The sequence below is a fragment of the Sphingobacterium hotanense genome (assembly GCF_008274825.1).
GTDB lineage: Bacteria > Bacteroidota > Bacteroidia > Sphingobacteriales > Sphingobacteriaceae > Sphingobacterium > Sphingobacterium hotanense.
This window is the reverse complement of record NZ_CP030848.1, coordinates 4,265,620-4,323,290: the sequence shown is the minus strand read 5'-3', so window position 1 is coordinate 4,323,290 and position 57,671 is coordinate 4,265,620. Positions and strand designations below refer to the sequence as shown.

General features: G+C 42.1%; 44 protein-coding genes (2 of these 44 only partly in view). 28 read left to right on the top strand and 16 right to left on the bottom strand.

Annotated features, from left to right (window positions below; all coding sequences use genetic code 11):
• The 3 genes in view from DSM08_RS18200 to DSM08_RS18190 are tightly spaced (at most 32 nt apart) and all read left to right on the top strand, a layout consistent with a single transcriptional unit that may run on beyond the window.
• A protein-coding gene (locus DSM08_RS18200) for a DUF5686 and carboxypeptidase-like regulatory domain-containing protein (protein WP_187773914.1) crosses the window boundary here: on the top strand, positions 1-2,219 show its 3' portion. The gene continues 301 nt to the left of window position 1, outside the view; the window shows 2,219 of its 2,520 coding nt (coding positions 302-2,520); the start codon falls outside the window, past its left edge; the stop codon is at positions 2,217-2,219.
• A 2-nt stretch (positions 2,220-2,221) separates the two neighbouring features.
• On the top strand, positions 2,222-2,992 hold the full coding sequence (locus tag DSM08_RS18195) for an enoyl-CoA hydratase/isomerase family protein (RefSeq protein WP_149527468.1): 771 nt from the start codon (positions 2,222-2,224) through the stop codon (positions 2,990-2,992).
• Between the two features lie 32 nt (positions 2,993-3,024).
• Positions 3,025-4,086 carry an AI-2E family transporter gene (locus tag DSM08_RS18190; RefSeq protein WP_149527467.1) on the top strand — a complete coding sequence of 354 codons (1,062 nt, stop codon included), beginning with the start codon at positions 3,025-3,027 and terminating at the stop codon, positions 4,084-4,086.
• Here the strand turns inward: DSM08_RS18190 and DSM08_RS18185 are convergent.
• Positions 4,083-4,721 carry a 4'-phosphopantetheinyl transferase family protein gene (locus DSM08_RS18185; protein ID WP_149527466.1) on the bottom strand — a complete coding sequence of 213 codons (639 nt, stop codon included), beginning with the start codon at positions 4,719-4,721 and terminating at the stop codon, positions 4,083-4,085. The genes DSM08_RS18190 and DSM08_RS18185 overlap by 4 nt on opposite strands.
• Positions 4,722-4,912: 191 nt before the next feature.
• Between DSM08_RS18185 and dcd the strand changes: the two genes are divergently transcribed.
• The 5 genes from dcd to DSM08_RS18155 all read left to right on the top strand — a co-directional run bounded on the left by dcd (position 4,913) and on the right by DSM08_RS18155 (position 8,329).
• Complete coding sequence (gene dcd, locus DSM08_RS18180; protein ID WP_149527465.1) at positions 4,913-5,449, top strand: dCTP deaminase; 537 nt, start codon at positions 4,913-4,915, stop codon at positions 5,447-5,449.
• Between the two features lie 584 nt (positions 5,450-6,033).
• Entirely contained in the window at positions 6,034-6,252 is a 219-nt protein-coding gene (locus DSM08_RS18170) for a hypothetical protein (RefSeq protein WP_149527463.1), read from the top strand.
• A 67-nt stretch (positions 6,253-6,319) separates the two neighbouring features.
• Positions 6,320-7,459: a zinc-dependent alcohol dehydrogenase gene (locus DSM08_RS18165; protein WP_149527462.1), complete on the top strand. Its 1,140-nt coding sequence runs from the start codon at positions 6,320-6,322 to the stop codon at positions 7,457-7,459.
• A 10-nt stretch (positions 7,460-7,469) separates the two neighbouring features.
• On the top strand, positions 7,470-7,958 hold the full coding sequence (locus tag DSM08_RS18160) for a hypothetical protein (protein WP_149527461.1): 489 nt from the start codon (positions 7,470-7,472) through the stop codon (positions 7,956-7,958).
• An 8-nt stretch (positions 7,959-7,966) separates the two neighbouring features.
• Positions 7,967-8,329 (top strand): SPW repeat domain-containing protein, encoded by a 363-nt coding sequence (locus DSM08_RS18155; protein WP_149527460.1) that lies wholly within the window; start codon positions 7,967-7,969, stop codon positions 8,327-8,329.
• Between the two features lie 69 nt (positions 8,330-8,398).
• Here the strand turns inward: DSM08_RS18155 and DSM08_RS18150 are convergent, their stop codons facing one another.
• The 3 genes from DSM08_RS18150 to prfB all read right to left on the bottom strand — a co-directional run bounded on the left by DSM08_RS18150 (position 8,399) and on the right by prfB (position 11,162).
• Positions 8,399-8,998 carry a hypothetical protein gene (locus tag DSM08_RS18150; RefSeq protein ID WP_149527459.1) on the bottom strand — a complete coding sequence of 200 codons (600 nt, stop codon included), beginning with the start codon at positions 8,996-8,998 and terminating at the stop codon, positions 8,399-8,401.
• Between the two features lie 109 nt (positions 8,999-9,107).
• On the bottom strand, positions 9,108-9,815 hold the full coding sequence (locus DSM08_RS18145; RefSeq protein WP_246172354.1) for a uracil-DNA glycosylase family protein: 708 nt from the start codon (positions 9,813-9,815) through the stop codon (positions 9,108-9,110).
• A 263-nt stretch (positions 9,816-10,078) separates the two neighbouring features.
• Positions 10,079-11,162 (bottom strand): peptide chain release factor 2 gene (gene prfB, locus DSM08_RS18140; protein WP_149527457.1). Its coding sequence is split into 2 segments (ribosomal slippage): positions 10,079-11,101 and positions 11,103-11,162, totalling 1,083 coding nucleotides; the frame shifts between segments, so codons are not numbered across the junction.
• Between the two features lie 71 nt (positions 11,163-11,233).
• Between prfB and pgi the strand changes: the two genes are divergently transcribed.
• The 5 genes from pgi (at position 11,234) to DSM08_RS19205 (ending at position 20,629) form a co-directional block, all read left to right on the top strand.
• Positions 11,234-12,889, top strand: a complete 1,656-nt coding sequence (gene pgi / locus DSM08_RS18135) for a glucose-6-phosphate isomerase (RefSeq protein ID WP_149527456.1) — start codon at positions 11,234-11,236, stop codon at positions 12,887-12,889.
• A gap of 1,516 nt (positions 12,890-14,405) precedes the next feature.
• The gene (locus tag DSM08_RS18130; protein WP_149527455.1) at positions 14,406-17,915 is read left to right on the top strand and encodes a SusC/RagA family TonB-linked outer membrane protein; all 3,510 of its coding nucleotides are present in this window, start codon (positions 14,406-14,408) and stop codon (positions 17,913-17,915) included.
• A gap of 11 nt (positions 17,916-17,926) precedes the next feature.
• Positions 17,927-19,570, top strand: coding sequence for a RagB/SusD family nutrient uptake outer membrane protein (locus tag DSM08_RS18125; protein ID WP_187773912.1), 1,644 nt, complete (start codon positions 17,927-17,929; stop codon positions 19,568-19,570).
• 371 nt (positions 19,571-19,941) lie between these two features.
• Positions 19,942-20,346 carry a reverse transcriptase domain-containing protein gene (locus DSM08_RS19210; RefSeq protein WP_223110839.1) on the top strand — a complete coding sequence of 135 codons (405 nt, stop codon included), beginning with the start codon at positions 19,942-19,944 and terminating at the stop codon, positions 20,344-20,346.
• A 7-nt stretch (positions 20,347-20,353) separates the two neighbouring features.
• Positions 20,354-20,629: a hypothetical protein gene (locus DSM08_RS19205; RefSeq protein WP_246172575.1), complete on the top strand. Its 276-nt coding sequence runs from the start codon at positions 20,354-20,356 to the stop codon at positions 20,627-20,629.
• A 484-nt stretch (positions 20,630-21,113) separates the two neighbouring features.
• Here DSM08_RS19205 and DSM08_RS18115 read toward each other — a convergent pair whose 3' ends face one another.
• Genes DSM08_RS18115 through rbsK form a run of 3 tightly spaced genes read right to left on the bottom strand, consistent with a single transcriptional unit; the run spans position 21,114 to position 24,670 of the window.
• Entirely contained in the window at positions 21,114-22,667 is a 1,554-nt protein-coding gene (locus tag DSM08_RS18115) for an ADP-ribosylglycohydrolase family protein (protein WP_149527453.1), read from the bottom strand.
• A gap of 45 nt (positions 22,668-22,712) precedes the next feature.
• Positions 22,713-23,717: a GRP family sugar transporter gene (locus DSM08_RS18110; protein WP_149527452.1), complete on the bottom strand. Its 1,005-nt coding sequence runs from the start codon at positions 23,715-23,717 to the stop codon at positions 22,713-22,715.
• Positions 23,718-23,752: 35 nt separating this feature from the next.
• The gene (gene rbsK, locus DSM08_RS18105) at positions 23,753-24,670 is read right to left on the bottom strand and encodes a ribokinase (protein ID WP_149527451.1); all 918 of its coding nucleotides are present in this window, start codon (positions 24,668-24,670) and stop codon (positions 23,753-23,755) included.
• Positions 24,671-24,844: 174 nt separating this feature from the next.
• On the opposite strand from rbsK, the gene DSM08_RS18100 reads away from it, so the two are divergent.
• Positions 24,845-26,314 carry a hypothetical protein gene (locus DSM08_RS18100; RefSeq protein ID WP_149527450.1) on the top strand — a complete coding sequence of 490 codons (1,470 nt, stop codon included), beginning with the start codon at positions 24,845-24,847 and terminating at the stop codon, positions 26,312-26,314.
• 7 nt (positions 26,315-26,321) lie between these two features.
• Here DSM08_RS18100 and DSM08_RS18095 read toward each other — a convergent pair whose 3' ends face one another.
• Complete coding sequence (locus DSM08_RS18095; RefSeq protein ID WP_149527449.1) at positions 26,322-26,825, bottom strand: hypothetical protein; 504 nt, start codon at positions 26,823-26,825, stop codon at positions 26,322-26,324.
• A 541-nt stretch (positions 26,826-27,366) separates the two neighbouring features.
• On the opposite strand from DSM08_RS18095, the gene DSM08_RS18090 reads away from it, so the two are divergent.
• Both DSM08_RS18090 and DSM08_RS18085 read left to right on the top strand, forming a co-directional pair.
• A complete protein-coding gene (locus DSM08_RS18090) occupies positions 27,367-28,311 on the top strand; it encodes a hypothetical protein (RefSeq protein ID WP_149527448.1) in 945 nt (314 codons plus the stop codon).
• A gap of 342 nt (positions 28,312-28,653) precedes the next feature.
• Positions 28,654-29,445 (top strand): endonuclease/exonuclease/phosphatase family protein, encoded by a 792-nt coding sequence (locus DSM08_RS18085; RefSeq protein ID WP_223110838.1) that lies wholly within the window; start codon positions 28,654-28,656, stop codon positions 29,443-29,445.
• Between the two features lie 42 nt (positions 29,446-29,487).
• Here DSM08_RS18085 and DSM08_RS18080 read toward each other — a convergent pair whose 3' ends face one another.
• Positions 29,488-30,579, bottom strand: coding sequence for a helix-turn-helix domain-containing protein (locus tag DSM08_RS18080; RefSeq protein WP_149527446.1), 1,092 nt, complete (start codon positions 30,577-30,579; stop codon positions 29,488-29,490).
• Positions 30,580-30,997: 418 nt separating this feature from the next.
• Between DSM08_RS18080 and DSM08_RS18075 the strand changes: the two genes are divergently transcribed.
• Positions 30,998-34,435, top strand: a complete 3,438-nt coding sequence (locus tag DSM08_RS18075; RefSeq protein ID WP_149527445.1) for a SusC/RagA family TonB-linked outer membrane protein — start codon at positions 30,998-31,000, stop codon at positions 34,433-34,435.
• 17 nt (positions 34,436-34,452) lie between these two features.
• Positions 34,453-35,841, top strand: a complete 1,389-nt coding sequence (locus DSM08_RS18070; RefSeq protein WP_149527444.1) for a RagB/SusD family nutrient uptake outer membrane protein — start codon at positions 34,453-34,455, stop codon at positions 35,839-35,841.
• 290 nt (positions 35,842-36,131) lie between these two features.
• On the opposite strand, the gene DSM08_RS18065 is transcribed toward DSM08_RS18070, so the two are convergent.
• Positions 36,132-36,386 carry a hypothetical protein gene (locus DSM08_RS18065; RefSeq protein ID WP_149527443.1) on the bottom strand — a complete coding sequence of 85 codons (255 nt, stop codon included), beginning with the start codon at positions 36,384-36,386 and terminating at the stop codon, positions 36,132-36,134.
• 1,367 nt (positions 36,387-37,753) lie between these two features.
• Here DSM08_RS18065 and DSM08_RS18060 point away from each other — a divergent pair.
• The 8 genes from DSM08_RS18060 (at position 37,754) to DSM08_RS18025 (ending at position 49,238) form a co-directional block, all read left to right on the top strand.
• On the top strand, positions 37,754-38,278 hold the full coding sequence (locus tag DSM08_RS18060; RefSeq protein WP_149527442.1) for an RNA polymerase sigma factor: 525 nt from the start codon (positions 37,754-37,756) through the stop codon (positions 38,276-38,278).
• A gap of 63 nt (positions 38,279-38,341) precedes the next feature.
• Positions 38,342-39,481 (top strand): FecR family protein, encoded by a 1,140-nt coding sequence (locus tag DSM08_RS18055; protein WP_149527441.1) that lies wholly within the window; start codon positions 38,342-38,344, stop codon positions 39,479-39,481.
• A 199-nt stretch (positions 39,482-39,680) separates the two neighbouring features.
• On the top strand, positions 39,681-43,310 hold the full coding sequence (locus DSM08_RS18050; RefSeq protein WP_223110837.1) for a SusC/RagA family TonB-linked outer membrane protein: 3,630 nt from the start codon (positions 39,681-39,683) through the stop codon (positions 43,308-43,310).
• 12 nt (positions 43,311-43,322) lie between these two features.
• Positions 43,323-44,801 carry a RagB/SusD family nutrient uptake outer membrane protein gene (locus DSM08_RS18045; RefSeq protein WP_149527440.1) on the top strand — a complete coding sequence of 493 codons (1,479 nt, stop codon included), beginning with the start codon at positions 43,323-43,325 and terminating at the stop codon, positions 44,799-44,801.
• 7 nt (positions 44,802-44,808) lie between these two features.
• The gene (locus DSM08_RS18040) at positions 44,809-46,191 is read left to right on the top strand and encodes a substrate import-associated zinc metallohydrolase lipoprotein (RefSeq protein ID WP_149527439.1); all 1,383 of its coding nucleotides are present in this window, start codon (positions 44,809-44,811) and stop codon (positions 46,189-46,191) included.
• Between the two features lie 6 nt (positions 46,192-46,197).
• Positions 46,198-47,517 (top strand): DUF4302 domain-containing protein, encoded by a 1,320-nt coding sequence (locus DSM08_RS18035; protein WP_149527438.1) that lies wholly within the window; start codon positions 46,198-46,200, stop codon positions 47,515-47,517.
• Positions 47,518-47,783: 266 nt separating this feature from the next.
• Positions 47,784-48,065, top strand: coding sequence for a hypothetical protein (locus DSM08_RS18030; protein WP_149527437.1), 282 nt, complete (start codon positions 47,784-47,786; stop codon positions 48,063-48,065).
• Between the two features lie 162 nt (positions 48,066-48,227).
• Positions 48,228-49,238, top strand: a complete 1,011-nt coding sequence (locus DSM08_RS18025) for a LacI family DNA-binding transcriptional regulator (protein WP_149527436.1) — start codon at positions 48,228-48,230, stop codon at positions 49,236-49,238.
• 1 nt (position 49,239) lies between these two features.
• Here DSM08_RS18025 and DSM08_RS18020 read toward each other — a convergent pair whose 3' ends face one another.
• The 4 genes from DSM08_RS18020 to DSM08_RS18005 are packed head-to-tail and all read right to left on the bottom strand — an operon-like array spanning position 49,240 to position 53,647.
• A complete protein-coding gene (locus DSM08_RS18020; protein ID WP_149527435.1) occupies positions 49,240-50,580 on the bottom strand; it encodes an MFS transporter in 1,341 nt (446 codons plus the stop codon).
• A gap of 26 nt (positions 50,581-50,606) precedes the next feature.
• Positions 50,607-51,401, bottom strand: coding sequence for an alpha/beta hydrolase (locus tag DSM08_RS18015; protein ID WP_149527434.1), 795 nt, complete (start codon positions 51,399-51,401; stop codon positions 50,607-50,609).
• A gap of 6 nt (positions 51,402-51,407) precedes the next feature.
• Positions 51,408-52,526, bottom strand: a complete 1,119-nt coding sequence (locus DSM08_RS18010) for an alcohol dehydrogenase catalytic domain-containing protein (RefSeq protein ID WP_149527433.1) — start codon at positions 52,524-52,526, stop codon at positions 51,408-51,410.
• Positions 52,523-53,647 (bottom strand): alpha/beta hydrolase, encoded by a 1,125-nt coding sequence (locus DSM08_RS18005; protein ID WP_149527432.1) that lies wholly within the window; start codon positions 53,645-53,647, stop codon positions 52,523-52,525. The genes DSM08_RS18010 and DSM08_RS18005 overlap by 4 nt, the downstream gene beginning before the upstream one ends.
• A 121-nt stretch (positions 53,648-53,768) precedes the next feature.
• Here DSM08_RS18005 and DSM08_RS18000 point away from each other — a divergent pair, with 121 nt between their 5' ends.
• Positions 53,769-54,614: an AraC family transcriptional regulator gene (locus tag DSM08_RS18000; RefSeq protein WP_149527431.1), complete on the top strand. Its 846-nt coding sequence runs from the start codon at positions 53,769-53,771 to the stop codon at positions 54,612-54,614.
• 6 nt (positions 54,615-54,620) lie between these two features.
• On the opposite strand, the gene DSM08_RS17995 is transcribed toward DSM08_RS18000, so the two are convergent.
• Positions 54,621-56,204: an alpha-amylase family glycosyl hydrolase gene (locus tag DSM08_RS17995; protein WP_149527430.1), complete on the bottom strand. Its 1,584-nt coding sequence runs from the start codon at positions 56,202-56,204 to the stop codon at positions 54,621-54,623.
• Positions 56,205-56,224: 20 nt separating this feature from the next.
• Positions 56,225-57,043 (bottom strand): phytanoyl-CoA dioxygenase family protein, encoded by an 819-nt coding sequence (locus DSM08_RS17990; protein WP_149527429.1) that lies wholly within the window; start codon positions 57,041-57,043, stop codon positions 56,225-56,227.
• Positions 57,044-57,471: 428 nt separating this feature from the next.
• Here DSM08_RS17990 and DSM08_RS17985 point away from each other — a divergent pair, with 428 nt between their 5' ends.
• Positions 57,472-57,671: the start of a SusC/RagA family TonB-linked outer membrane protein gene (locus DSM08_RS17985; RefSeq protein WP_149527428.1), read on the top strand. Its footprint extends 2,764 nt past the window's final position; 200 of the gene's 2,964 nt are visible here — the first part of the coding sequence; the start codon lies at positions 57,472-57,474; its stop codon lies off the right edge, out of view.

Sequence of the window (57,671 nt, the reverse complement as noted above, 5' to 3'; positions counted from 1 at the left end):
TGGATGATGAAGCCAATGCCATTGAGGAGATTTCTATTACCCATCGTGGCAAATATAGAAACCGTAATAACAAGGCCGTCGAGTTGATCGATTTAGTGGTTCGCCATAAGAACCAAAATAGACTGCGTGGAAAAGATAGTTTATCCTTCCAGCAGTACGATAAGCTGAAGTTCGGCATGGTAAACCCTAAGCCTATTTTCAAATTGGGTCTTTCCGATCTTAACTTTGTATTCAATAACGTCGATACGACCCAATTTAAGGATAAGAAGCTCCTTACCCTCTTCATGGAAGAGAGCAATGCGAAAGTCTATAACAAGAAGAATCCTTCAAAGTATAAGAAGATTGTATATAGTCAGAAGAAAACGGAGTTCGATAAGCGTTATATAAACAACCATAATATACAGTCCTATCTGAATTACATCTTTCAGCCGATAGACGTATATGATGAAAGTGTGTTCATCCTGAATAAGCAGTTTCTCAGTCCTGTCGCCGACAATGGTAAACTGTATTACAAATACTATATTCTTGATACCATCTTCAATAAGGAAGGCTATTTTATTCAATTGGCATTTGAACCTAGAAATACGACCGACCTGTTATTCAAGGGCAAGTTACAGGTGAGTATGGATGGCTCCTATGCAGTTAAAAAAGCATTCCTTTCCATTGACAAGGATGCAAACATCAACTGGATCAATCAAGGAGAACTGCGGTTCCACTATCGGAAGAATGAGGAGGGCGTAATGTTGCTTGATACGGCCCATGCGTTTATCTCCTTCGGAACGAAACGAGGAGATGCGGTCTTCGCGGATAGGTTGAGCGTACATACCGATTACCAGTTACCTGCCGAAATTCCCGAAGGAGCGTTCCTAGGAGCGCCTATTGAAATACAGCCACAGGCCGATCAAGTCGCGACCCATCGACCGGTAGCACTCAATAGCTTCGAACAAGCAACCTACGATAACATTGAACAGCTCAATAATAAAAAAAGCTTTAAGACCATGTTGGGTATAGGGTACCTCATTGCACAAGGCTATTACAACCTTGGTAAATTCGAATTAGGACCTTTGGAATACGTCTACAGCCGAAATAATATAGAAGGAAACCGTGTACGGATCGGTGGTCGAACAACGCAAGACCTTACGGATAAGGCTTTTTTTGAGGGATACTTAGCCTACGGAACTGATGATCAAAAGTTAAAGTATTACCTGAAATCTGCAGTTTCGCTAAATGGAAGCTCCGTAGTAACCTTTCCGGCGCACTATCTAGAGGCTACTGTACAGAGCGATATTATGGAGCCCGGACAACAGCTCTCTTTCCTCAAAGGGGATAGCTTTTTTCGGTCAATCCGTAAAAACCGACCTACAAAATGGTTCGATACACAGGGATATCAATTGCAGCACGTTGTCGAATTTGGAAACCACGTCAGCATAACAACCGGCTTTACCCACCAAAGTAGAAATACAATTGGCGATTTAAGGCTAGTAAATTCCGGAAATCCAGATGAATTGATTACCGAAGTAAACAGCAACGAGGTACATGTAGACCTACGGTGGGCACCATACGAAAAGTTCTATTATCGCAATCTGACAAGAAGAACGATCAAAGAGAAATATCCGGTATTTAATGTTAAATACACCAGAAGCCTCGATGGCTTTTGGAACACCAGCTATGCCTATGAAAAGGTATCACTGGCGGCATCCAAGCGCTTTTTCCTAAATCAGTTGGGATTTGCCGACGTCAAAGTAACGGGAGGAAAGATATGGGGGACTCTTCCTTATACGCTTCTGGAGATGCCGAACGTAAAACAACCGGATGATCGCCATGCCATCGATTATGGTATGATGAACCAAATGGAATTTGCAGCTGATCAATACCTCAAATTTGGTTTTTCGCACGAATTACAAGGATTCCTATTTAATAAAGTGCCTCTTCTCAAGAAACTGAATCTACGAGAAATCTGGGGCGCTAATATGTTCTACGGAAAAATAAGTGATCACAATAACCCTTATATTAGTGATCAGGTAGTCGAATTTGACAAAAACAATGATGGTCAGACTATGACTCAGGTGTTGAATAAAGCTCCTTATTGGGAAGGATCGGTCGGAATCGACAATATACTGAACTTCTTGCGGGTAGAATACGTAAAACGCCTAACCTATCAAGGATTACCAAACGGTGAAAAAGAAAGAGTTAGAGTATCAATTAATATCAACTTTTAATTATGAGCTATCAAAACCTACTATTATCTCATAAGGGTTATACAGCCTATGTAACCATCAATCGCGAAGCAAAACTCAATGCGTTGAATTACGAGACCATTGCAGAACTGAAAGCCGTCTTCCATGAATTACAACAGGACGATACCACGCGAGGCGTTATCCTAACGGGAAGCGGACAAAAAGCCTTTGTGGCGGGTGCCGATATTCAAGAGTTTCTAGAGAAATCCAACGAACAGGCGATGGAGCTATCTGCTTTTGGACATGAGTTGATGGATAGTCTTTCGACATATCCGAAACCGGTTATCGCCGCTATTAACGGCTTTGCGCTGGGCGGAGGATTAGAGCTGGCATTAGCATGCCACATGCGACTGGCATCCGACAATGCAAAAATGGGACTTCCTGAGGTATCGCTAGGCTTAATTCCGGGTTATGGTGGAACACAACGCTTAACGCAATTAGTAGGCAAAGGCAAGGCTTTGGAAATGATTCTCACAGGAGATATGATTGAGGCGAAAGATGCATATCAGTGGGGATTAGTCAATAAAGTAGTTCCACAAGACGAATTATTGAGTGCTGCTGAAGCGATCCTCGAAAAAACATACTTACGCTCAAAATCAGCCATTGCAAAAGCTATTCATGTCGTCAATGCCGGATTTGAAAAAACGATCGACGGCTATCAAATAGAAATTGAGAACTTTGGGAAAAGCTTCGGTTCGGAAGATTTCAAAGAAGGAGTTACCGCATTTTTAGAGAAAAGAAAACCAAATTTCTAATTTATTGTTACTCATAAAATAGACCTGATTTTATGAGTAACAATGATGTCTTCTCGCAGAAAGAGCGAAATATTATTATCTTACTAATTGTCATCGTCCTAGGTGGCATTATTCTCTATGCAACACGAGGAATTTTTGGTGCCTTCCTAGGAACGATGGTCATGTATACCCTCTTTCGAAACCTCAATATTTTCTTGATTGAGAAATGGAGATGGCCGAAACCCTTATCCTCGGTTTTTATTATCATCCTCTCCATCATCATCATCGTATTGCCCTTTGTTGGTATTGGTAAGATGCTGTTTGACAAAGCGATTGAACTCCAACAAAACCCACAATGGGTCAAGAAAATCATGGAAGCAGTAGACCATTTCGTAGGAGATAAGCTCGGTCAGCCAGACTTGCTAGAGAAGCAGTTGGAGGCCAGCTCGTCTTATCTTGGCGGCTTACTCACCTCTGCTTTAGGAGGTGCAGCAAATGCGTTCCTCATCATTACCGTGATGTACTTTATTCTCTATTTCCTGTTTGTCAATTATAGAGGCTTTGAGGGCAGTTTGATCCACTATCTACCCTTTGATGATGAAAATGCCGTCGTATTCGGAGAGGAGCTTAAAAACATTACATACGCGAATATTATCGGGCAGACCATCATTGCGATTATTCAAGGAGCCTGTCTTGCGCTAGGATTTTGGATATTTGGTGCAAAAGATCCCATTTTCTGGGGTGTCATCTGTGCGATTCTGTCTTTCGTCCCTTTATTAGGTCCACCATTGATTTTTGTTCCGGCAGCATTGGTTTTGCTGGCTAATGGCCAAACATGGCAAGGGGTTGGACTCTTGATATGGGGATTCGGTCTGGTAATCAATATCGATAACGTATTACGGTTGATTATCGCCAAGCGCGTAGGCGATATACATCCGATCATCACCGTTATAGGAGTTATCATCGGTATACCACTTTTCGGACTAATGGGCTTAGTATATGGTCCTCTGCTATTAGCTTATTTCTTGATTGCCGTACGGATTTATAAGGGCAATAAACGATTATCACTGAAAAGAGACACACTTCAAGATCAGCTGGATGATTCCGGAGCCTAGGCTACTACAAAGCCTAGCATATACTCATTGAATCGTTCATAGTAGACCTGGAAACGACTGCTTTCACCTTCCTTCTCCAAGTGGGCAGTCATGACCCCCTGTGGAGTATAAACAAAAGGATCTATCGTGATATGATGTAGGAAAGACACGCCTTTATTGCCTTGAAGCTTATAAACAGCCTCTTTTGCGCACCAGCATGCATATAGCTGGTTCACTTCTTCATCCGCAGTAATAAAAGCAAGTTCCTCTGGCTTCAAGAACTTTTCCTTGATCCGCATGACTTTATCTTTCACGATCTCTAGGTCTATCCCGCAATATCCTTTTGTACTCAGCATTACGCCTGCGTAATCATAGGAGTGGGTCAACGAAATCTCATACGGAAAATCTGGAAGATAGGGTTTTCCATTAGCATCAGAGGGGCAATGGATATACTCCTTGGTTTGCAAAAGATAGCGGAGCAGTACCCGAGTTGCAAGCCAGTGCAGCGTACGCTTGCCCTTGGCCAGTGACTTCAGTTTTTTTTGTTCCGTGTCGTCAAGCTGCAGATGTTCTAATAATTCAGCCTCTGTCTCCTCAATCTTCCACAAAGCAATACGACTCTCGGAATCAATTTCTTTTAAATATGCTAATGCCATAGTCAAATGTATAAGATTTTAACTTTATTGCATAACAAACCGTGGCAATATCTGATTCATTAAATTTGGATTTAGACTTCAGCCGGCAAGCGCAGATACGCTTAAGGAAAACTATCATCTGAAATTTGCGTGCTGTCTACGAATAGTGTATTTTTGAATCCTGCTAATGAACAGCAGATTAGCTTGTCCTTATGATATTATCAGATAAAAGAATTTTAGAGGAAATCGACAAAGGAACGATTGTAATCGAACCGTTCGATCGCAAGTGCTTAGGCACAAATTCATACGATGTTCACTTAGGTAAATACCTAGCAACCTATAAAGACAAAGAACTGGATGCCAAGAGACACAATGAAATTATACATTTTGAGATTCCAGAAGATGGTTATGTGCTAAAACCCGGAACACTGTACCTGGGTGTGACGCTTGAATATACAGAAACACATGGGCATGTACCTTTCTTAGAAGGGAAGTCTAGTACCGGGCGTTTGGGGATCGATATTCATGCTACTGCAGGTAAGGGTGATGTGGGCTTCTGCAATACATGGACACTTGAAATTTCTGTGGCGCAGCCCGTTCGTGTATATGCGGGAATGCCGATCGGTCAATTAATCTACTTCGTTGTGGAAGGTGAAATTGAAACATTCTACAATAGTAAAGGAAACGCAAAATACAATAACAAAACGATCAGACCAGTTGAGAGTATGATGTGGAAGAATTCGTTCTAGTTCGTTTCAAGACAAGTCTTCTCCCTTGGGTGCAGGGTAGAAAGTCAGCCCTTTAGCATTGTGCTAAAGGGCTTTCGTATTTTTAGTGGTTATTAAAAGAATAACCAAACGTCGGTTGTCAAGCGATGCGGTAGCTGACCTCATTGAGAATCTTTCCCAATTATTTTTTTTGAACGTTTCACACCCTGCATTGTTTCTATAACGAAGGAAAAATTTTTGCAGGGCAACGCTCGCGGTAAATGGCTGGCTCTATGTCAGATTTATCGCGAAGCGAGTGTTTATAATCGAATTAAGTAAAAGCAATCGCGATGGATCTTAAAGATTTAACGAAGGGTGAGAAACTAATGTATGTTTCAACCGGAGATGTAAGCGTCGATATTAGCTTCTATTACGTACAGTACTGTTGCCAAACGGTCGGAGTTGGGGCAATCAATGAGCGTAATGATAATCTCCTTGCTGCGATGATAGTGACTCAGGGTGGAATAGATTTTCTGGTAGACAACGAAAAGTTAATTAATGTCGGAATCGAAGAGGCGATCCGTCACTTGTTTACTGTATACTTTTGTTAAAGGTAAAATTCGCATATGAGTATTGCAGCTAGTTTTTTCTCCTCGATGGAAACTGTTAACGTACTAAAAATCGCGTCGACTTCCAGCGCTGATATGGCGCTCGTGTACCAAATACTTGACGGTGTGAATAAATACGTAATAATAAAAAAATATGAACGGCCGGAGGAGTTACAGGTTCTTATGATGAAAATCAGCTATATATGGAAAGAGCAGCCCGATCCTGCGGTGCAATGACTTCAGCGGATGAGCGACTAAGGATGGCTTGCAGAAGGTTAGATTAAATGAATAAGAACGCAATGATATGAAAGCAATGAGTTACCGAGGGCCCTATCGGGTTCGAGTTGAAGATTTCCCGATGCCCCAGCTACAACACCCTAGAGACGCTATTGTGAAAGTGCGCAGCGCGTGCATCTGCGGATCCGACCTACATTTATACCACGGGATGGTACCTGACACGAGGGTAGGAACAACTTTCGGCCACGAATTCATCGGAGAAGTAGTCGAAGTGGGGACCGCCGTTACAAACTTAAAGGTGGGAGATAGTGTCCTTGTCCCATTTAATATTGCATGTGGAGAGTGCTACTTCTGCCAATCTGAACTCTATTCCTGTTGCCATGAATCGAATGCGATGTCGAGCGCTATGGGCGGAATTTTTGGTTATTCGCACACAGCGGGTGGTTTCGCCGGGGGGCAGGCTGAATACGTGCGGGTACCCTTCGCAGATTTTGGACCTACTTTGATCCCTGAGTGGCTGGATTTTGATGATGCTCTACTCTTGACAGATGTTGTGCCTACCGGCTATCATGCCGCCCTGATGGGTGAGATAAGACCAGGTGATACCGTAGTGGTATTTGGCGCAGGTCCCGTAGGTATTATAGCTGCAAAGTGCGCTTGGCTGTTCGGAGCAGCGAGGGTTATCGTCCTCGATCACTATGACTATCGATTGGAATTTGTTAGCAATTATGCCGATTGCGAAGCCTATAACTTTTCTAAAATGAAGGATCCGGTCGTATTCCTAAAAGAAATGACTGGTGGGCTCGGGGCCGACGTTTGCATCGATGCAGTGGGTGCAGATGCTACTGGAAATTTAATGCAAGGGATTCTTGGAAAGAAGCTTCTTCTGCAGGGAGGTAGTGCGACCGCGTTGCATTGGGCAATCAATTCTGCCCGCAAAGGGGGGCTTGTCTCGGTTGTTGGCGTTTACGGACCTAACGGAAACCTAATACCTGTGGGGAATATATTGAACAAAGGAATCACCCTTAGGGCGTCGCAAACTCCTGTTAAAAAATACCTTCCACGGTTGTTTGAGCACATTCAATCCGGTGTTCTCAAACCTAGCCAGATAATTACCCATCGATTACCGCTCGATGCACTTCCTGACGCATATAGGATGTTCTCTTCGAAACTTGATGGTTGCATCAAACCCGTGTTAATCCCCTAAAATAACTGCTATGAAAGAATCTAAAAAACACTACAGGTCTATTTCCGGATGGGGAATCGATTCCGACATGCTTAAAGGAAATGGGTCGCTCTTGGATGAGCAAAAATATGAGAATGGCGTAGATAAAGCTTGGGTTCGTCCTGTTAATCAGCCACAGAAAATAGAGATATTAAAGTCTATCGAACGTACAGATTTACCTGCTGTCTTTGGAGAAACTCTACCGCCAAAGGGTCTCAGCGGCCGGGTGAGACGTATAGCATTTCAGCAATCTGAATCTCGGTTGCGGCACTGGTTCGGCTTGATGCTGGCCGATCGCCTTGAACAGGTAGGCACGCTCATGGAAGAAATCGTTAGTGGAAATATACCCAATCTGGCCAAAGAACGAGGATGGCGAGTACTTTGGAAATATGATTCCAACAAGGTGATTCAAAGGATAGCGTTAGCCAGCGCAGTGGCAGCCTTCGCAACTTACTGCATTCTGAAAAATAAAAACAAATAAACATTATTATGGAAAAAATTATCTCTAAAAACACTCATGCTGTTCTTGATTACTTGATGGCAATCGCGCTTCTTAGCGCTCCATGGATGTATAATTTCCAAGAAGATGGTATCGCGAAAGGCGTCGCTCTCTGCTGCGGAGCACTAATTGCATTATTATCGTTATGTACCAAGTATGCAGGCGGTGTAATCAAGCTTGTGCCCTTACGATGGCACCTAGTCACTGACGTTTTTGCTGGTGTTTTTATCGGAATTTCACCTTGGTTGTTAGGGTTTAGTGAAGTTCACTATGCTACCCATCTTACAACAGGAATATTTATTATAGCTGTAAGTCTTTCGACCAGCGAAGAACGAAGGACGACGGAAACTTAAAACCATTCATACAATGCTGTTGATAGTGTATGATTTTTTTATCTGGTATCATTTCAAGTGATTGACGCGCTATTTTTTTAAGAAACCGGCGATCAGTGCCTTCCATTGCGGATAGGACCCGCCCAATTTAGCGCCAATTGCTACCAGAAGGTTTCTGAATTTGTCCAGAAGGGAACTTAAATCAAGGTTGATAACTTCATTGCGCCCATAATAGCAAGCTTCCACTAAATTCCCTGTACGCTTGATTTGAAACGTGGATGTAGATATGTTTTTGAAGAAGTGCTTGGTTTCCTGATCATTTCGATCATTTGGATCTTCACTAGGCCTAACTGTCATTGTGATGGTATCAACGTCTTCGGTTTGTGTCTCCTCGACGGCTTCAATCCGTACATAATCAAAGCCACTTGTGCTTGAAAGACCTGGGCCCGGAATATCGATTTTAATGTAATCCCCCTGCTCTGGAGGGCGTGAACATTGTTCTCCATGTGGATTTAAGTGTTTGAATGTAGAGGCCGGCAAGCTTGCAATTTCGAACCATTGATCGATGTTAAGCATACGGTGTTTAGCTACCCTATAAAAGTCTTTCGCCGAATTAACCGTGTCGAATGTCGTGAGCTCTTTAATGTCCAATTGCTTGCCTTCTCTTTGAGGCGGAATATGATGTTTCATTAGGATTTTCTTTTTGAACACTTCGCGAAGAGTTTGGTTGGTTAAAAGTGGAGCTAAGAAATTGCCATTCTTATAGTCGGCCTAAAAGGGGGTAAATCCTGACTTCTTGCTAGCGCTGATTGGATAAAGCGTTAAGGTAGAGATCGATGTAAACCTCGGCCTCTTTGGACTTATATTGCTGTATGTAGCGGGGATGGTCTAACACAATAAGGCGTTCTATTAATGAAGATTTTTTGTTTAGTTTACCAATGAACTTTGCGTTTTTCTTGCCTAAGACAAACGCCTTTTGCTTGATTAGTCCCAGCGCGACATTTTTTGTCAGTATTTCAATCATAAAAGGCTCGAGACATTCAAACAACTCAGGATCATCATAATAATTTGCATTCACCCATGTGTTGCCCTGCTTCCTTACGATTGCCAAGGGGAAGGGTGAGTTGATGTAAAAGCGATTATAGAAGGCTACCGGTCCCCCATAGGCCTCTATTACACGGTACATATAAACCGAAGAGATTTCGTGGCTATGGGCAGTAGTCATAACTATTCCACACGCGGAGCTAAGACGCTTAGTATCGGTGAAAGGAACTCCCGTAACGGCAGCCCCGTGGCGGCTAGGGTTGATTCCAATTATAAAAGACCTTTCCACGTTATTATTATAAAACTTTCTATAAAATGCCTTCATCACCGCCACTGTCTCGGCATCGTTCAGAAAGGGATTTATTACCTTAAACCCAGGGGGCAATGGGCCGTCATAACGTAGACTTAGATTGAAGTCAATTATTTTCTCGCCGATCGTTTCTTTCTTCATAAACTTAATCATTCATTACCTCACATTTCAACGATACATCCCTAGTGAGCCCAACTGGATTCCTATAGTCAACATAAAAGCAATCAGATGAATACTAGTGATATTACATCGCCACGATTGCAGTATAAAACTATTAGGCCCAATTTTTTCGATGGCCTTCAGCACACTCCGGTTAGATTCGATAAATGCACATAGAAAGATGCTTGGCTTACCCAAACACGCATCCAAATCTCAGTAGAAGACTCACTTAAAATTTCAAAACTTAATATTGAGTCCTATCCCCCAAACTCCATCAAATAAGCCTTCAAGAACTCATCCAACTCTCCATCTAGTACAGCTTGTGTATTTGAAGTTTCATAGCTTGTGCGCAAATCTTTAACCAGTTTATAGGGATGCAGCACGTAATTCCGAATCTGTGAGCCCCATTCGATCTTCTTTTTGGAGCCCTCGATCGCGGCCGTTGCTTCTTGACGCTTACGCATTTCCATCTCATATAACTGTGATTTCAGCAAGCGTAAAGCATTCTCTTTATTCTGCAATTGCGAACGCGACTCCTGGTTTTTGATGATGATACCCGTTGGTTTGTGGTGTAAGCGAACAGCGGTTTCCACTTTGTTCACATTCTGTCCACCAGCACCGCCCGAACGAAAGGTATCCCATTCCAATTCGGAATCTTTCACTTCAATTTCGATATTGTCGTCGACTAAAGGATACACGTACACGGACGCAAAGGAAGTATGACGTTTGGCATTCGAGTCGAATGGCGAGATACGCACTAAGCGGTGCACCCCATTCTCACCTTTAAGATAGCCATATGCGAAGTTCCCCGAGAATTGAAGTGTAACCGACTTAATGCCCGCTACATCACCCTCTTGGTAATCCTGCTCCGTTACCTTGCAGCCGTGTTTCTCGCCCCACATGATATACATGCGCATCAACATTGCCGCCCAATCACAAGATTCCGTACCACCCGCACCCGCAGTAATCTGCAAGATCGCATCCAGCTGGTCCTCCTCCGCACTTAGCATGTTCTTGAACTCCAGCTCTTCGATATCGGCCAAAGCCACTTGGTATTGCTCTTCCAATTCCTTCTCTGTGCCGTCGCCGGCTTGAAAAAACTCGTACAGCACACCAGTATCATCAACAGAGTTCTGTACAGCATCAAATTGATCCGTCCACACTTTGTTGTTCTTAATGCCGTGAAGTACTTTTTCTGCCGCTTTGGGGTCGTCCCAGAAATCAGGTTGTAGTGTAATCTGTGTTTCGCGGTCTATTTCTGCTTTCTTTGCATCGATGTCAAAGATGCCTCCTTAGGGAAGTAAGTCGATCCCTCAAGTCTTGAATTTGTTCCTTGGTCATAAGAACAAAGATAATATAAATTTGAGGATACCTTTCCTGTAATCCTTATATTTGAGGAAAACATGAACTTTATGTTACCAAGAATAGATTTTACAACAACCCAAGCTTTCAGCTATTTAGCAGACCATTATATCAGTATAAACGAAAAGAGCTTGAAAGAGCTGTTTCAGAAAGATCCACAACGCTTCGAAAAGTTCTCTTTATACCTTAAGGATATTCTTTTTGACTATTCCAAGAACAGAATAGACGAGCAGACGATGGCACTCTTAGTACAATTGGCAAGAGAGTGTGAATTAGAAGAGGCGATCAAGGCGATGTTTGATGGCGAGAAGATCAATGAAACCGAAGGGAGACAAGTATTACATACAGCCTTAAGAAACCAGTCGGATAAGGCGGTCCTCGTAGACGGAGAGGATGTTATGCCCAAAATACGCGAGGTTTTGCAAAGAATGAAGTCATTCTCGGAACGTGTTGTTTCGGGTGAATGGAAGGGCTATACCGGTAAAGAAATTACCGACGTGGTGAATATAGGCATTGGTGGTTCAGACCTAGGGCCAGTAATGGTCACAGAGGCATTGAAATCCTATAAAACTCGGTTGAATGTGCATTTTGTGTCCAATGTTGATGGGACCCATATCGCCGAGACGATCAAGAATCTAAATCCGGAGACTACCTTATTCTTAATTGCATCGAAGACCTTTACCACGCAGGAAACTATGGCAAATGCCAATACCGCAAAGGAATGGTTCCTCAAGTCTGGAGCGAAGGATGCCGATGTGGCGAAGCATTTCGCCGCATTGAGTACCAACGATAAGGGCGTGTCGGCATTCGGAATAGACACAGCGAACATGTTCGGATTCTGGGATTGGGTAGGAGGACGCTATTCCCTTTGGTCAGCAATTGGACTATCGATCTGCCTATCCCTGGGATATGATAACTTCAAAGCCTTATTGAAAGGTGCATATGAAGCTGATGAACATTTTAAGAATACCCCTTTTGAAGAGAATATCCCTGTCGTGATGGCCCTATTGGGTATCTGGTACAATAACTTCTTCGAAGCTGAAAGTCACGCCATCCTTCCTTACGACCAATATTTACACCGCTTTGCCGCCTATTTCCAACAGGGTGATATGGAAAGCAACGGAAAGTCTATCGACCGCAATGGTAAGCGCGTAGATTATCAAACAGGGCCGGTAATCTGGGGTGAACCCGGAACAAATGGTCAACATGCTTTCTATCAATTGATCCACCAAGGAACGAAATTAATACCTTGCGACTTTATCGCTCCAGCTATTTCCCACAATCCCATCGGAGATCATCATCAGCTCTTGCTGTCAAATTTCTTTGCACAGACTGAAGCGCTTATGAACGGGAAGTCTGAGGAAGAAGTAGTAGCGGAGCTGGAAAAAGCAGGAAAAGCTAAGGAGGAAATCGATCGTCTGAAACCTTTTAAAGTATTCGAAGGAAATAGACCTACCAATTCTTTCCTGTTAAAAGAAATTACACCGGAATCCCTAGGAAGCTTAATTGCATTATACGAACACAAGATCTTTGTTCAAGGGATAATCTGGAATATCTTTAGTTTTGATCAATGGGGCGTAGAACTCGGAAAGCATCTCGCAAACCAAATATTACCAGAATTGCAAGGCGAGGATACTATTGAAAGTCACGATGCGTCAACGAACGCCTTAATCAATCAATACAAACAGTGGCGAGTTAATCAGTAGGAAACATTTAAAAAAATATCATGCCTCAAATCACCTTCTTGGTATAGATAATTAGTGCGAAACCGTACAAATGAACGCCCTACTGAAATGTAACTCACACAATTTTCTGAAAAAAATAGCAGAAAGCTAATAGTCGGTCGGAAGAAATTCCGGCCCTTTTTCTGTTCTGAAAACTGTAGGCGCGTCGCCCCTGCATATAACAATAATCGCAGTTATCGTGTTTCTAATGTGCAAAGTTTTTAGTCTCTTAGTTGTTTTGTAGCGCAGGTTATTTCTTTATTTGTAAATCAACAAAACCGTGGTGGCTATGATTGTCATATAGGCTATCACTTCATTTCCAATGCACTTCAGTTATAGCAAAGGAATCATTCCATTTCAGAAGTTTTTTCGCGAGAAATTGTTCAATCTATTTAAATTTCTGTTATCGTTCGAACGAATGATGAATATTAACTATGCTTTCTAAAACTCCTTCATTGTCTGTGTTGAAGCAACCCTATGCCTACGGTTCAAATATTGTCGTGATGCTCTTCGTTTCTTGCTCGATATAAAAGAGCTTTGGGCGGAGAAGACCCTTTAGAAACATATTGTTGACCTGTAGAACCTTTTACTCTGACGGTAATTGCTATCAAAAGAAAAACTGAGTTTTAATAATTTCTTACCATTGCTCCAGCGAATCCCTTCTTTTAGCCTCGTGTTGGCGTCTACAAAAGAATGCAGTCAATAGGTACAAGATTCTAATCTCGTTCTTTGAGTTTTTAGGAATTCGTTCATATCTCTGTCCATAGATTCCTTTGAAATAACAGGGATCAATCTCGTGATGTTGCTGGGGCGAAGAACTCCTGTGAACGTTTCCTTCCCCAACCTAAACATGTCTTTACACCAGCTATTGATAAGGGTCTCATCTGACGTGCGCCGACTTAACTTTGTTATCGAAAAGAAAGAACAAAAGCAGGAAAAATCTTTCTTCCCTGAAGAACTTTCGTGTAATAATCCATTGTAGTGATTGTCGAAAGTGGGTTTAATTTCCTTTGTATACAAACTAAGACTTCGTTGTGAATTATTGTGTGAAGATTAAAAGTGCACAAAACTACTTGGTTATACCTATCAAAGACGCTAAATAAATCTTCATAAACAACATAAATACTGGTAATCAGTAAAATGTATTGGAAAATTTGTTAGAAGAAACAAAAAGATCGATAGAAACATCTCGCGACCAAGCTTCCCGAGCGAGTGTTTTTTTAAAGCTCCTGTTTTTATCTTGTGTTCTCGAGGATCTTTCAATGCCACCTCGTTACCCTTCAGGATAGATCAGGATGGTTTATAAATGAATGTTAAAGATCGTAAAACAAATTATCAACAACTTATTAAATGTCAATGGATTAACTTTAATTTAAGGAAAACATAGTGTCGTTGTGTTTCTAAAAGGCGTCAAATTATGGCTAATATTTCCCGCCGTTCTACAGGTATATTTGATTTGAGAAGACCAATTTTATTCACTAACCAAAATCTATAGACTATGGAAAGAAAATTACGTTTCATTTTGATGCTGGTTATCCCGTTACTAACTATGGCGTTTGCACAGGCGCAGCAACGGACATACTCTGGTGTAGTTAGGGATACAGAAGGAAAGCCAATCGTTGGTGCCAGTATCGTTGTGGTGGGGACTGCTGTCGGCACCTCATCGTCAGAAAGTGGACAGTACAGTATCCAGGCGAATCAGGGTAGTAGGATTAGCTACTCTCTTGTCGGAAAGGAGTCCACTACAATTACCACGACTAGTAACACGACTATCAATGTCACACTAAATGATGCCAATCAGGAGATTGAAGACATCGTGGTGATTGCCTATGGTACTGCAAAGAAGAAAGATTTGACGGGAGCAATCAGCACCGTTGATTCCAAAGTGCTAGGTGCTCAGGCGAACTCGACACTTACCAAAGCGCTAGAAGGTGCAGTCCCGGGTATTCAAGTATCTTCAGTCGATGGGCAGCCTGGGGTGGATATGGGTGTCCGTGTTCGCGGTATTGGATCCTCCAGTCAGAACAACTCGAACGCGCTAATCGTTATCGATGGTGTTCCTGTAACGGCGGGCTTCAATCCTCTATCAACGATGAATCCTAAGGATATCGAATCCGTAACGATTCTGAAAGATGCTGCATCAACGGCATTATGGGGCTCTAGAGGAGCCAATGGTGTGATTATGGTTACTTCCAAAAAAGGTGCTCGACGCGGAACAAAAATAGACTTCGACACAAAATTAGGAGCAAACATGATTGCAAACAATCAACCAAAACTTATTCGTAGTGTCGAAGATAACTATGAAATGATGTGGGAAAGTATTTACAACTCTGTTCGTTATGGAAGTACGGAGAAATACAAAACCAACTTTAGCAATCCGAACATGTCTCACGAGGAAGCAGCCTTGTTTGCAAGTCAGCATTTGTTCAACTATACCGGAAGCACGTCTACTTTTGCAGGCCCTAATGGTTTGTCAAACTGGATGTATTACCGTGTTCCTGGAGCAAGGTATGTTTCTACAGGTACAGGCGACACTAGATCGGCAACCATGCTGGACAATTACTTAATTGATCCAGCAACAGGTAAGATCAATAAAGATGCGGTAAAACTATACGATGTTGATGATTGGAGAGATATCGCATACAGAGATCGCTTTCGCCAAGAGTACACCGTATCGGCTAGCGGAGGAACAGAGAAGACCGATTACTTTATCTCTACAGGTTTCTTATCGGACCCTTCCTATATCGCAAACTCCAACTTCAAGCGTTATAACGTACGTTCGAATGTAAACTCTCAAATCACAGATTGGTTGAAAGCAGGTCTAAATGCAACTTACTCGAACCGTTCTACTCGTTTACAGAATGGGCGTTTCAGTTCGCGTAATCCAGGAGCTGCTGTGCAGAACGTATTCCGTTGGACAGATGGCTATCGTCCATTAGCGTCCATTTATGAACGCGACGCGAACGGAAATATGGTCTATGATGCAAATGGCAACCCACAGGTAGTTCGTTTGGTAGGTCAGCAATATTCGCCACTTGGGGTCGTAACACCAAAGGCGGGTGGATCTACATCGATGGGCTATGACTTAGAGTATCAGATGGAGAACTCACAATCTGAATATGTATCCAACGATATTTCCACCATCGGTTATTTACAAGCAAAGTTCTGGAATGACTTCACATTCAATGTGCAGATGGCGGTAAACCAATCTTACCATATGCGTTATGTCTCATTGCCGAAAGCATGGGGAGAGTCTTCCAATGCAGAGCAGGGGATGATCGGGCGCTATCACACGCAATACTTAGATCTCAATTCGCAACAAACATTGAACTGGGGCCATGATTATGGCAAGCATCATGTTGATGCCATGATCGGTCATGAATTCACTTGGATGAAAACAGAGAACATGAACTACAAAGCGTCGCTATCTCTTATTGATAACTTCACTGGTTCAGGAAACTACTTGTTCTTGAACAACGGCGGTACATTCTCTGGTGTCGGATTCGGCACAAATAAAGAAGCCATGGAAGGATATTTTGCTCGTGCTAATTATATCTACGACAATAAATACATCGCTACAGGATCCGTTCGTCGTGATGGATCGTCTAAGTTTCGCTATGACGAGGATCGCTGGGGCATATTCTGGAGCTTAGGCGGTGCATGGCGTATTTCCTCAGAGACCTTTATGGAGCCAACTAAAGGATGGTTAAACGACTTAAAGCTTCGCGCTAGCTACGGTGTCATTGGTAACCAAAATGGTATTGGTCGCTATGCAGGTTACCAAACATGGAGTTACAACGCTTTAGGTTATACTACTCCGGGCTCATATCAGCCGAGCGGGTATACCCTAAGCATGAATTCAGCGGTGAATAGATCATTGACCTGGGAGAAAAAGAATACGATCGACGCAGGACTTGACATCAGTCTATTTAACCGTGTCTATGCAACGATAGACTGGTATAAAACCAATACGACTGATCTATTACTAGATGTACCGGTTTCTTTCGCCAAGACTGGGCAACCTACATTATTGACGAATGAAGGTGAGTTGGAGTCCAAAGGTTTGGAAGTCGATGTCAATGTTGATCTAATCAAACGCGACGACTTTAATTGGTCGGTCAACGTCAATACCGGACATTACAAAGTAAAGGTCGTACGGATGCCTGAGACGATGATTAACCAGCAGGATGCTCTGCACGATCACAAGTGGTGGTATGCTACGGCGGATGCTTGGGGAGCTGTAGGTAATACAGGTTCGGGCTCAGGAGCAGCTTACAGACGTTGGATCGGTGGCGATTATTACAATGTTATCTTCGCGAAGTATATGGGCGTAGATAAGGGTACAGGACTACCACTTTACGGAGCTCTTGTAACAGAAGGAAACCAAGGCAAATTCCCGAACGCAAAAGTTGGTGATGTTATCTCGACAACAGATTACTCCGAAGCATATATGTTCGACTACGGAGATGCTACACCAGATCTTATCGGTGGATTCGGTACTTCAGTACGTTGGAAGAGCTTTGATCTGGCCGCGAACTTCGCATACCAGTTAGGCGGTCTTTTCATGAGTAACTTATACGGAAACTTTATCTATAACACATCCGATATCGGAAATCAGATGTTATCAGAAGATCTGTTGAACAATACATTTAACGAGTCTAATCAGGATGCTAAATATCCGATGCTCATGGTGTATTCGCCTAACGCAAGTACGGTTTATTCCAATGGTACGCGCGTTTCTTCAGGAAATACATACACTGATCTTTCGGTGTTCGATGCCTCTTATTTAAATATCAAAAATATCACAGTAGGCTATACACTACCCGAGAAATGGAGCAGCAAAGCAAAGATGTCTAGCGTGCGTGCCTATGTTTCCTTAGATAATATGTGGGTATTTGCAAAAAGTGGAATAGATCCGCGTAATTCTATTGTGGGCGGTTTGGATGTAGGTGCCTATACCTATCCAATGATCCGTTCAAGTTCATTTGGTCTAAAAGTAACTTTTTAAAGATGAAAACTATGAGATACTTAATAGCACTTGTAATGATGGCCATATTAGCCACATCGTGTAATAAGAAACTAGATATTGCCCCACCAGATAACATCATTGATGAGCAGGTGAGGGAGCTGTTGAGAACAGCAGATGAAGAAACGGTAAAAAGTCTTTTGAAAAGTATTGCCGATGGACTTCCACCACATATGCGCGGCGGCGGTTATAACTTCCGCTTCTCGAACATGATCGATAATACATGGAGCGGACAGTTATCTGCACGTATGATGCTAGGTAATGATGTTGTGGTCGGCAACTGGGCTATCCCGGCAGACAACGATTATTATTCCGGACAAGACATAACCTCTGAAAATAATGCGTCCAACCCCAGCTGGTGGCATCGCGCCTTCAGTATGACCGTTGCAGCCAATAAGGTCGTCAATATTATCACTCCGGACTTGCTGAAAGAAAACGCTAGTATCACGTTGCGCGATTATTCAGGACGCGCCTACCTGATTCGCGCCTTTGGTTATTTATACGCGCAGCAAAACTTCGGAACGAATAAACTTGGCATGTCCATTTATACGAAGTTCGACGTAGGACAACCGTTGCAGGAGCGTTCTTCAGCTTTAGCGACGCTGGATTCTATTATCAATTGGGCAACCACTGCAGATGAGCTATTCGCACAGGCTAATATTGGATTCAAAGCAACAAGCACATCTGACTTAACGCGCGGTCTGACCAACTACGTCATTGCAAAGGCAGCGCTGTTAGCAGTAGAAGCCGAAGGTGCAAGCCCTGCAAAATATTACAGTATTGCTGCAGCAGCATGCGACCGCGTAATCAACAGTGGTGCGCTATCATTGATGTCTGAAGATCAATATGTTCAAAAGCAATCCGGAACAGTGGTCGTAAATGGACTGACTCTACCGATTTTCCTTGCCGAGACATCCGGCTTCTTAAACTTTGCAAAGAACCCAGAAGCAGCATTCGGCTTCGGTTGGCAATTCGGTGGAAATGGCCCTGCAATACAGAGCAATCCATGGGGAGGTTCCTATCGTATCGATGACCGATTATTCAATAAAATGGACGATCGTGATTACCGTAAGAAGAACTTCCATAAAGATAGACCGGCCGATTTCCCAACAATTTATTATCCCGGTCCTTCAAACTTTATGAACGGAGGACAAAGTGAGGTTCCGACATATTGGGTCTCTAAATTTGCCAATAACGTTGGACTGGGAAGCGTAGTGGGTTCTCAAAATGTTTCAAACCGTAATCGCGCAGACTATGCGATGGTGCGCTTATCGGAGTTCTATTTGATGAAAGCAGAGGCTCAAGCACGTTCTGGCTCAGAAGGCAACGCGAAGACAACATTGAATACGCTTTTAGCAGCACGTACGGCCGCAGGAAGCCCAACCCTGACGGTGGACAACTATGCAAGCATGAGCGGATTGACGGTATTGCAAATGATTCAATTGCAGTCGCGTATCGAGCTTTGGGGAGAAGGAAGCCAAGAATGGGATAACAACAGACGCTGGAATATTCCGGTGGATCGCAGAGGGTCGACAGTTCATTGGAATCCATCGATGCAGTATCCGGTGTCGCTGATGACCATGAAGATTCCATCTGAGGAAATCTCTACCAATCCCAAAAGCCAGCAAAACCCATAAGATAGAATCGAAAGACTATAAATTAGACGATGGCTTGCTTGCAAGTCGCGAGATAATCAACAAGAACCAAAAACAATTAAAATAAGCTGCCAACCGGCAGCTTATTTTTTTGTTTGCCCAGCATGTGCAATAACTCTAGGGTGTAAGTCCCGAACACGCTTTTGCAGTGGGAAGTGTTAGCTTAGGACAAGGGTGTCCACCGCAAGGTGGAATCTGAAGGAAACCTGAGGCAAAACCTGGGTCCGACGAACAGAAACTACGTACAAGGCCGCAAGTGTTGGGTGAGGCTGCAAAACAAGTCAAAGCCCTAAACTGTACGGAAACACCATGTTAAATGTAGCGGATACAGGGCAGTCCTTTAAGTCCACTTTTTGTCAAACATCATCCTGAACGAAATAGATACGGAACTCAGCTCCCGTGGACATCGATTTGTACGTTATGCGGATGACTGTAGTATCTACACGAAGAGCAATAAATCCGCCACTCGTATTATGCGCAACATCACCAGCTACATCGAATCTACACTAAAGCTGAAGGTGAACCGTGAAAAGAGTAAGGTAAGCAAACCTTCCCAAAGTAGTTTACTCGGCTTTAGTTTCTTCAAAACTCAAGGAGATTGGCAGATTCGTATCTCTACAAAGAGTATCGAACGAATCCGAGAGAAGTTACTTCAAAATACTCGACGTAATACAGTTACTCCTATGCATGAGCGACTGACTAAACTACGGCAAATTATTCACGGCTGGGTGGGATTACTTTCGTATAGCAAGGAATAAGAAGGTGATGGTAGCACTAGATAAACTAGTGCGAAGACGCTTGCGTGTTCTGCTTTGGAAACAATGGAAGACGGCAGGTAATCGAATTCGGAACTTCATGAAACTGGGAGCCAAACGCTGGCTTGCCTACCAACATGCGAACACCCGTAAATCCTATACTCGGACAGGGACAAGCCCTATCGTTCAAACAACGCTAACAAACTCATACTTTACTAAATTAGGTTACGAAGGATTTGCAGACTACTATTACTGGAGAACAATGCATCAAACGACGTTATTCTAACAAACCGCCTTGGTACGGATCCGTATGCCGGGTGGTGTGAGAGGACAGATAGGGAAATAATCCCTATCTTCCTACTCGATTATATACTACACCTCCCTTGTTTACTTGAAAAAGCATCCCTTCAATAGACAAATTGATCAGGATGTCAAAGAACTAGGTCTGCCGCAACCTCAAGGAACGGTATAAAGTATATAGTTGATTCAAACAATCAATACAGTATATTTTACCCCCCAAGTTAAAGCAAGAGCCTTGCAAAACATGTTAATTAACCTTTATCGTTTTATGAACCTGCATTGGTTCGCAACGTTTACCCTGCTTTTTTCATCATTATGCTAAGTTGATTGTAACCCCTTGCGTAATGCAAATCGAAGTTGTTCAAGAACTATACAAAGTAGTAAATAAGAAAAGGTGCCTCCTTTCGAAAGCACCTTTAACCAAGTCAAAATATAACAAACAGTGTTATTATTAAGGGTCGTTATCTCATCTAATGAACATGCTGCTCAATCCCTTTATTCGGCTCATCAGAATAAATAATATAATTAGCGATATCTACCCAATATCCAGCTTTATCCTCCTTTTGCTCCAGCCTCACCTTATGCTTTCCTTTTGGAAGATCATACACCCAGAAAATCTCATCTTTTCTAGTCAAATAATTTGTCGGATGTATAAATGATGCATGTTTCTTGCCGTCAATATAAATATCTAGCGGAATATCAAAATCAGGCATGCTCTTCTCATTTTTCTTTGCAGCGCCTACAAGAACAAAACCAGTCCCTTCGATTTCAAACTCATAGCTACCTTTTAACTGCTTGTTCACACCCACCTTACGCACAGGATAAACTCCATCAAAAGCCTTCTCGAAGCGTACCGCTACAGGTTGCTGTACCTTAATCTCCACATCGTTCTTCGTTACTTTTCCGCCGTTACGCTTGATCATCTCTAGCGCATGGTTAAAGCTCATCGCATACACCCGATTCAGCGATGTTTTGGTGTATTTGAAATCAATATCCTCCGCTTCGGCCAATCCCATTTTCCAATACTTAGGAATCTTGCTGTAGCCATACATCGTGCCTAGGATACCTGCGGCGCTTGCCGGATTACAGTCGGAATCCTGACCAGCACGCGTCGAAATCTCTAATGTTTGCGTGAAATCTCCCGCACCATATAATAAGCCAAGCACTACATAAGCAGCATTTACTTTCGCATCGATGTTATAAGGCATGTGCACGCCTTCAGGACAGCCAACCTCTTCAGCCCATTTTTGCTGAATTTCAAACCAGTTGCGCTTCCAGTTATCCGGATGTTCCTTATGCCATTTAATCACATCAGCGATACATTGATAGAATTCGCTTTCTGCCGGAATAGTCTTTAAAGCTTCCGTCACGATATAATTGATATCGTCTGAAACAAAGGCTAGCGTGTACATGGCGCCGATATAAACACCACCATACCAGCCGTCGCCATAGTTCATGATGTGACCAATCTTATCACTGATATCCGATGCGGTATTTGGCATACCAGGGCTCATCAAGCCCGCGAAGTCCGCTTCGATTTGATAGTCAATATCATCCGCATGGGGATTATTCTTCCAATGACCCGATTCTGGAGCCTTGATGCCCGTTAAAATATTATAGCGTGCTGCTTGATTCGCATGCCATAAGGAGTAGCTCGCATTTGCAAAAGCATTAGCAAAAGAATCTACTGGCGCATCCATCCCGACACGGTCATATACTTCAACGAAGGTCAGGTCCATATAGATATCATCGTATAGATGTGGATTATGAACCATCGTACTTTTGATATAGCCATCGTACCAGGCAAGGTTTTCATAGTCTTGAATAAAAGTACCACGGTATCGGAATTCCGTAGGACCACCAAAGGTCACACCGATGGTCTGTCCCGCCCATCCGCCTTTGATCTTATCCTGCAGTTCCGCTTTTGTCAGCTTTACTTTTGCTTGCTGCTGGGCAATGACTACATTGCCAGAACAGATTAAACCAATTCCTAATAGAAGGCTACTCCAAAGCGATCTTTTCATGTTTTTTTTTATTATAGGTTTGTATTTATTTTTTTTATGCAACAACTAGCTGCCCGACCAAATAATAAGGCCCAATCCAGCGATAAAGCACAGAAACATAGCTAGCAACAGGGAATTAACCTTACTGTCGGCACCTTTAAATTCTTTCCATACCAATACGCCCCATAAAGCTGCGACCAGGGTCGCGCCCTGTCCTAAGCCATAGGAAATAGCGGGGCCCGCTTTACCAGCAGCAATCAGATTGAGAATGTTGCCCAAGCCCCAAATACTTCCACCCAGAATACCGATTAAATGGTAGCGGAAAGATCCCCCAAAATATTCGCTATAGGATAGCGGCTTGCCCTCCAGCGGTTTTTTCATCAATATGCTGTTGAAGACGATATTGCTAAGGAAAATACCCACAGCGAATACCACAAAAGCACTATAAGGCGTCATTTTGCCAGCTGCCGGCTGTTGGAAATTTTCTAAATCCATACCCGATGCCAGGAAAGGGTAGAAGGAGGACATCAAGAAACCCGCAATGACTGATATAATGATCCACTTCCCGATACCTGCTTTTTCCGTTGCGCCTTTATGTTTTTTAAAGGCAACCGCATTGAGGATGATCGCTAAAGTGACCAAACCAACGCCCAAAAACAGTAGCGTGGGATCGCCTTTTTGTTGAATCATATAGTTAAAAAATACGCCCGCAACCAAGGCAATACCTATCCCAATCGGGAAAGCCACAGACATTCCTGCTGCAGCAATAGCAGCTGTCAACAGTATATTGGCAAGATTGAACAGGACCCCGCTCAATAAGGCATTTAAAATATTGCTCGTGCTCGTCTGGCCTATGTCTTCTAGAAAAGGTCGCCCTTGCTCGCCCATGCTGCCCAAAGTAAATGCACTCAGTAGCGAAAAAATGAGGATTCCGATCACATAATCCCAGTAAAAAAGCTCAAAACGCCAGCCTTTTTGACTGATCTTCTGTGTGTTTGCCCAAGACCCCCAACAGATCATCGTGATGAAGCAAAACAGCACGGCAACGTTATAATCAGATACAATAAACATAATTCTTCGGTTTAAAGGTTATCCTTCCCTAGTGCTTAGTCAAAGTAGGTTAGGAGAATTTCATTTCGGTAGGGAATAGATGACTGGGCTCCCATTTTTGTAACTGCAATAGCAGCAGCGCGGCAGGCAAAAGTAACGGCATGTTTCAGGGATTTACCCTCTGATAATGCAACGGCAAACGCTCCGTTAAATACATCGCCTGCTGCGGTACTGTCTACTGCTTCTACTTTTGGGGCTTCAATATGCTGCACATCCTCTCCCGTGAGCAAAATAGCACCTTCTTCACCTAAAGTGATAATAACTGTTCGGACCCCCAGCGCTTGAATCTTCTTTGCCGCGACTACGGCGCTATCCACATCGGTAATGGGATGATTGGATAAGGCCTCTGCCTCGTGCGCATTCGGTGTAATGATATCTATTTTATCAAGAAAATTAGACACTGCCGCATTCATTGGTGCCGGATTCAAAATAACAGTAATCTGCTTTGAGCGCGCATAAGTAATTGCTGCCTCTACGGTTTCCATCGGAATCTCCAACTGCACCAGCAAAACCCCGGCCTGCGGATATTTGTCGAAAGCATCCTGTACATTTTCCTCGTTCAGGAAAGCATTCGCACCGGGAGCAACAACGATACTATTTTCACCCTTATCATCAACCGTGATCAAGGCAATGCCTGAAGGGCTGTTCATCTCCGCATAAATTCCGCCAATATCAACCCCTTCATCGTCGAAAATCTTCGATGATTGCTTCCCGAATATATCGTTTCCTATTTTGCTGATGAACGTTACATCTCCACCTAGACGAGCCACAGCGACGGCTTGGTTGGCGCCCTTGCCGCCCGGGTTCATAAAGAATGTGCCCCCCAAAACGGTCTCCCCTGGTTTAGGAATATGACCTGTTTTGACGACCATGTCCATATTTGTGCTGCCGACGACGACTATTTTATTTTTCATGTTGGTTAGGTTTATTTGAAAGTTTCCTAAAATTAAAAGCAAAGACCAAAATAAAAAGACAAAAAAGTTATATATTATATAATCCTAATTTTAAAAACCTAAGTATAGTATGCTTATACTTTATTAATAATTAGTATATTAGTCTCAATAAAACCTGTAATTTTCGATAAACCTATGTCCTATCAAGATCTTGAAAAATTGATATATTCCCTGTCGTCTTCGGAGAAAAAGCAATTCCAATTGTACACGAATCAGTCGAAGAATGAAAAATATTATGCTTTGCTTTTCCAGATTATCCTGGAACATCGAAACAAACAAGGTTCCCTTTGGCAGCAGGCTTTCAAACGGAAGTATCCCGGGGTGTCTTTGGAGAGCACGGCAAATTATCTTTTTAAAGTGCTTACCGATGTGCTATTGCAAATTCGTATCGAACAAGACTCTTGGTTCCAACAATATTATGGTTTGATGAAAGCACGTTTATGCTTCGAACGTTCCATTCCCGACAAAGGTCTAAGGGAGATACAGGCAGTATATAAAAAGGCAAATCAGACAGAAAATTTCATCAATAAATATAGCGCTTTGCGCATGGAGCTGGATGTGCTGCACAGTTCGAAATTCTCTAATTATAACGAACAGGAAATCGTCGACAAGCAGATGGAAGCGAAACTCGCGCTGCAGTCTATTCGCGAGGTGCAGGAACATTACAGCCTTTACGAGCAATTAAATATCCGTTTGGCCCATAACCCTACATTAGATCAGTACACGGATGATTTAATTCTTGGGGAGTTGAGTTTATCCTTCCGCGGCAATAAGAACAAGTTTGAAACACAGAAGCTGCACCTGCTTTTTCAGGCCTTCTATTTCATTCATAAGGGCGAGTACCGTTCGGCGCTGATGATTTTTAAGGAACTCTCCAAGTTGTTTGAAGCGAATCTTTCCATGTGGAACTTTCCGCCATACGATTACCTATCGACCCTCGACGGTATCCTGAACAGCCTTGGTAATATGCGGCAATACGCTGAAATGCAAAATTATATCGACAAGCTTGCCGAATTGCAAAAAGGCGACTATACCGAGCATTTCCACAGCCTGGCCAACCTTACCATTTCTTGCTATGAGTTGCAGAAGTTGGTAGGCGAAAAGAAGATCAAGGAGGCGGTTGAGTTTATTCAAAGGGCAAAAGACCGCCACCTACAGATACATATTGGTGACGTAGAAAAGACGATGGAATGGTATTTTCTGCAGGCTTCGACTAGTTTCTACGCTGGGAATTATGCCGCATGCAAAAAGATATTGAACGAAATGTTCGATCATTGTGTACATGGCACAAGATACGGCATCTATCGGGCAGCCAAACTGCTTTATCTGAAAACAATCTATGAGCTGCACGATTGCGATTATTTGGAGTCGGAAGTACGAGCACACAAGCGGCAGCTGCAGAAACTCGGTAAGCGATATAACACGGAAAACATGGTGTTTCGATTAATAGCTGCAGAACCGAAAAGGCGCGGTAATGAATGGAAAAGGAAAACTCTCGGGGCCTATCAAAGCCAATTGATGGAATTGCAAGCCAATCAAAAAGGCGAACCGCTGGTTCGTTATTTCGACTATGAGAGCTGGGTGAATCGACTACTGAAAAGTTAATAGATCTTTATGCTCGTGTTTTTGCTCGCTGAATAAGTTTTAATAGATAGTCTCTGTTTTTTGAGGAGCTGACCCATTTCGGAAGGCGGCTACCGATGCTGCGGTTCATATACAATAGTCCGGAGCGCTGGCGGAGATGATCTTTGATATGTTGCTCAATGACTTCCAAGTGCTGCGTATTATACGCCCACAGCAGTCCATGCACTGTTTCGATCTGATACCATACACTGAACCCGAAGAAGGGGTCGATTGGCGCATTCATATGCAAAATTCGTCCATAAACGCCTTTTCCACGGCTATTTTGGTAGAAAAGAACCTTCGGCGTATTCGCAAGCCGTATGGCATAGCCGCAAGCATAGCAGGAAAACCGAACCTTTTCTTCGATTTCATCTCTCGATGCGTTCGCTGTCACCCCAATAACCAAGGCTTTTTTCTGACATTTTGGACATACCACATCTACGCGCTCCGTGAAATCGCTATTTTGAACTGAATAGGCATTAACTGGCTCCATTTTTTAATTCGCAGGTCGTTTTTATGGTAGGATAGATGTACAATCTTATCGCAAAGATAGAACAAGATAAGCGATAGATTAATACCTAGTGCAGGGTATTTTTCTAAGTCAAGTTTTGCTTATTCCCCTTTCATAGCCCTTTCAAACCCAATGTAAAGCCCTTTCATAACAGCTCCGAAAGGGGTTTGAATGGGGTGTGAAAGGGGAGAAGATTGGTAATGACTTAATGGAGTTCGGACATTAGATCTTAGATGTAAGATTTTAGACCCGATTGTGTTTTGAACCTTTTCTTCAGAAGGAAAGTTTGTTTTGAAGAAAGGATAGCGTTGTCTTGACCTAGGAAAGGAAGGATAAAAGGATGAGCAGGATCTTACGCCAAAGGTCTTTATACTAAGTACTAACTACTAAATATTATTCCTAGTTCAGACATAGCCTGATTATCTTAAAACCCATCTCAGGACAAGACACTAAAATCTCGTATCTAATGTCTCACATCTAAAATCTAATTATGGAATCTTGTCTGTTTTTACATCTTTTATACATGAGACCATTATTAACTTTTATATTTTGTTTGCTAAGTGCTTCGATGTTTGCACAAGTGAAATTTCGACAAGAGCTTTCGGAAGCTGTTCGGACAGAGGTATTGGATACGCTGAAACCGGGAGAGCTACGTTTTCAGATTTTTGAATTAGATTCATTGAAAAGACTTATCCCATATTCGGATCCTGAATTTAGCTATTTGATCAGTGAAAGCAAGCTAAGTGCCTTAATAGAGAGACATCAGGATTCCTTGGGGAAAAATTATTCGAGATGTATTTATTTATACAAAGATTTGTATGAGAATCATTTAGAGATCGCGATTGCGCCTTATTACTGGGACGAAGCGCAAGAGATTTTTGCAGAATTTCCTGAAGGCCACAACAAGTTTAGAAAAACGGTCATTAATGATATCAGAAGCGCTCTGCTGGGAAAGGATATTCGTGATTATGATTGGAAGGAACCGCTATATCTTATCGTTAACAAGAGAGGGGTGCCAGAATTTGAAGGGGAGAATAAAATCATAAGCCTGCTTGACACGAGTAGAACAAAGAGATGGGCGCCTCATATTAAAGGTGGAAGGCCAGTGCCCTCGGTATTTAAATTAACCTTTGATTTTGCAGGTCAACAGATGAATGCCGATAACCTCCGTGTCGAGTTAGAGGAGATTTATAATGCATTAAATAAAACTCTTTACGGGCAGAGAATTATAGAGCGACAATTTCCGTATCCGGAATCAAAGGATAGTAAAGAAATTGTTGTCTCGTTCCTTTCGAGTCCTGAAAACATGAAAGTGAAGTTGCCTGTGATACATCGGGGCGATGAGAAGAAAGCTAGGGAGCTGATAACTTTTTTGGAGAAGTATTATGCGGGCAATGAGCGGGTTTTTGAGGTAAATTATCTATCTAATTGGCGCGTATTTTTTACTATAGAGGATTGGGAAGGGTAGTTTGAGAATGCTGGGGAAGTTCAGACCAGACATTAGATCTCAGACTTCAGACATGAGACCCGATCCTGCTCATCTTCATATACTTCCTTTCCTGGTTCAGACAACACTCTCATGTCTGAGATCTACTGTTAACAATAAAATAACAGATGTTTCCCTGATTTTTAGGGATTTATTTTCTAATTTTCCGACAACCTTTAAGCCCGTTGTACTTTCTAAGTGCAGCACAATGATCATTAATCTATGAAGAACCTTCGCAAAAAAAGGAACATCTTGTTCTCATTCAGCTTCCTGCTTGTACTAGTTTTTAGCAGTTTTTCTGTTAGCCCTGTATCTAGGGAAAGCATGGCTAAAAAAACACGAATCAAAGTCAGCGCATACAACATTCGCTATAATGCGAATGCGGACGTGAAAGGAGGCAATGGTTGGGATATACGCAAGAAGCCGCTTGCCGAATTAATTGAAAAACATGGGTTTGAGATCGTTGGAACACAAGAGGGCGACAAACAGCAAATGTCTGATTTAAGGACCTTGTTGCCGGCTTTTGAGCAAGTGTCCTACCCCTATGGTGGAAAAGGAGATTTACATACAGCGGCGATTTTATATAAAAAGGATCGGTTTGAGGTGTTAGATCAAGGCGTGTTCTGGTTGAGCGAAACCCCTGACGAGCCGAGTATGGGCTGGGATGCGACCGATCGTCGTATCTGTTCTTGGGTAAAGTTTAAGGAGAAGAAGAGCGGAAAGATATTCTACTTTTTTAATGTACATTTTTATTGGCGCTTGGAAGTTGCAAAGCGTGAATCAGGACCGCTGATGGTTAGGAAGATTAAGGAAATAGCAGGCGATGCTCCGGCGGTATGCGTTGGAGATTTTAACTCAACTTCTGAAACCAGTCAGATATTAGCGATGAAGGCTAGTATGCAGGATGCTTATGATGCTACGGAGACCACTAGAAAGGGTATCGAATACACTAATTTAGGAGGAGGGAATTTTTTAGGCCCGGCTAAAGATAGGATCGACTATATTTTCGTGAGCAAGAATATTCGTGTAAAGGATTATGAGGTTTACTCAGATCGCTATAACGGCGACCGATATCCTTCAGACCATTTACCTCTGGCTTCGACGATCGAATTTTAGCAGATTGAAAGTTATAACTGAAGGTCGGCTTTTTGCTGGCCTTTAGTTTTTCTTCATTTTTTTGATTACTTTTTCTCTATAATCGTGGGGGCTGCATTTCTTTTCAATTTTAAAATGCCTGTAGAAGGAGGCTCGTGAATTGAAACCACATTGAAACGCCAGTTCGTCGATAGCGATATTCAGCACATCTTTTTCCAACTCCAAACATGCTGCATCGATACGCAACGTATTGATTGCTTGTATAAATCCGAATCCAAATAGGCTTTTGAAGAGGAGGTTGATTTGTTGCTGCGTCAATTTGAGATCCTTTTTTATTTTCTCCACATTGAAGTTGGCATCTAGATAGGGGTGGGTGGCGAGGTATTGCAAGATCTTTTCCTGATCGCTGCTATGAGCAAGATTAGTTTTTGTACCCATAGCGGGAATCACTTGCTGAACATAGTTAAACTTACTGATCAAACTGCTATCGGAACTAAGATGCCTATTCAGGAGGTTGAAGAAATAGTTGTGCAACATAATCATGACGATCAGCATGATCAGGTAGACGAAGTTGCTGGATGAAACATAGGTTTGTGATAGTGTAGACCCGTTATAGGATAAGGCATAAGGTATTTCAAAGGACGCCAGCAGCAACATCATCATCGTAAAGAAGAAGTATTTTTTTTGATTCGGATTATTCTCTCTCGCCTTCGAGGTTGCTTTAAACAAAAGAATAGTAGGATATAGAAGCCAACTGATGCCAAAGGAAATGTATAGAATTTTTAGGTAGGTTACGCCATAAACCGTTCGGAATTCTTCAGAGATTAGAAAGATTATATAAACGGTCAGAAATAAAAAGAATGGCAAAAGATTGTAGAAAAGCGAACGCCTTGAGAACTTATCTTTCTCGATGGATACAAATAATTGGAAAAGTAGAGGGCCATATAGGAGTCCTATTGGGGCGCCGAGATCTACATATTTCAATTCGGGGATTAAGGTTCTGAAAATACCTCCGAAAAGCGCGTGAAGTCCAACAATGCAGTTGAAAATAAGAATAACTTCGTCGAATTTTGTTTTTAAGGGGAGTCGTTTATTATAGCGTAGATTAATACAGCTAAATACGACGATAACCGTAAATAAGATTAAACTGAACATGGCTGTCGATTTAAGGCAGATGTAACTTTTGCTCTTGTCCTCACGGGCCTATCTCCAAAGTTAATCATCCTCACACATCTGTTATAACCAATTGCTTAAAATCCGTAACGATTTTCTCGATTTGGATTGAATCGACAAGATGTTGGAAACTCATTTGAGCTTGAAACCCTACTTTTTGAGTATTCGTAACAAAGAGGGATCATTAATCTCCAATATTTTTCAGTTTTTCTTGAGAAAATTATCCTTTTGTCATAACAAAATCGTTACAAATACGTTAAAAGTATAGCCGTTCGTTCTGCTGTGTAACATTTTGGAAAGCTTAGTTCCTATTTGCTTAAACGTTTTACCTAAACCGTAGAATAGCCGTTATACGTAGAGTGATTTATGATTACGATTCTTTTAACATTTTATTAAACATATGATGCAAAACCTCTATTATTCACTCTTTATGATCTGCGCGCTGATATTCTATGCGCAGCGCAGTGAGGCAAAAAGTCCAAATAGCCTCAATCGGAATTACTTAAATTCTTACTCTTTAAAGTCCCTCAGTAAATTAGATTCTATCAAAATTACTGGAAAAGTGACTGACGCCAATGGCGCAGCTTTGGAGGGCGTAGTCATTACGGAGAAAAACACTACCAATTCCTCCATCTCGGATAAAGATGGTGCTTACGCACTATCAGCAGGCGCCAGTGGCACTTTGGTATTTCTAAAATCCGGCTTCCAAACGAAAGAAGTGCAGGTAAATAAGCAAAAGGAAATAATGGTGAGTTTATCAGCCGGAGAGGACCAACCTGAAGCAACCGAGGAGCGAGATACTTCGAAAAAGGAAGTGCCTGACACGGTAGTAAAGCAGGCTCCGGAAGCGAATGTACAGACTCCCTCCACGCAGGCCCAAGGTACCGTTACTGGTACAGTTTCCGGACCCTCTGGTCCTCTAGCAGGCGTAACTGTGCAGGTGCAGGGCACGACTGTGACTACGAGTACTGACCAGCAAGGGAAGTTTGAAATCGCGGCATCGCCAGAGCAGAGCTTGACCTTCAATTCGGTGGGCTATGCCCCAAGCAGTCGCTTAGTGGGCGATAGTAAGACTTTTCAGATTACGCTTGAAACGGAGACCAACACGATAGAATCGGTGCAGGTCGTTGCTGTTGGTTATGGCACAATGAAACGTGCGACCTTGCCGACCGCGGTATCCAGCATTGGGGCATCGGAAATTGAGAACGAAGTGTTGCCGAGTATTACGCAAGCAATCCAAGGAAAGGCAGGCGGTGTGCAGGTGACGCAGAAGTCGGGTTCTCCAGGTTCGGGAATTAATATCCGCGTGCGCGGTACGACCTCTATTAATGCGAGTTCTGATCCTTTGTATGTTGTTGATGGTATCCCCGTTAACAGTACGACAAACTTTACCGGAGGTTCTAGCTTTGAATTGGGAGGAGGAACGCAGGGTATCAACGTATTGGCATCGATTAATCCTTCGGATGTTCAATCTATAGAAATATTGAAAGATGCGGCTTCATCCTCAATATACGGTTCCCGTGCCGCGAACGGTGTCGTGCTGATTACGACGAAAAAAGGTGCTGCGGGCAAAAGTGAGTTTAATTTCAATATGTATGAAGGATTCTCGCATGTTCCGCGCGAGCGCTATCATAAAATGATGAATACGGCGCAGTACCAAGATTACATGACGGATATGTATAAATATGTCAAGGAGAATAATCCAAATGCGGCTATTCCGGATCAGATTTTTGCGAATCCTGATGTAAATACGGACTGGCAAGACGCGATTTTCCGGACAGCGCCAACCCGAAGCTATGAGCTATCGGCGAGTGGCGGCAGTGAGAAAACACAGTATTATACTTCAGTTGGCTTTATGCAACAGGGCGGTGTTCTGCTGAACTCGGATTTCAATAGATTGAGCGGCCGTTTGAACCTGAACCATCAGCATAATGAGAAGTTGCGGTTTGCAGCTTCCATCAACTTGACGCGCGCAATCAATCAGCGAGTACAGGAGGAAAACTCGAAGGAAGGGCCGACAAAGAACGGGATTTTCTCGCCGCCAAATATCGGGATATATGATGCTCAGGGGAAGTATGCTTATGACATGGTTACCAGAACCCGTGAGAACCCTGTGGCGATGTTAGAATTGCCGACCAACGAAGCGAATACTTTCCGTGCATTAGCGAATGCAAGTGCTGAGTATAGCTTTATTCCTGAATTAACGTTGAAGACGAGCTTTGGAACCGATATCAGTTTCATCGACGAGACCTTCTTTATGCCGCCAATCGGACTTCGTTCTTGGGCTAGCCGTGGGGGTGTGGGCGCGAGAAGAAATACCAGAGATCAGTTATGGATCAATGAAACGACCTTAACCTATGACAAAACAGTGGGTGACCACTACTTCAATGCATTGGCAGGTTTTTCAGTACAAGAATCTCGTTTGGAATTTGTTCACGGGCAGCGTTCGAATTTCCCGAACAACGATATCAATCAGCTTGTTGCCGGGGGTATTGTTGATAATGCCAACTCGTTTCCTGAGGAATGGGCGATTGCGTCGGGATTTGCTAGGGTAAACTATAACTACCTAGAAAAATACATCCTAAATCTAAACTTAAGAGCAGATGGTTCTTCGCGCTTTGGAGCGGATAATCGTTGGGCATACTTCCCATCGGTTGCTGCAGCCTGGAGAATTAATCAGGAGGATTTCCTGAAAGACAATAAGACTTTCAGCGATTTGAAGCTTCGTGCAAGCTGGGGTATCACCGGAAATCAGAACATTGGTAACTATGCAAGCCGTTCGTTGTATTCCGCAGGGAATAATTACATGGGCGTACCAGGGTTTGTTCCTAATATTCTGGGAGATCAAGGTTTGAAATGGGAAACCACTACGCAGTGGAACGTGGGTACCGATGTTGGTCTTTTCAATAATAGAATTTCTTTGTTAGCAGATTATTACCATAAGAAGACTACCGATTTGTTATTGGGTATGCCGATTTTGTTGAGTTCGGGTTTTGGAACGTATTTTACAAACGCCGGTGATATCGAGAACAAGGGTTTTGAGTTCGAATTGAGTTCAAAGAACTTAGTGGGCGAGTTTAAATGGTCAACGTCCTTGAACATGACATTCAACAGGAATAAGATCTTGAAGCTGGCAGATGGTGTGGACGAAATGTTCGGTGGTATTGAAGGGGTGAATCGTGCGAGAATTGGGGAGCCATTGGGTGTTTTCTACGGTTATAAAGCAGTAGGTGTAAATCCACAGACGGGTATGATCGATTACCAAGCTTATGATGGTACTGTTGGTCCGCCTAAAGATGATAACTTTTATAAAATTGGAGACCCGAATCCACAGTTTTTCGGAGGTATCACGAACAATTTTAGCTATAAAAACTTTGATTTAAGCATCCTGGGGCAATTCACCTATGGTAATGATATATTGAATTATGGTTTAGCGAATGGTTTGGAAGGCTATAATGTGAGCTCGAATGCATTTGTAGACTGGGAGCGAAGATGGAGACAGCCGGGCGATATAACCGATATGCCAAGACCGACGCCAAGTAATTCGGACAACGGTAAAGTGTCTACTCGTTTTATTCAGGATGGTTCTTTTTTCAGGATTCGTAATGTGACGTTTGGATATACTTTGCCGGAGTCTGTTTCGGAAAAAATCAGAATGAAAAAGCTTCGTTGGTATTTCACGGTGCAGAATGCTTATGTCTTTACCAACTACAGAGGGTTTGACCCAGAGGTAAGCTCGAGCCATGGCGGCGCAAATGCGGGGCTTATCTATGGTTATGACTATGGGAGTTATCCGCAGCCAAGAATGTTTACTACCGGCTTTAATATTACGTTCTAACTTTAATTGCAAAACACATGAAAAAGAATATAATCAAATTATTAATATGTTGCGGGTTAGGACTATCTGTTGCTTCCTGTGACAAGTTTTTAGACCGCGAGCCATTGGGACAGATTGGTGCGAGCGAATATTTTAAGACGGAAACGAATGCGAATTCTGCGGTGATGGGGATGTATAGGACGATGATGAACTCGTTTTCCTTCGGTCAATCCTTTATCACGGTTCCGGAGTTCTCTGCGGTGCATATTGAGCATTCAGCAAAGTTCCAAGAATATGAGTTGATGGCGATTCATAAGATCAATACGGTGAATCCGTGGATGAAGAATATCTGGCAGGCGGCATATACGACGATCAATGCGGCAAACAATATCATAACGGAGGTTCCTAATATGGCCGAGGGGTCTATTTCGAATGAGAAAAGGGATCAATTTGTGGGCGAGGCTAAGTTTGTGCGCGCATTGAACTTTTTCTTCTTGGTTCGTGCGTTTGGGAATATACCTGTGCCATTGACGGCGACGAAAGAAGGGACAGCTCATGATTTGGATCAGTCGGCGCCAGCGGACGTATATAAGCAGATTGTTCAGGATTTGACAGATGCTAGTACGCTTCTGCCTGTGAACAATCCAAATACAGGTGATGCGGTGCGAGGAAGGGCTTCCCATTGGGCAGCAAAGGCTTTGTTAGCGAAGGTTTATTTATATCAGGGCTCTTTGACTAATGATTATTCAAAGGCAGCAAGTTTGGCGGATGAGGTAATTAAGTCGGGAAAGTATTCGCTGGCAGCTGATTACGGTTCGATATGGACGACGGAGAATAGTACGGAGGCGATTTTTGAGCTTCAATTCGATGATCAGGCGACCAATCCTTTGGCGTCGGTCGCTAATAATAATGCGAGTGTTCTGTTCTTTGCTAAAGAGCCTTTCATCGATGGGTTATTTGAAGCAACAGATAAGCGGAAGGCTTTTTCGTATAAGAAGGAAGCTTTGAAGACTGACCCCACAACTACGCGAGCGTTTATGGGGAAGTTTCCTAACTTCTCTCCGGCAAGTCAGAACTTTCCGGCTATCCGATTGGCAGAGCTGTATCTAATCCATGCGGAAGCAAAAGCGAGGGTGGATAATAGTGTCAGCGCGGCTTCTTACGCTTCTTTGAAAATGGTTCAGGATCGCGCAGGCGTTACTAAGCCAATCAGCGCTTATACAAGTTTGGCAAATTATATCACAGCAATACAGGACGAAAAGGAGAAGGAGCTTGTATTTGAGGGGGAAACTTGGTTTGATCAATGCCGTACGAAATACGCATTGAAAAAGCACAGCACCTTGACCAGTGAGAACTTTTTCTTATATCCAATCCCAGTGGATGAGATTAATCAAAGTGGTAAATTAAAGCAGAATCCGGGATATTAATAGGATTCGAAAGGTATAGCGCTCAATAACTTTGGGCGCTATATTTTTTCTAGTTGGATCGGTTGCTAAGTGTAGTTAAGAAGCGTATTACGGCTCGATGGATAGAAGAAACTGCTCTAGATCGCTTTGTTTCGTTAGTTCAAATTTCTGCTTAAGTGGTATTTAAACATTGGTAAACTCCTGTATCTATTCTCTCATCGTGAGAAAGGTGTGCGTTTTTTGCATTATTCGGAATCAATAAAAAAAGCCGTCCTTCAAGACGGCTCTAAATTTTCGTTTATTTCGAGGGTCTATGAAACACGTTGCATCCTAGAACGCAACTCCTGCTTAATTTCTTTTAATTTCAATAATCCAGGAACGATACTTAAAATAGACGCAAGCACTAAAACCGGCAATACAACATACTTTTGTTGATGCAAAAAGATCGTTGCGAAACTTAACATAATGATATTTAACATCAAAGATGCTAATACTATATTATAACTATTCCTGCGTTGAATATTTAATTGTCTATTACTTAACTCAGAGGTATTATAATTCTTCATGATTTATTTCTAAAACTTAATCTACCATGTATACATCTTAGGAATGTTCAATGGAAAGTTAAACTTAGTAAATCGTTGGATTAAGTGCAATAGTTTTTTTTTACTTTTATTCAAAGCTTTTTAAATGATTAAAAAAAGCTGTAGAAAACTCGCTACAAACCCTATGGATCTTCAGCCATTCTATAACATTCGTAATGTTTCATGTAACAACCGTCGTGACGCGATTCTGACCGACGAGTAGTGACTTATGGAGTATGACCTCGAACAGTCAGTGCTAGAATCTTTAAAAAAAAGTGTTGTTTAAGCCATTTTGTTGTCTACATGTTGGTATGTTTTATTTTCCTGCTGTTTTAACGCAGCGCACGTTTATAAATGGAGTTGGAAGATGTCGAAACTTCCTATAATATGGATGGAAGCTCAGTTTCCATCTTATTGAATAAAGTGGTCAGAGAGATCTGACCTGGAAGCTACACTGATGAAAGGTGGTAAATCAACTATCTCCTTTGCAGCTCATACGTTTGTTCTACAAACTATTGCTTTGGGCGATGTGCGGCAATTTATTTTGTTTTTTGTAGTGATTCATCTACGCTTTTTATTGCCTCAAAATAATCAGGTGTAGACCGAGTGGGCATGGCTTATATAAACGTCGTAAACTGTTTATAGATACTAAATATAAGGTTTTTAAAGAAAAATAAGATTCAATTTAGTGTCGTGCAAAAAGTCGAATTATTGTGAAGGGAAAGACACAATCAAAACTGAGTTATTCAGGGATTTTATGACTTGTCGCCTTTTTTGGCGCGGAAAGACACGAGAGGTGATTTAAGCAGAGTTCATCTAAACAGGGTTTCGGACTTTTTACTCGAAGAATTATCTTTAACATAATAGTCACGATGATTGCGAAAGTAGCTTCTTCTATCGTGTTTATTACAAGCTAAATCCGAGTCGAATTCCTCATTTGGACGATTATTGGAATTATCCATGCTGTTGATGGAGTAAAAAATCCGCTGCTTAATTAATAGAAATGTGTTCACCGACTACGAATTTGAATTCGTGTGGCGTTGGTTAAAGAAGCCTCCTATAGTCTTAATGCGTTCCAAATTACAGTAGGGGGGTACTCAATACGTTCAATAAATATTTAAGCGACGGTAGAATGAGCAAGTTGAAAGAGAAGTTGCATTCATTAGCTTAATTAATGCCAAACCCTAACCACCTTTTTCGAAATGTTAAGAGCTTTTAGTTTTATTTAAGATTATTTTAATATTCTGAAAAAATTAATACATTTACTCTCCGAGTATTTAAATTATGAAAAAGCAACTCTTCTCGGGACTTGCGTTGTACACTAATAATTGAACAAAGGGTAAATCGTAATGGTAGTCGCGGATAAGGTATTATTCACAAAATACTATAAACTGTTGTGTTTCTTTGCATGGAAGATGGTAAAGGATCAAGCACAAGCCGAAGATCTGGCTCAGGATGCCTTTGTTTCATATTTTCAAAATAAATCACGCGTATCTACTGACGAAGCGGCTATCAAGGCCTTCCTATATTCCGCAGTCCGATTTGCTGTGTTCAACCAAAATAGAAAAACGCTTTCCGAGAAAAAATATTGGGAAAGAAGTCCATTTTCTGAAGCAGATACCATCGACTACGAACACCAAATTATTCAAGCAGAATTCACATTTGAAATACATGTTGCCCTTCAAAAACTTCCAGAGGCATGCCAGAAAGTATTTTCCCTTAGCTACCTTGAAGGGATGACTACGGAAGAAATTGCGAACGAGCTTGAGGTAAGTATCAACACGATTAAAACCCATAAAAAGAGAGGTTTAAAAGCCCTAAGGGAAATGTTACGCCCAGAATTCTTCTCTTTATTTCTGCTTTTCCTAAAATAATTTCACTTTTTTTATTTTCCTGTCACCCCAAAATCCTCTTTGCGTTTCTTAGTCTTAGATAACATGATTATAGCCGCAATCAGAATAGCTAAATTATTGGTCAAAAAGTATCGTAACGAATTGACGGACCAAGATCGAATGGAATTAGAGCGATGGTATTCAGCCCATCCTACGAATAAACCGTTCGAAGATTCTCTTATGTCCAACGATGTCGACGAAAAAGAGCTTGCATGGTTGGATTCCATAGATAGTGAAGCTGCTTGGAAGAAAGCTGAGAAACGACACCCTAGAAGAAAGAAAATTATCTATTGGGGTGCCGCAGCGGCAGTTCTTGCTATTGCTAGCTTTGGCTATTTGGCGTTAAAGGAAAATTCGTCTCCCGATGCAATTCAACGGGAATTACTTGCTGCTGTGGTCGCGGAAGATATTAATCCAGCGTTGCTTGGCGCGAAGATCATTCTTGCGAATGGAGAACAAAAGCAGGTTGCTGAGAAATTAAGCTTGTCGGAGAGTAGTAATCTTTTTACTACGGAGAGCCAATCTCAGAATTTATCAGCGCGTTCCGTTGTTACCATGTTGAATACGTTGGTCGTTCCTATCGCGAATCATTTTCAACTAACGCTTTCCGATGGAACGTCCATTTGGGTTAATGCTAATAGCGAGTTAAAATTTCCTACAAAATTCAGCGAGAGTGAAAGAAAGGTCTACTTGAAAGGAGAGGCTTATTTCGAGGTTGCCAAAGATGCAAAAAAACCGTTCTATGTAGTGACAGAAAATGGGACAGTGAAAGTTCTAGGAACACACTTTAATGTCTCAACCTATGGAAATACGTCCAAAACAACCCTTTCCGAAGGTTTGGTAGAGGTTTCTAAATCAGGAAATAGAGAGATCATCAAGCCCGGTCAGAAGGCCGAAATAAGAGGGGATGAGATACAAGTTAGGAAAGCTAATCTTCAAAAAGATCTAGCTTGGAAAAACAATGAATTTTATTTCAACAAAGATAACATCGTAGATATTGCAACCCAGTTAAAGATGTGGTATGATTTAGATGTGTCCTTAGGATCTGATGTATCACTTACAGAAACTTATTCAGGAGAGATCAAGAGAGATTCGAAGTTATCGGAGGTAATAAAAATGTTGGAATTCGTCAGCGACTTAAAATTTGCACTGAACAAAAATAAATTATTGATAACCAAAAAATAGATTATGGAAATAAAATTTTACACCAACCAATACCAATAAAAAAACAGGAGTGTTGCAGCACTCCTGTAAGTTTTATCAAGTTAAAAAACAAATAGTAACCTAATTCATTAACTCAATTATCAAATGTATGAATAACATTTCATTTGGCAAAAGGGCTCGAAACCTCTATGGTTCCCCTTTTGGCATAATTATCCGAATTATGAAAATTACAACATTTCTCTTGTTGGTTTTTATGTCTTGTGCTTATGCCGATGGAATTGCACAAAACGTTTCCTTGCGTCTTAAAGATGCAAAACTAGAGGATGCTTTTCTTTCTATATCAAAGCAAACGAAATATAAGTTTCTATATAGCGACGATGTTTTAAGGCATGCACCTAATGTAAATCTTAATGTCAATAACGCTCCATTAAGGGACGTATTGGCGCAACTATTGAATGGTGATAGCTTTTCATTTAAGATTATTGCAAATACCATCTCTGTAAATTATAAGCCATCTACAAAAGTACTCACTACTACTGTGAACGCTGTTCAGCATCAAGTGAGTGGGACGGTGAAAGGATCGGATGGAAAGGCCCTTTCAAACGCTTCTGTTCAAGTAAAGGGCGGTGCTGCAGGAACGTCGACCAGCGACAATGGATCGTATAGTCTTAACGCACCAGCGAATGCTACTTTAGTCGTTCGTTATGTGGGTTATAAGACTAGAGAAATTGCCGTGGATGGTCGCTCGACGATTCACATCGTATTAGAATCCTCAGAACAAGCTATTGACGAAGTAAACGTTGTTGCAACAGGATACCAAAACTTAGATCGTAAGTTATTTACTGGTGCTACAACTCGTGTTAATGCAAAAGATGCTGAAAGAAACGGGGTGCCGGATATCTCTAGAATGTTAGAAGGTCAAGTGGCAGGTGTTGCCGTTCAAAACGTGTCAGGTACTTTTGGCGCTGCTCCGAAAATCCGTGTGCGTGGTGCGACCTCCCTGTCTGGAGAAAATAAACCTCTTTGGGTAGTAGACGGTATTATCTTAGAAGATCTTGTGAATATCTCAAATGAAGCCTTATCAACAGGGGATGCTAATACCTTAATCGGTTCATCGGTAGCAGGATTAAACCCTGATGATATCGAATCTTTTACCATCCTAAAAGATGCTGCTGCAACAGCGATGTACGGTGCAAGAGCCATGAATGGAGTTATCGTCGTGACGACTAAAAAGGGTAGAAATACAGATGGTAAACCAAATGTAAACTATTCCGGTAACTTTACAACTTACTTGAAACCAAATTATGACCAATTCGACATTATGAATTCTGCTGAACAGATGTCGATTCTGTTAGAGTTAGATAATAAAGGATATTTCAATCACTCTAGTGTTTCACGAAGTTCAAGTGGTGGTATTTTCGCTAAGATGTACAACAAAATGTACGAGTATGATGAGTCGAACGGAACGTTTGGTTTAGAGAATACTACAGAAGCAAAGCTCGGTTTCCTTGAGCGTTATGCGAAGGCGAATACTGACTGGTTCGACGTACTTTTCAAAAACTCGTTATTGCAAGACCACTCCGTAAGTATAACTTCAGGATCTGCAAAATCGCAAACCTACTTATCAACAAGTTTTGTACATGACTCTGGACAAACCTTAGGTGATAATGTTAAGAGATATACAGCGAACTTCAGAAACAATATGCGTTTCAGCGAGAAATTTAACGCTGAAATCTTGGTTAATGGATCCATCCGTGATCAACGTGCTCCAGGAACGCTGACAAGAACTTCAGACCCAGTTTATGGAAAGTATTCTAGAGATTTTGATATCAACCCATATTCATATGCCTTAAACACTAGCCGTTTAATTACGCCTTATGATGAATTTGGAAACCTTGAGTACAACACCATTAACTACGCGCCATTTAATATCTTAAGCGAGCTTGACAACAACTATTTAAATCTAAACAATATGGATTTAAAAGTTCAAGGGGGCTTGCGTTATAAAATTATTCCGCAATTAACAGCATCAGTCGATGCAGCTTATCGCTATGCAACAACAGAAAGACAACACTATATCAAGGAGGAGTCAAATATGGCAAACGCGTTCAGAGCGGCTGGCGATGCAACAATTGCTGACGGTAACAAATATCTGTACAACGATCCAGATTTACCAAATTCACTTCCACAAGTTATTCTTCCTGAAGGTGGTTTCTTCAATTCTAACATGAATAACCTGAAAAACTTTTACTTCAGATCGAACTTAGAATTTGATGAGACATTCAAGCAACATCACCGTCTGAATTTATTTGGATCATTCGAAATCAGACATACAGATCGCCAGAATTCCGAATATGAAGGTGTCGGATACCAATATGCTAACGGAGGACTAGTGAATCCAAACTACAGATTCTTCAAAAAGATGATCGAAGCAGGTGATCCATATTTTGGTATGGGTTATGAGTACGACCGTTTCGTTGCAGGTATGTTCCGCGCAGCATACGCTTATAAAGATAAATACAGTATCAATGCCACCACACGTATTGACGGATCGAATAAACTAGGCGAATCTAAAGTTGCTCGTTGGTTGCCTACCTGGAATGTTTCAGGTAAATGGAATATTGACCAAGAAGATTTCTTCAACGAAGATAATGGTATCTTATCAGCTGTCGGAGTTCGTGCGACTTATGGTTTAGTTGCAAGTCTGGGGAGTGCCACAAACTCTGCTCCTGTATTCTATAACCGTATCTCTTACCGTCCTTACGAAGATGAGAAAGAAGCAATTACATTCATTAGCGGTCTGGAGAACTCAGAACTTACATGGGAGAAATTATACGAGTTAAATATCGGAGCCGACTTACAGTTATTCAATAAAATCGATGTAACTGCTGATTGGTATAAACGTGATATTTTCGACTTAATCGGTACGATCAGAACATCAGGTATTGGTGGACAGTATAACAAGCAAGCCAACTATGCGGATATGAAAGCTTCTGGTTTTGAATTAACGATAGCGGGATTTCCTATTCGAAGAGAAAGCGGATTTACTTGGAGAACTCAATTCAACTTTGGTATCAATAAAAATGAAGTAACGAAGTTAGATGTTAACCAGAACATTTGGACGCTTGTACGTGCCGAAGGTGCCGCGGTATTAAACCACGCGCAAAGAGGCCTGTTTTCAGCGAAATTCGATGGCTTAGACCCGAATTATGGTTTCCCTACTTTTATCGGAACAGAAGGAATTAAAGATACTTATATCAACCCTCAAAGTGAAGACATCGATTATTTAACGTACCATGGCCCGGTTGACCCAACATTTACAGGAGGTTTCTATAATAACTTCAGATATAAGAACTTTGGTTTAACGGCTTTATTCACATTCTCTACAGGAAACTACATTCGTTTACAACCAACTTATGAAGCGTCTTATAACGATCTAACAGCAATTAGTAAAGACATGGTAAATCGTTGGTTAATACCTGGTGACGAGCAGCTTACTAATATACCGTCTTTGTTGGATGCACATTCAATGAATTATAACGTGTTACGTCCAAATGGATCAGCTGTATCAGCGGTGTACCCTTATAACATGTACAACTATTCTGACCAACGTGTTGCGAAAGGTGATTTTATTAGATTGAAACAAGTACAATTGTCTTATACCCTTCCTCAGAGCATCGCGAACAGATTAAGAATGACAACAGCGCAAGTTTCGTTGGTAGGAAACAACATCGCCTTGCTTTATTCTGATAAGAAGCTTAATGGAGCAGATCCAGAATTCTTTAATAACGGTGGTGTAGCGATGCCAGTTCCAAGACAATACACGCTTTCACTAAAAGTTGGATTTTAATACCTGATAACAATGAAAATTTATAAATATATTCTATTAAGTTTCCTAGGGGTTGGTTCACTAACTTCTTGTGAAAAATATTTAGATCATGCCCCTGATATGCGAACTAAGATCGATAATGTCGAAAAAGTAGCGCAGTTGGTAGGCTCTGCATATCCGAGATATAACTATCTAGCGATGGCAGAATCATATTCTGATAATGTCATCGACAAGGGGGCAGCGATTGGTCATATTGATGATCCTTATGTTTCCTATTACATGTGGGAAGATGTCGAGGGCAGTGGAAACAATACCCCAACACAATATTGGAATGGCGTATATGAAGGGATAGCAGCTGCAAACCAAGCTTTGGAGGCAATTGCAGACAATAATTTCGGAGCGGAAGCAAACGCGTACAAAGGCGAAGCCTTAGTCGCGAGAGCTTATGGGCATTTTATGCTTTCAATTTTCTTCGCGCAACCTTATAATATTGCAGGCGATAATTCTTCCCCGGGTATTCCGTATGTCGATGCGCCCGAAAAAGTCGCTTTAAAATCCTATGATAGAGAAACGGTAAAGGATACCTACGACAAAATCAGAAAAGATCTTGAAGAAGGTCTTCCATTATTACAAGGCGGTAAATGGAAAGTTCCAAAATACCATTTTACATCTGCTGCAGCCAACGCTTTCGCTGCCCGCTTTTATATGTTTACGGGCGAATGGGATAAGGCAATTGCTGCTGCAAATAATGTGTTCCCTGGCGGAGACTATGCTGGAAAAATTAGACCGATCACAACGACAATTCAGAATTATAGCCTAGCGCAACAATTGATTGAGTTGACCAAAGCAGATAAAGATTATAATCTCTTATTGCGGGAGACTTACTCAGTTTATCAAAGAACTAACTCGTCTATTTATTCGAGATTCGGTTATGGGCAGCGAAAATATAATGAGATGTTCAACACACCTGTATTTACAGGAACAACTATGCATTCGAGAGGGATTAGTTATAACTCTGGGCAGCATTACTCGGTGTATATGTACAATGAATATTTCTACTACACGAACGTACAAGCTGGAATCGGCTATCCTTATATTATGCAACCCTTGCTTACTGCAGATGAAGCATTAATCAATCGCGCGGAAGCGTATGTGCAAAAAGGCGATTTTGGAAAAGCATTAGCAGACATTAACCAATTTTTAAGCACAAGAGTTCAAAACTTTGCTATCGGTACGCATGGATTGACCGTGGAGAAAGCTACCACTTCTTATGGGATAGACGATCCGAAAAAAGCAATAACTGAGGCGATTTTGAGAATCAAGCAAAGAGCATTTATGTCAGAAGGTGTTCGTTGGATGGATATCGTTAGACATAAACTTCCGGTAACTCATGTAGTAATTGCTCCTGATGACACCGAATCTGAAATTGTTCTTGAACCAAATGATTTAAGAAGAGTATTCCAAATTCCTAGTGAAGCACAATTAGCTGGTGTTGAACTTAACCCAAGGTAAAAAAGTTATGAAAAGATTATTCAACTGCATATTAGCACTAACCTTAGGGTTAGGAATATCATCTTGTAGTAAGGATGAAAACTTAGATGTCGATTTGACTAAATATAACTATGACACATTTGAGAAACTTCCAATAGATGATTATATAAATACCAACTTAACGGTTCCTTATAACATTGAAGTGGTATACCGTTTTGACAGAAGTCAAACTGATATCAATAAAAACATATCGCCTCCGAAAATCGAACAAGTTCAACCGGCTGTTGATATGGTGATAAACGGCTTCTTAAAAGTATTTGAAAAGGTCGCAGGCCCAACGTTTATTAAAACTTACACGCCTAAACAATTTGTATTGTTTGGTTCGCACGCTTATAACTCCAATGGGTCGGTGACATTAGGAACCGCAGATGGTGGACGCAGAGTTGTACTTTATGATATCAATAATGTCAATCCTAACAGTCCGACTGATATTAAGCGTCGCTTAAGAACGATTCATCATGAATTTACGCACATCGTCAATCAAATCGTTGCAATTCCTCCCTCCTTTAGAGAGGTAACCACCGACCATGTTGCTGACTGGACCGCAGCTGCAAATACGGACGCGGAGGCGTTGCGCCTAGGATTTATTTCTCAATATTCGAGAAGTAATTTTGGCGAAGATTTCGCAGAAACCGTAGCCCATCTTTTAATCGAAGGTCAAGCGTACTATAATCAACGTATTGCAGCCTCTTCTGAAGATGGTGCAAAGAAGCTAAGAGCAAAGCAAACCATCGTTGAAGACTACTACAAACAGTTCTTTGATATTGATTTTAAAGAATTACAGTACGAAGTTTATTTGATGTTAAACCAGACTTATGGTGACCAAAGTCAGGCGTTTTTGACGAACTTGAAGAACAACCGTGTTGCTTCAATTAACTTCAACTTGGATTCAGGAACTGAATACACCTTGTACGGTAAATCGGTAGCATTTGACGCCGTTTGGAAAGAAGTTAAAGCGAAATTACCTACGATTTCAAACAACGCAGGTCGTCAGGCGGTATCTTTCAACTTAGTTTTCTTAAATGAAAACAAAGTTCAATTGCAGGCTGCGTATAAAAATGCTGCAGGATCTAATCTTGCGGCATGGTATGATTTCACGATGACATACAATACTGATGGCACAATCAAACTCAAATATGTAGATGAAGGGCTGACTGATACAGAATATAAAAATGGCCGAATTGTAATCGAAGGTTGGAGGGCGTTAATTACGTATTTAGAAACAAATACGTTCAAACCTGATTGGGTGTCTCCAACGATTGTAGGTTATAATAACTCCATGAAATTCGCTGGATTCTATGTTGCTGGCGATGAAACAAATTATTTATATGGTCCAGTTACCTTAAAATAAGAAAAAATGAAAAAGATATTAATATATATAGTTGGCCTTTTCTTATTAGCTGGTTGTGAAAAAGAAAAGGTAGATCTTACGTTCGGCGAAAAGCCCGAAGAACGCATGAGCCAGCGCTTGAATGAGCTTCGTGGAATGTTAACCTCAGCGGAAAATGGATGGAAAGCACATCTAACAACAGGTGCTAAAGGAGGGTATGGATTCTATTTTAATTTTGAAGATGCGAAAAATGTAAAAATGCTTAGCGATCTTACCGCTGCAACTTCTACATCTGCGAATACATCAACATATCGTGTAATTTGGGCAATGAATGCATCTTTAGTTTTTGATACGTTCAATTATTTAACGATGCTTCAGGAACCTTCTGGAAATTACGGAGGAACAGCACCGAACGGATATCAAAGTGATATTGAATTTGAATACGTGAAAAACTCTGGCGATTCTATCTACATGCGCGGGAAGAGGTATAAGCAACCCCTGATATTAACTAAAGCAACCGCGGCAGAAAAGGTTGCTTACAACGATGGATCTTATAAGACATCTATAGATAAAACAACTGCTGTTTACCAATCTTATAGCAACCCTTATATCGAAGTGGATCTTGCCGGCGTTAAAACAAGAATTGCATTGACTTTGTCAAACACATCAAAGACAATTGATTTCGGATCTGTTGATGCTAGTAATAAAGCGATCATTAACACGTCTAAATTTGCATTCAATCTAACAGGCTTCGATATTTTAAGTGGCGGATTGCATAGAGATGTATTATTTACTAGAGGAGAAGTTGAGGGCAATAATCTCTCTGTGTATGACTCCAACGGTACGAAATATCCTGTAATGAGCACTAATATGCCAATCTTGCCGATTGATGTCATGTTCAATTATTCAGGCGCTTTCAACGGAATGGCAATCAATGGTTTAACTTTGCCTCCGGGAATCAATTCTAGCTTTAATGCTACTTGGACAGCGCTTACAAATTTCCATGCTTCGAATAATATGAGAACCGTGTCGCTTACATTTAAATTGACCAGTGCCCGCGTTGCAACTTTGGATGTTCGTTTCACAAATGGCTCAACGGTTTATTCTGCGTCTGCAGACTATAACTATACTTTGGTGGATGGAACACTAACCCTAACCAGCCCAATCTCTACAAATGGAAACTGGAATAATGGATGGGTATCATTGGCAGTGAGAAATTATTTTGACAAAGGAGTCTTTAAATTGACTTATTTGACTAGCTCGGATCCTAACGCAGGAACTATCGGCGGATTAATCAAGTCTAATGACGAGACAGCGATCTTCTACGGAAAGTTAGGAAGATACTAAAAACAAAGTAATCGAATTAACATTCCCTAATCATTCATAAAAAAGAAAGGCTGCCGATTGGCAGCCTTTCCTATTATCGTTCCTCCCAGCCTCAACTCTTCTTTAGCTTAAAACCCTTTCACTCCCCTTTCAAACCCAATGTATAACCCAATCATAACCGCTCGCAAAGGGTTTTGATATGGGTCTGAAAAGCTTATAATAAATAACATCCTCGAATCATTCCTCAAAAAGATTCGCTATTTTCAAGTAATAGCCAATTCGAAACGATGAAAGATTATAAACTAGTCCTCGCTTATGGCTCCTTTCTGCTCAATGTCGCATATTTTGGCTATTGGGTATATTGCTCGTCCATGCATGAAACCATGGTCGACGCGGTGGCAGCCTTCGAAAAAGTGCCAATCTTTGGGCATTTTTATTGGGATGTTATTTTCTTTATGTCGACTATCCTTTCTTTCATCGTTTTTGCCAGACGAAAGGGTTTCCTAAATAAGATAACTTTCATCCTGCAGATTCTCTTTGCAAGCGGATACCTGTGGACACATATGTAAACAGCAGGAGATAAGCGTTCTTCGTGGAATCAATCCCTTAAAATACTTTAGCAGTACAAGTGCAAATTTGCTATATTAGCGCACAATCTTTATGAATAGAATTGCTGTAAAACCAGGACTTCTACCCGTTAAAGATGCTACTAGTATAAGATAGACGCTGTTATGGCAAAGATTGATATTATCCAATTGGCAAAAGTGCTGAACTTGTCGAAGTCCACGGTTTCTCGTGCGTTTCGGGATAGTAGTGATATCAATCCGAAGACGAAAGAGCGTATCTTGAAGGTTGCGAAGGAACTCAATTACCAACCGAATCATTATGCGAGCAATCTGCGCGAACAAAAGAGCAAGACTATTGCCATTGTTCTGCCAGAACTAGCCAACAACTACTTCACTCAGATTATTCAGGGCGCCGAAAAGGAAGCTAAAAAACACGGATATCATATCTTGATCTTTGTTACCGATGATGATATCGCAAAAGAACGCGATTTCATCCGTAGTCTTGCGAGTGGGCGTGTTGATGGCGTCATTATGTCGGCATCGGGTGAGTCGACGGATCACAGTTATTTGGAGAGCATCAATTATGAGCATCTTCCGATTGTGCTGTTCGACCGTATCTATGATGATATAGACTTGCCAAAAATTGTTACAGACGATTACCATAGTAGCTTTATGGCAACAGAGCATCTTATCCAAAACGGCTGCCAACGTATTGCTTATCTGGTTATCAATAAGGAATTATCGATTGGTAAAACCCGTATGCAGGGCTATGAAGATGCGTTGAAGAAATATAAGATTCCTATGCGGAAGCGCTTGATTATTGACTGTTCAAATTCCTATGAGGAAAACAGCGAGATTATTGAGACAGCTATTCGCAAGCAAGCACCAGACGGGATCCTCGCTTCGGTAGAGCGATTAGCATTTTCAACCTACTATGTGTGTCGACGCATGGGCATACAAATTCCGCAAGACCTAAAGGTCGTATCCTTTTCTAGCCTGGAAATAGCAGGGCTGTTGCATCCTCCGCTATCAGTTGTGCGCCAACCGGCGGTACTAATCGGGGAGAAGGCTGCCGCAACCTTATTGAAGCAGCTTTCAGGAGAATCATTAGCGGAAGAGGAAAAGTTTGTAATGATGCGTTCGGATTTAGTGGTCCGAAATTCTTCACAAGCTTAAGTTAGTCTGCTTTGACGGTCATCGTCGAGGCTGCCGCAAGAAGCATAAAAACTCCCGCCATCGTTAAACAATACACCGCCTGATGTTGAAATACATGCTTCACCAATATGGTCCCGAGTACTCCATTGACCAATTGAGGCAAGGTGATAAAGAAATTGAATAAACCCATATACAGGCCCATCTTTTTTGCCGGCACAACGCCCGATAGGATGGAATATGGCGTAGCCAATATACTTGCCCAAGCAATGCCAACCGCAATCATTGGGATATACAATAAGTTGGGGTCTTGTATAAATAGAATCGATATAAGGCCAATTCCTGAGACGCCTAAAGCCAGCATATGCGTTTTCTTTTTCCCGATAGCCTGATAGAGTTTGGGTAGGATAAGGGCGAATATCGTCGCCACCAAATTGTACACCCCGAACAGCACCCCAGTTAAATTTCCGGCATCGGCATACGCTGCGGACGAGGTATCAGACGCAGGCAGATGGTAAATATGTTGTGCTATCGCTGGTGTGGTAAATACCCACATAGAAAACAAGGCAAACCAAGAGAAGAACTGCACTAAGCCCAGTTGCTTCATCGCCGTTGGCATATTCTTAAAGTCTTTAAATATAGAGCCAAAGCTATGTGCATGCTGTTCCTCATCATCAGCATGCTCGTCAAACGAACGCAGTTCTTCCGCAGAGTATTCCTTCGTCGTGACAACTGTCCATAACAAGGAGAGGACCAATACGATGGCTCCGGCATAGAACGACCAGATAACATTGTCGGGCACATGTCCCTGTTCTGCGACTTTCGAGACGCCAAGATATTCGGAAAGTACATAAGGCAGGAATGACCCTATAATTGCACCGGCTCCAATTAAGAAGGTCTGCACCGCATAGCCATAGCCATGTTGTTCCTTGGGCAGGTTGTCAGCAACTAAAGCCCGGAATGGCTCCATCGAAACGTTAAATGCAACATCCATGATCATTAGCATTCCGGCGCCGATAAGTAATGGCGGAATCAGTAAGGTCAGGACGGAAGCATTGGGCATCAGGGCAAGTGCTGCCGCTGCCACCAGCGCTCCGCCTAGAAAAAAGGGCCTGCGTCTTCCCAATCTGGTCCATGTCTTATCTGAGAAATAACCGATAATCGGCTGAATGAGCATCCCTGAAAGCGGGGCAACTAACCAAAAAAGCGATAAATGTTCCACATCGGCACCGAAGGTTTGAAGTATGCGGGAGGCGTTTCCTGTCTGCAGGGCAAAGCCAAATTGTATACCGAAAAACCCAAAGCTCATGTTGAAAATCTGAGCACGGGTAAGCCTAGGCTTTGATCGTTTTGAAGTCTGTTGCATGTGTAGTTTCGTTTATTGATTGGTTTCTAGAAACGTAAATTAAAAAATAATATCGTTTTCATAATATTATTTTTCCAATAGTCCCAGCTGTGCCCACCTTCAAACTCTTCATAATCGTGGGGAATATTGGCTTCTAATAGCTTAGAGTGTAGTTTTCGGTTGTATGCAAGGAGTAGATCATCTTTTCCACAATCGAATCGGAAGTAAGGCAATCGTTCTTGGTTAGCTATTAAACTATCTATCAAGGATAGTTCTGTATCCATTTGGTAACTGCTAAGATCTTCTTCTACGAAATGTGCAAACTCAGCAATTCTGGTAATGGACGAAAGGCCGGCGAACGATGTGAAAACATCCGGATGTCGCGCGCCAATTCTCATGGCGCCATAGCCGCCCATAGAAAGCCCTGCAATAAAGAATTTGGAAGCCTGACTGATCTGATCTGGGGCTAGCTGCCGAGCAACTGCGATGACATCCTCCACAATCCACTTTTCAAAATCCTGCTCCTGATGTTTTACATAGCCGGAACCGTCGCCCCAAAGCCCGTCAGAGGGCATCACAAGAATCAGTGGCTTGATTATGCCCTCTTTTATTGCTTGATCGACCTGCTCATGAACGCCCGAGGATAGCGGCCAGCTCCAGGCACTTCCATAAACACCATGCAACAAAATCACTACCGGGGCATCCATAGGGCAATTTTCTGGTATATAGATGCAAATATCCCCACGTGTCCCCAACTGTGGCGACTTAATGGTTACAAAGTGTAAATTCCGGATACCGTAACTGGGATTCGATTGCTCTATGGATCTGAATGTTTCTTTCATAAATGATTATTTAAATAGAATAACGCCCTTCGCATTTTTGCCCTTCAGCATATCATCAAAGGCTAAAGGCAAATTCTCTAAGCTATAACGTGCGGAAATCATTTCATCCAATAGCAATTCGCCATGCTGATAATGTTGGATGATACGATCGAAGTCCCTATGCGGGTTGCATTTGCCATACAGCGGATTCAGGTATAGTTTGTCCCATTCGAATAGGTTCATATTGAACGGTATTTCCTGCTCGATTCCACTGACTTGTATGGCAGTTCCTGCATTTCTGATCATCGCAAGCGGTGCGGCACCGAGTTCGGGGCGAGCGGTACATTCAAAAGCATAATCTGCGCCCCTGCCACCGCACAATTGCTTCACCTGTTGAGCCATCTGTAATAAGCCTTGATCCTGAGCGTCGGCCAGTAGACAGTGGGTGGCCCCAAATTGCTTCGCCATTTCCAATCGTCTTGGATTGACGTCAATTCCGATGATCATTCCTGCCTTAGCGATTTTGGCAGCTTGGATAACGCTCAAACCTACGCCGCCGGTCCCCAAAACAACGACACAACATCCAGCTTCGACTTTAGCAGCATTGACTACCGAGCCATAACCTGTCATAACCCCACAACCTATAATTGCAGCACATTCATAGGGAAGTGTTGCGGTCTTTATTTTCGTCACGGCTGCGGCTTTGACTAGCGTATATTCCGAAAGTGTTCCTAAGTGGAAGGATCGCGCTATAGATTCGCCCTTCCACAGGCAGCCAGTTGCATGTGCATGTCCTAAATTACTGGCATGCCCTTGCCCGGTGACAGGTGAATTCTGTTCGCAGATATGATAGTTCTCCAACTTACACTGAAAACAGGTCATGCAGGGGATTGCCCAATTTAGCAAAACCGGATCATCGGGTTTCACGTGGCTAACATGGGAACCGACTTGATAAACGATGCCAGCACCTTCATGGCCTAATACTAAGGGTTGGTCCCAATTGAGCGAGTCATAATCCGTATGACAGACCCCCGAAGCCTTGATTTTAACGAGTACCTCATCCGGGGCGGGTTCAGCCACCTGAATGTTGTCAATAAAGTATTGGCCTTTTCCGTCGGTGATCGCTGCTCTGCACGTTATTTTCATTTTTTTGGAAATAGGAATTTATAGGGTATGTGTAATCTTTTTGACCAAGCAATTTCATTGTGCGGGTCGTCCGGGAACTCTTCATACCGCAGATTGATATGTTTGTCCTTCGTTAAAATGTCTCTCACTATTCGGTTGCTGGCGAGGAAATCATAGTCGAGGTCTTTGCCTCCGCAATCCAAGTAGATTTTGCTATGTTGGAACGGAGCTAGATCGTTTCTGATCTGCTCCATGATATTCCCATCGTCGAAATAAAACCCGCTGGATAAGCAAGCGGCTTTGGAGAAGATCTGTGGATATTTGTAGAGGGCATAAAAGGAGATTAAACCACCCATAGAAGAACCAATAATCGCTGTATGCTCTCTGTCGGTCTTTGTTCTGTAGGTTTTGTCGATAAAAGGTTTCAGTTCGGTACTGATAAACCGAAGGTAATTATCACCTTCGGGCGTTCCGTTATATTCAGTCCAACGATCTTTAGTGTTCGCCATGCCGACGATGATGAACTCCTCAATTTCTCCCTTACGCATCAGACTATCGGCTATTTCGTCCATACGCCATTCGCTTCCGCTCAAATTAGTATGATCGAAAAGGTTCTGTCCATCATGGGCATATAGAACCGGGTATCGCTTATTTGAGTCTTTCTCATAGCTCGGAGGAATCCATACGACAATATTGCGGATGTTGCGAAGATAACTGCTCGAGTAATTATGATGATAGCGCACGCTGCCCACGATACTTCGCTGATAGATATCGTTCCAATTGCTTGGGCTGAGGGTGATTGTTGTATCCTTCGTCAAAGTGAATTTGACAGGTTGTGCGCTATGTCCGTTTCCATTGTAGAGCGCTTCCTTATAGTAAGATCCTCGCGTTATCTTAAATTCAATAGGGCTGTTTACAGGTAGACTGTAGGTATCCTCCCATACATTGTTTCCTTTAGGTTTTAGCGCTTTGCTCTTCGGATAAATCCAAAATCCCCAAATGCCTTGATTGCCAATTGGCAGAACAGAATCCTGAGCGGGTGTGGTCGCAGGGGCGATCACACGAATCGTTAATTTGGCGTCCTGCGCAAAAAGCGAAAAAGCGAAGACAGTCAAGAGGGTCAGTGTGACAAATTTCTTCATTGCTGTTTATAATGGTTATACTAAGTTATTAGTTTTCAATAAGTACTCGTCGTACAATTTTAATCGAAATATGGCTTATTTTGGAAATTTCACTTAACTTGATGGATAGAAAGTCCAATATATGCAAAAAGCAAAGCCCGAGATATTACAGAACGGTCTGCAGGAGTCATTCTTGATTCGGACCTTTGGCCACGAGGCATTTTTGGCGCCCTATCACTATCATCCGGAATACGAGCTTACTTATATTATCCGCGGCAAAGGTAAGCGCTATGTCGGCAACCGCCTGGACGATTTCGGCGATGGCGATTTCGTATTGATTGGTCCTAATCAGCCTCATTGCTGGAAATTGGATCAGCCCGATACGAAAGCATCTGCGGTTGTCATCCAGTTTACGCATGATTTCCTGGGTGCTGACTTTTTCGAAAAACCGGAATTTTCCCCAATTAATGCACTGTTGAAAGAGAGCCAGGCGGGGCTCAGCTTTCCCCAACCCAAGGAAATGACCAAATATATCCTTCGCCTTCGTAAGTCGGAAGGGGTAGAAAGGATCCTTCATTTGCTGGAATTACTGAAATTGCTTACCGAACAAAATTATAAAGCTATCGATATCGGAGCGTTGGAAAACAACAGTGATAGTAATACGGATAGCAATCGGATCAATGTGATCATGGCCTATATTGTCGAGAACTTTAAGAACGATATTAGCTTAGACGATGTGGCTAATGTGGCGAATCTGACACCGAATGCCTTCTGTAAATATTTTAAGAAGCTGACGCGAAAGACCTTTGTGGAGATGTTGGTGCAATATCGGATGAACTATGCTGTTCAACAGCTATTGCACACCGACGATCCAATTAGTGCCATCGCTTTAGCATCCGGTTTTAATGATATGTCTTATTTCTACAAAACTTTCCGATCGAAGATGGGAATGAGCCCTCTTGCCTATCGGAAAGAATTTATGGAATAAGAAGGCTCAATTGATAGACCATACCTGCGTACTATAGCCAGCAATACTAATCGCCTGCTGCTTGTTTTTCCACTCGCCTGTATTTTCACCATAGACTAATTTCGGCACCCCCTCTGCTATGGGGATCTCAAGATTTACGGCATCTGCTGAAAGATTGATCAAGACCATTGATTTCTTTGGCCCTTTCGTTCTGTAGAAGCTGACGACGCTTTTGCTATCATTTGGGATGGATTGGTATCCCCCCTGAATGAGTAGGGGTTCTTGTTTTCGAAGCTTAATCAAGGCTTTATAAGTGTTGAGAAGTGAATTAGGATCGCTCGCTTGCTCTTCTACCGAAATGCCATCATTGCTTTTCACCGTGCTGGTTTCCCACCAGGGGCCAGAGTCTCTATACCAATAGGCCATCCCCGGGCTATCTTTATCCTTTGTCCATTCGAAGGCTTCCCGATAGGGTATTTCATTCGCATCGGTAATGCCGCCATATTTACCGAAGAAGCTATCGCCTAGCATTCCGATCTCTTGTCCGTAATAAATGGACGGTACTCCTGCCATCAATAAGTTTAGCGCAGCGCCGACTTTTTCCTTGCCTTTGTCTTGCTTTACCGCGGTAGAGAAGCGCGGGATATCATGGTTTTCGATGAAGATAATTTGGTTATTTCCTTCCGGAGTATCGCGAAAGGTCGTGTCCGCATAAGCCATGATCTTGTCCTTGTCCATCGTGCGTATGGCTTGCTGAATGCGGAAGGCAAAGACCCAGTCTACTTTAGCTTTCGTCAGGTAATCGATTCCATAGGATCCCCAGTCGGCTTGTTCGGCCATAATATGAATCTTAGGGTTGATGCTTTTCAGTGTATCAATCAGCGGAACCCAAAAGTCTTTGAATAGATTCGTCAATCGACCTTTGTTATCTAGGTCGTCCATCATATGATCGAGTCGGAATCCATCAACGCCATCGTCGAAGTTTCCATCTTGATTAGGGTCGAGCCAATAAGCAAAAAGATCTTTGTTGTACTGTATCACATTTTTGTTGAGCAGATTTACGGTAGTAATCTTTCTGCGCTGCCCATCATATCCTCTTAAGTCGTATAGATCGAATACAATAGTGGATGGCTTGCGCTGTTCTTTATCGTCGTAAAGAATATAGTCGGAATAGGGCGAACTTGGATTTCCATAAGAGTCGGTGTACCAGGGATGATCCTCCGTTACGTATTGGGTTTCCATGTCCATGTATAGCTTCATGCCGCGTTTGTGCATTTCTTTCACTAAAGACAGGTATTCCTCCTTAGTTCCGTAGGTCGAGTCGATTTTCTCGAAAGCGCTGGAATAGTAGTTATGGTAATATACCGACTCGTACAACGGGGTCATTAAAATGGATGTAACTCCGAGATCCTGAAGATAATCAAGCTTCTGTTGGATGCCGGGTAAATCGCCATGCTGATCACCATTGCTATCAAAGAAACTCCGCTGGAAGACATGATAGATAATCTCGTCTTTAACCGAGTCCGTATCTGTTTGCTTCTTCTGACAATTCGTGAGCATTCCAGCAGCCCAGCATAGTGTCAAAAGGAGAATGTGCTGTAGTCCTTTCATTTGCTTTTCTCCTTCAGCTTTTACAATAAGAGCGGATTAATTTCAGAGTCTGCTAAGCTTCCTGCTTCCTTACCCATTAGCCATTGCTGTCGGTCATTCTCCTGCCATTTATGCTTCGGCTGGGTTACTTTAGCGCCATCCGCATAGTAGATGATCGTCATGACGGCGCGCATCTTGTCCGAGGAGTTGCCCGGTGCATTGTGAATCGTATAGCCATAGTGGAATGTGGCGTCACCCGCATTCATGTAGTCGGGATGAACGACAGGGAAGTTGTTTTCTTTGACGTATTCGGAGAATGTTTTTTCCGATTCATCCGAAATAATAACATCCGATACGTTGTTTTGCTTGTGAGAACCTGTGGCAAAGGTCAGCATACCCATCTCTGGATTGGGAATATCGACTAGTGGCATCCACATGGTGATCGTATTGTTGGTGTCCAATGGCCAATAGTTTTGATCTTGATGCCATGGCGTCGGGCCGCCGCCAGCTTCTTTGAATAAGGCCTGATCATGGTAGAGCCTCACATTTTCAACACCCAATAGGTCAGCGGCGATCTTCGCGAAACGCTTCGCCATCACAAACTTCTTCACTTCCTCATCGACGCGCCAAAGGTTCATGATCTGTAAAAAGGCTTTGCCATAGGTGTCCCGGTCTTCCAGCTTTCTTTTTTCTTCATTATGCTTGTCGGCCGCTTGACTGATTACCTCACGGAAGTGCTCCGCAGTTTCTCTATCTAGTATATCGCGAATGAGAATATGTCCGTTATCTTGGAACTCGGCAGTCTCTGCTGCGGATACAGGTTTTACCTGATCAAGAATTTGATTCGTTTTTGTGCTCATGATTTATAAAGTTGGTTTATACTCAAAGTTACGGACGAAGCAGAGCAGGCTCTCGGGGGGATTTAATCTGTTATATGGTTTATTTTATCCTGATTGCCTTCCGTGACATCAATTTTGATAAAATAGACTGTATTGTTTCGCGGTATTATTTGGGGAGCTTTTTTCTGTAAATAGTAGATTTTAAGAAGAAAATGCTGTTTTGATTCGGGAACGTTCTCGAATATTCCCGGATGTTTTTATGGTTTTTGAGTCGATTAGTGTTTTGTAAATACAATAAAATCAATAGGTTACAAGAATAAAATGCATATTTTTGTATAAAAATAAAAAAATCAGAAAACTCTTTTTTTTATAAACTTTCTACAATAATTTAGTAGTCAACCAAAAGGGAGACAATGTACGTCTGCCGATTATAAACAAAAAATAAAATTATGGTTAGGGATTTTTACAATTGGCACTTCCGGCTAATAGTTATCTTCATCTTCAGTTTTCAATTTGTTTCGGCTCAACAGAATTTACAGCTTTCGGGGAAAGTGGTAGATGATGCGGGTAAGGAGCTTGCTGGAGCGACGGTAAGTATTAAAGGAACAAACATGCAGGTTTCAACGGATGAGTCCGGGAACTATGTATT

Coding starts and splice junctions, on each gene's coding strand:
- DSM08_RS18015 (WP_149527434.1), bottom strand. CDS start 51,401: ATGAAAGAAACATTCAGATCCATAGAGCAATCGAATCCCAGTTACGGT.
- DSM08_RS18035 (WP_149527438.1), top strand. CDS start 46,198: ATGAAAAAGATATTAATATATATAGTTGGCCTTTTCTTATTAGCTGGT.
- DSM08_RS19205 (WP_246172575.1), top strand. CDS start 20,354: ATGGTAGCACTAGATAAACTAGTGCGAAGACGCTTGCGTGTTCTGCTT.
- DSM08_RS18165 (WP_149527462.1), top strand. CDS start 6,320: ATGAAAGCAATGAGTTACCGAGGGCCCTATCGGGTTCGAGTTGAAGAT.
- DSM08_RS18020 (WP_149527435.1), bottom strand. CDS start 50,580: ATGCAACAGACTTCAAAACGATCAAAGCCTAGGCTTACCCGTGCTCAG.
- DSM08_RS18055 (WP_149527441.1), top strand. CDS start 38,342: ATGATTATAGCCGCAATCAGAATAGCTAAATTATTGGTCAAAAAGTAT.
- DSM08_RS18115 (WP_149527453.1), bottom strand. CDS start 22,667: ATGAAAAGATCGCTTTGGAGTAGCCTTCTATTAGGAATTGGTTTAATC.
- DSM08_RS18160 (WP_149527461.1), top strand. CDS start 7,470: ATGAAAGAATCTAAAAAACACTACAGGTCTATTTCCGGATGGGGAATC.
- DSM08_RS18170 (WP_149527463.1), top strand. CDS start 6,034: ATGAGTATTGCAGCTAGTTTTTTCTCCTCGATGGAAACTGTTAACGTA.
- DSM08_RS18075 (WP_149527445.1), top strand. CDS start 30,998: ATGATGCAAAACCTCTATTATTCACTCTTTATGATCTGCGCGCTGATA.
- DSM08_RS18060 (WP_149527442.1), top strand. CDS start 37,754: ATGGTAGTCGCGGATAAGGTATTATTCACAAAATACTATAAACTGTTG.
- DSM08_RS18110 (WP_149527452.1), bottom strand. CDS start 23,717: ATGTTTATTGTATCTGATTATAACGTTGCCGTGCTGTTTTGCTTCATC.
- DSM08_RS18150 (WP_149527459.1), bottom strand. CDS start 8,998: ATGAAACATCATATTCCGCCTCAAAGAGAAGGCAAGCAATTGGACATT.
- DSM08_RS18190 (WP_149527467.1), top strand. CDS start 3,025: ATGAGTAACAATGATGTCTTCTCGCAGAAAGAGCGAAATATTATTATC.
- DSM08_RS18040 (WP_149527439.1), top strand. CDS start 44,809: ATGAAAAGATTATTCAACTGCATATTAGCACTAACCTTAGGGTTAGGA.
- DSM08_RS18010 (WP_149527433.1), bottom strand. CDS start 52,526: ATGAAAATAACGTGCAGAGCAGCGATCACCGACGGAAAAGGCCAATAC.
- DSM08_RS18050 (WP_223110837.1), top strand. CDS start 39,681: ATGAAAATTACAACATTTCTCTTGTTGGTTTTTATGTCTTGTGCTTAT.
- DSM08_RS18025 (WP_149527436.1), top strand. CDS start 48,228: ATGGCAAAGATTGATATTATCCAATTGGCAAAAGTGCTGAACTTGTCG.
- DSM08_RS18095 (WP_149527449.1), bottom strand. CDS start 26,825: ATGGAGCCAGTTAATGCCTATTCAGTTCAAAATAGCGATTTCACGGAG.
- DSM08_RS18045 (WP_149527440.1), top strand. CDS start 43,323: ATGAAAATTTATAAATATATTCTATTAAGTTTCCTAGGGGTTGGTTCA.
- DSM08_RS18070 (WP_149527444.1), top strand. CDS start 34,453: ATGAAAAAGAATATAATCAAATTATTAATATGTTGCGGGTTAGGACTA.
- pgi (WP_149527456.1), top strand. CDS start 11,234: ATGTTACCAAGAATAGATTTTACAACAACCCAAGCTTTCAGCTATTTA.
- DSM08_RS18155 (WP_149527460.1), top strand. CDS start 7,967: ATGGAAAAAATTATCTCTAAAAACACTCATGCTGTTCTTGATTACTTG.
- DSM08_RS17990 (WP_149527429.1), bottom strand. CDS start 57,043: ATGAGCACAAAAACGAATCAAATTCTTGATCAGGTAAAACCTGTATCC.
- dcd (WP_149527465.1), top strand. CDS start 4,913: ATGATATTATCAGATAAAAGAATTTTAGAGGAAATCGACAAAGGAACG.
- DSM08_RS18065 (WP_149527443.1), bottom strand. CDS start 36,386: ATGAAGAATTATAATACCTCTGAGTTAAGTAATAGACAATTAAATATT.
- DSM08_RS17995 (WP_149527430.1), bottom strand. CDS start 56,204: ATGAAAGGACTACAGCACATTCTCCTTTTGACACTATGCTGGGCTGCT.
- DSM08_RS18125 (WP_187773912.1), top strand. CDS start 17,927: ATGAGATACTTAATAGCACTTGTAATGATGGCCATATTAGCCACATCG.
- DSM08_RS18195 (WP_149527468.1), top strand. CDS start 2,222: ATGAGCTATCAAAACCTACTATTATCTCATAAGGGTTATACAGCCTAT.
- DSM08_RS18085 (WP_223110838.1), top strand. CDS start 28,654: ATGGCTAAAAAAACACGAATCAAAGTCAGCGCATACAACATTCGCTAT.
- DSM08_RS18000 (WP_149527431.1), top strand. CDS start 53,769: ATGCAAAAAGCAAAGCCCGAGATATTACAGAACGGTCTGCAGGAGTCA.
- rbsK (WP_149527451.1), bottom strand. CDS start 24,670: ATGAAAAATAAAATAGTCGTCGTCGGCAGCACAAATATGGACATGGTC.
- DSM08_RS18080 (WP_149527446.1), bottom strand. CDS start 30,579: ATGTTCAGTTTAATCTTATTTACGGTTATCGTCGTATTTAGCTGTATT.
- DSM08_RS18130 (WP_149527455.1), top strand. CDS start 14,406: ATGGAAAGAAAATTACGTTTCATTTTGATGCTGGTTATCCCGTTACTA.
- DSM08_RS18090 (WP_149527448.1), top strand. CDS start 27,367: ATGAGACCATTATTAACTTTTATATTTTGTTTGCTAAGTGCTTCGATG.
- DSM08_RS18145 (WP_246172354.1), bottom strand. CDS start 9,815: ATGATTAAGTTTATGAAGAAAGAAACGATCGGCGAGAAAATAATTGAC.
- DSM08_RS18005 (WP_149527432.1), bottom strand. CDS start 53,647: ATGAAGAAATTTGTCACACTGACCCTCTTGACTGTCTTCGCTTTTTCG.
- DSM08_RS18100 (WP_149527450.1), top strand. CDS start 24,845: ATGTCCTATCAAGATCTTGAAAAATTGATATATTCCCTGTCGTCTTCG.
- DSM08_RS18185 (WP_149527466.1), bottom strand. CDS start 4,721: ATGGCATTAGCATATTTAAAAGAAATTGATTCCGAGAGTCGTATTGCT.
- DSM08_RS18030 (WP_149527437.1), top strand. CDS start 47,784: ATGAAAGATTATAAACTAGTCCTCGCTTATGGCTCCTTTCTGCTCAAT.